Origin of the sequence: Mesorhizobium sp. M1322, assembly GCF_040318085.1 — a bacterium.
Classification (GTDB): Bacteria; Pseudomonadota; Alphaproteobacteria; order Rhizobiales; family Rhizobiaceae; genus Mesorhizobium.
This window is the reverse complement of the sequence record NZ_JAMYLP010000026.1, coordinates 1-57,671: the sequence shown is the minus strand read 5'-3', so window position 1 is coordinate 57,671 and position 57,671 is coordinate 1. Positions and strand designations below refer to the sequence as shown.

Genomic DNA, 57,671 nt, shown 5'->3' with positions numbered 1-57,671 from the left:
ACAATCGTCCGATGCACTCCAGACGGGATGCGTCGTGATTGCCAAGTCTGTCGCTGCAGGCACGGCTCCACAGGCCTGAGATGCGTCACGGCTGCGTCGGCTGCGTGGCGGCCGCCAGTGCGTCGAGGTCGTCGTAGAGCGCCTGGCTGTGAAGGTAGAGCCGGTCGAAAACGGGTTGGGTGCGCCTGTAGGTCTCGGCCCATCTGGGGTCCGGCAGGATTTCGGCGCCGTAGCTCACAAAGCGCTCGGCCGCCTGTTCGACGCGCGAGAAGCGGCCGGTCGCCGTCGCGGCCATCGCGGCACAGCCGACAATGCCGCATTCAGGCTCCCGCGGAACCAGGATCGGAATGTTGAAGGCACTCGCCTTGATCTTCAGCCAGAGTTCGGCGCGCGCCCCGCCACCCGCGGCGACAACGCGCTCCAGCGGCTTGTTTGACGCGTGTTCCATGATGCGGATGTGGCGCGTCATGGCAAAGGCGATGCCTTCCAGGATCGAGCGGTGCAGATGCTCCATGCCATGGGCGGCGCCCAATCCGAAGAGCTGTGCGCGGGCGTTGCGATGGCGCCCGAGACGCTCGCCGGTGAGAAAGGGCATGAAGAGCAACGCGTCGCAACCGGCAGGCGCCTCGGCGGCGCGGGCGACGATCTCGTCATAGGACAGCGCGTTGTCGTGAAAGGCGCGGCGTGCCCAGCGCATGCCGTCGCCGCCAGTCTCCAGCAGCACGAACTGCGCCCAGTTGCCTTCGATCGTCGCAACGTTCGAGATTTCCGGATCAAGCAGCGGCTTCTCCGCGATCGCCGTAATGATGGCGCCAGTGCCGGTGCTGTCGGAACCCATTCCCGGCCGACAAGCGCCTGAGCCGAGCAGTGCCACCGGATAGTCGGCGCCGCCGACCAGCACGGGGGTTTTAGACCGCAGGCCGGTGTCGCGCGCCGCCTGTTCGGTGACGTGGCCGAGGATATCCAGCGGGTTGCGGATCGGCGGCAGCTTGGCGGCGTCCAGACCCATGCGCTCGATCATCGCCGGCGACCAGTCGAGCCGCTCTGGGTTCATCAGGAAACTGCAGGACGCGTCGCCTGTATCCATGGCAATCTCGCCGGTCAGCCGGTAGTTGATGTAATCCTTCGGCATGATGGCGACTGCGCTGCGGGCGTATGCGGCGGGATCGTTGTCTCGGACCCATTGCAGTTTGAAGCCCGGCCATGCAGGGGTCGGCGTGTTGCCGCTTTCAGGCAGGTAGCTGTCCGGCTCGTTTGCTTCCTCGAAGCGACGTACGAGATCAACGGTGCGCTTGTCGTTCCAGAGCGGCGCCGTGTCGCGGGTCAGCGCTCCGTGCGCGTCGAGCAGGACCAGCCCGTGCATCTGCCCGCAGACACAGATGGCGGAGATGTTTTCGCGGGTGCCATCGAGGCGGTCCAGCACCGTCTTGACGCTCGCTCGCGCACCCTCCCACCAGTCGGCCGGCCGCTGTTCGGCCCAGCCGAACTCCGGCACGATCTGGTCGTGCTCTCGCGACGCAAGTTCGAGGATCTTGCCGGTGACATCGATCAGTGCGGCGCGGACGCTGCCGGTGCCGATATCGATGGCGAGGAAGAGCTCGCCGCTCATTTCGTCACAGTCCTGAGTTGGGAAAACATGTGATCCTCTGTCTATCGATCAGAGCGAGCGGGCGTGACGAGAATGCGTTCCACGGCATTAGCTCTTCGCCGCTTCGATGGCGATACGCGAAATTTTGTCGAAGTCCGGGCCCGACACCGGGATCGCGATGTCGAAGACCTCTGCGATCACTTGCGTCCAGCCATGCAGGAAATATGTCCAACCGTCCTCGATCTGCAACTGCCGTCGGGCCTGCTGCCGTCTTGCCTGGTCGAGGAAGATCAGGTCGCCGCGATAATTGAGATCCCAGGCAATGGCGCGCTTGGGGAACACGCCGCCATCGGTGATCGGCGAGCCTGGGGCGTCCTTGCCAAGTCCCGTCGCGTTGATCACCAGCGAGCCGGGTTTCAGCGCCGCCAACGTCTCATCGTTGAGCTCGGGTCGGTCTGCCAGGACATACTCGAACTTGACCGTCGACATCATGTCTTTGTGGATGCGCTCGATTTCGTCGAGACGCGGCTGCGAGCGGTCGGTGACAACGATGCGCGAAGGTACGTCGGCGCCACGTTCCTTGCGCATCAGGTGCCAGGTGATCGCAATCGTCGATCCGCCGCCGCCCATCGACAGGATTTCGGCGCCCGTGTCCGCAAAATATCCCGCCGGGATGAAACCATCTATCGCGAGGCCCGAAGAGATCGGATCCTTGGCATGGCAGATCAGTTTGCTGCCCCGCTTCGACAGGCAGCTGGTCTCGTGCATCAGGCGAGCGAGCGGATCGATCACATCGAACAGGTCGCGCGTTGCGTTGAAGAGATCGATCTTGTGGGTGGTGACGAGCGCGCCAAGCGACAGCGGATCGGATTTTATGAAGGAGACGCACTCCCGGTACGCCTCCGGATCGGCATGGAGCGGAAAGTCGATGCCCCTAAGAACCGCATCCTTCAGACCGAGGTGGCGCGCCCAGTCTGGGAAAACCCGCATGATCGAACTGCTCGTTGTTGTGACGCCGATAAAATAGAATGTCGGCTGGGCAGCCGGCCGATAGCGGCTCATTTGCCGGTCTCCCGGATTTCCCTCGCGTGCAGCACAGCCGCAGCGGTGCCGAGTGAAGCAGCGATCTCGAAGGGAGCCTTCATGCCGGCACCGTGCGGGATTGTTGCCCATAGATGGCGGAGATCAGCTTCGCGTCACGCGGTCGCCAATCCGGGTTGTCGACCTCCCTCCAGCCTCCATCGCCGGCGACGACGCGCGAGCGCATGCCTCCCGATTTTGCGATGATCTCGTAGTCCTGCCCTGAATCGGCGGGGTAGCAGAACAGCATCACCAGATCGTCTTCCCCGACATTGATCGAGCGGTGGATCCAGAACGGGGGGACGTAACAGACGGTCTGCGCATCAACCGGCACGATCCGGACCTCGCCCTCCGGCGATTCCATCAGCATGAGGCCGCGGCCTTTCTGTCCGTAATAAATTTCGGGCCGGTCAGCCTGGTTGTGGATATGACCGCGCGTCATGAAATACTCGTTGCCGACCCTGCCGGGCGCCATGCGCGTGACGCCGAAAATCAGATCGCCCGATTGGTCGGTCGGTCGGAACTCGGAGACCTCGTAGACGATGCGCTCGCCCCATGTCGCGCACATGGCTTCGAAGGCCGCGGCGTCAGCATAGAGTCCGTCCAGATCGCGGAAGCGCTTCTGGTAGCTGCCGGTTGCATTTGCCATCGCACCGGTCGACAGATCGACCTTGCATCCCATGGGCTCAAACAATCTCGTCAAAGGACTACCTCATTGCATTCTGTTGGCGTCGGCGCTGATCTGACCCGTACCTCCTGCTTTCGATAAGAACTACACTTGCTTTACAGGGTACGATTTGCTCTCCCTATGCAGACCCAGTTGGAGGTTGCTGGATTATGGCAGATTTCGACTACGAAGCACACGACAGCAGGTTGGCCGTTGTCGTCATGCCGCATCCGCTGTCTTAAGCAATCGAGAGAACCGCCTTGCTCCTCCAAGTCGCCTTCGACAAGCCTGAACACCTGGCTCTGCTCCCGCAGATGAAGGAATTTGCCGACATTATCGAGATCGGCACGCCGTTGCTGAAACGCCTCGGCCTCTCTGCCATCACCACGGCGCGCGAACTCTGCCCTGAAGTCATGGTGTTGGCAGATACCAAAACCGTCGACGGCGGCCAGCTCGAGGCGGATATGGTATTCGGCGCCGGTGCCGCGTTCATGACGGTCCTGTCCTGTGCTTCGTCCGCCACGCATGAGGCGGTCGGAAAACGTGCCTCCGCCTTCGGCGCGACGGTTGTCGTCGACACCATCACCGAGGCGGGCAAGGCAGAATTGCTTCCCTTGAATGCTGTCTTCCCCGAAAGCTTCCGTTACGTCGCGGTCCACTCGCCAACTGATGCGCGGCTGGCGGGCAACACCTCCACGTCACATATCGAAGCCGTGAGGAAGATGCACGATCGCGGCTTTCTGGTTTCGCTCGCCGGCGGGATCGGCCCCGACACGCTGGAAGCGGTGATCGCAGTCGAGCCCGAAATCCTAGTGGTTGGCAGCGCCATCACAGAATCCGCAAGTCCGAAAGAGGTAGCCCGATGGATTCGCGACAGATTGCCCAATCCAGGCCGTGGCTGGCCGTGGGACAGGAGATAGCCGATGTTCTTGGCCGGATCGACGCCGACGCCTTTGCAGGGCTGGTGCAGGCGTTCGATGATCCCCACCAGCGATGGTTCTTTTCCGGTCAGGGACGCTCCGGCCTTGTCGCGCAGATGGGCGCGATGCGCTTCATGCATCTTGGCCGAGCGGTGCATTTCGTCGGTGAGGTATCGGCGCCGTCGATCCGCAAGGGCGATGCGCTGCTGATCATCTCCGGCTCTGGAGAGACACCGGTCAGTACAGGCTTTGCCCACATCGCCAAGGCGGAAGGCGCCAAGATCGTTACGCTGACGCATAAGCCGGCGGGGACCCTGGCCGGCATTGCCGATGTCACGCTGCATATCCCTGTCGAGAAATCGAAACAGTTTGGCGGCAGCCTGTTCGAGCAATCCTGCCTGATCCTGCTCGACAGCGTTGTGCTCTTCATGGCGCAACAGATACCCGACGCGCACAGACTGATGTTGTTCCGCCACACCAACTTGCAGTGACGCCCATGCCGACGGTGGTGAGCACCGGTGACGGGATTGTCGACGCGGTGGGATTTTCTCAGAAGATCGAGCGGTCTCCTAGCGGCGCCGCGCTCAAACCGCTGCGCGCTTAGGGCGATATGCCTCAGCCGGGAAGCCCCGAGGTACCTCATCTTCCGTAGTGGCATGGCACTGGACTCGCTGTGTGATGCCGATATTGTGTATTTGAGGAGCGTTGGTGCCGTGCTCTGGCGACGGCAACCGACGGAGATACCGGCAGCTGGTTCGCACGAACAAGTCCCGGTCAATATGGGAGGAAGTCTGATGAGAATTGGGGCCTTTCTGGCCGGCTTTTCGGCCTTTTCTGCGCTTGTTGGCGCACCTGCCTTCGCGCAGGACAAGCCGTTTGCGGGAGTTACCGTGAACGTTATTACGCAGACCGGTGCGATTCAGGAGCCTCTACAGAGGCGCGCGCCCGAGTTCGAAGCGCTCACCGGCGCCAAGATCAATGTCATCGCGGTGCCCTTCTCGGATCTCTATCAAAAGATCCTCACCGACTGGGCGAGCGGCACCAACTCGGTGGACGCCGGCGTGTTCGCCCCGCAATGGATGGTCGACTACATCGCCGGCGGCTACCTCGAGGACCTGACGCCGCGGGTCGAGGCCGACAAGGACATCCAGCAGGAGGATGTGGGCGCGTTCTTCCGGGACTTCTCCGAGAAGTACAGCGGCAAGACCTACATGATCACGCTCGATGGCGACTTCCATATGATGTACTACCGCAAGGACGTGCTGGAAGCGGCCGGCCTGGCGGTGCCGAAAACCTGGGACGAGTATCTCGAAGTCGCCAAGGCCACGCATGGCAAGGACATGAGCGGCGATGGCACGCCGGATTTCGGCTCGTGCATCGCCAAGAAGCGCAACGCGCAGAGCTATTGGTTCGTCACCGATGTGGTCGGCTCGATGACCCAGTCCAAGGGAACCAGCCAGGGCACTTTCTTCAACACCAAGGACATGACGCCGCTCGTCAACAACGACGCCTTCCGCAAGGCGCTCGACTTCCTGTCTGAATCGACCAAATACGGCCCGCCGGACGAGCTGAACCTCGATGTCAGCGACACAAGGCCGCTCTTCGCTTCCGGCCGCTGTGCGCTGAACCTCGACTGGGGTGATGTCGGCACGATCTCGATCGATCCGGCGCAGTCCAAGGTGATGGGCAAATGGGGCGCGGCGATCATGCCCGGATCCAAGGAGGTCCTGAACTGGGACACCGGCAAGCTCGAGGCCTGCACGGCAGAAAACTGCCCGCACGCGATCGACGGCGTGAACCACGCACCATTCGCCGCCTTTGGCGGCTGGGGCGGCGGCATCAACGCGGCGGCCGATCCGAAGGTGAAGGACGCCGCCTACGCGTACTTCTCGTTCATGACGCAGCCGGCGCAGTCGAATGCCGACGTGACCGTCGGCGGCACCGGCTTCAACCCGTACCGCACCTCGCAGCTCAGCTACAGCGACCTTTGGAAGAAGGCCGGCATGAGCGAGGAGGAGGCCAAAGTCTACCTGGGCGCGATCAACGACAGCATGAGCAGCCCGAACATGATCCTCGACCTGCGTATCCCACAAAATCAGAAGTATCAGCAGGTGGTGCTGGACGAGGCGGTGTCGCGCTTCCTCGCCGGCGAAATCGACAAGGAAGCGACCGTCGCGGCGGTCGAGGAAGGCTGGAATGAGCTGAACGAAGAGATTGGCAAAGACGAGCAGCTCAAACTTTACAAGGCGACCATCGGCGCCAAATAGGCAGCCAAGCAATCGACCCGGCGTGGCATCGGTCCGCGCCGGGTCTCATACCTGCCCCACTTTCCCGGGTTATGATGACCGCAACCGACACTATGCCAGAAGCTGCCGACCGTCGTAGCTGGGCCGAATGGCTGGACGGTCACTCCGGCCGGATCATGGTGCTTCCAGCCGTCGTCGTGCTTCTCTGCTTCGCAATTTTTCCGCTCATCATCTCGGCCTATCTCGCGCTTTCGCGCTTTGCGCTCGCGTCGGGCGGATTCACGCTGAAATTCATCGGACTTTTGAACTTCCGCAAGCTGCTGGTCGGCTCGCAGCAGTATCACCTGCTCGGCAAGTTGGGCACGTTCGGCTTTGTCCAATGGGCTTTGCTGGCGTTGATCGCGGCAGGGCTGCTTTTTCTTCTCGCCCGCTATCTCTGGCGTGGCAGGCCGACGATCGCCGGCATGGTTGGTCGCCTTCTCGCGACGGCAATGGCAATGAGCCTGGCGATCCTTGCGCTGGCCACCATGGCGCCGGGCGGCGTGCCGGGGACTGTCGTCAACACGCTTCTCTACGTGTTCGTCGGCGTGTCCGTGCAGTTCGCACTGGGGCTCGGCCTCGCGCTCCTCTGCGGCCAGCCTATCCGCGGCAGGAATTTCTTTCGCGTGCTTTTCTTCATCCCGCTGATGGTAACCCCGGTCGGCATCGCCTACACGTTTCGCATGCTCGCCGACATGCAGAAGGGGCCTTTCGCCCCGCTCGTGCGCGCTTTCGGCATCAGCGAGTGGTCGTGGGCAACAGAGGCCTGGTCGGCGCGGCTGATGGTGTTGGTCGGCGACACCTGGCAGTGGACGCCGTTCATGTTCATCGTGCTGCTGGCGGCCATTGAGAATCAGCCTCGCGATCAGGTCGAGGCGGCGCGGCTCGACGGAGCCAACGGGTTCCAGATTTTTCGCGACATTACCTGGCCAGCGATCGCGCCGATTGCCGCTACCGTCGTGCTGATCCGCCTCATCGAGGCTTTCAAGATCATCGACCTGCCGAACGTGCTCACCGGCGGCGGCCCTGGCCTGGCGACGGAATCGATGACGCTCCATTCCTTCATTTCCTGGCGCACCCAGGATCTTGGCGGCTCGGCCGCTATCGGCTACATGCTGCTCTTCATCTCGACCATCGTATGCGTCTCGTTCTTCAATTTCGTGGTCCGGCCGGCGCGCCGGTTCGAAGCATGAGCGCCGAGCCGCGCTCCCTGGCGCGCCGGCTGTTCGAGCCGGCCTCGATCGACAGCCAGGCGCCGGTCGCCAGGATCGTGACCTATGCGCTGCTGTTCCTGTGGACGCTGGTTGTGGTGGTTCCTCTCTACTGGGTGTTCATCACGTCTTTCAAGGGGCCTGGGGAGGTCGACAACGGGCCGTTCTATCTCCCGTTCGTCGACTTTGCCCCTTCGCTGCAGGCATGGGACTTCATGCTCGTGCAGAATTACACGCTGCGCCCATATATGAATTCCGTCGTTGTCGCGGTGGCCAGCACGTTGCTCGCAGTCCTGATCGGTTCGCTGGCGGCCTACGCGCTCGTGCGTATCCGCTTCCAGGTGAAGTTCGCCGCCGTTGCGATCTTCTTGATCCTGCTCACCGCAATCATCGTGGCGGTGGCCACTTTCGGCGTGCGGTGGGAGATCGCCATTGTCGTGGCGGCGGCTCTCTTCATCATTGCGCTGTTCACGCTCGTTGGGCGCACGGAGCTTGCGGTCGGCAACAACGACATTGAGTTCTGGATCATCTCGAACCGTATCATGCCGCCGATCGTCGCCGTGTTGCCGATCTATGTGATGTTCCAGCAGATGCGCCTGCTTGACACGCAGGTGGCGTTGATCGCCACCTACACCGCCATCAACCTGCCGATCGTCGTGTGGCTGACGCGCGATTTCTTCGCCGGCATCCCGCTCGACCTTGAGGAGAGCGCACAGATAGACGGAGCCTCCAAGTTTCGCGTTTTCTTCACCATCGCGCTGCCGCTGGTGCGTTCCGGCTTGGTCGCGACCTTCCTGCTGGTGCTGATCCTTGCCTGGAACGAGTATCTGCTGGCCCTCTTCCTTTCCAATGCCGATGCGCAGACCATGCCGGTGCTGGTATCGGCCCAGAACACGACCCGCGGGCCGCAATGGTGGAACATGTCAGTGTTGATCACCGTGATGATCGCCCCGGTGATCGTCATCTCCACCGTCCTGCAGAAGCACATCGCGCGCGGGCTGCTGGTCGGCGCAGTGAAGGGCTAGTCGATATGCGGGTCACCCTGTCCGATATCTATAAATCCTTCGGCGCGGTCGAGGTGGTCAAAGGGCTCAACCTGGAGATAGCGGACGGCGAGTTCCTGGTGCTGCTCGGCCCTTCGGGCTGCGGCAAGACGACGGCACTGCGCATGGTCGCCGGGCTTGAATCGGTGAGTTCCGGCCGCGTCCTCATCGGCGACCGCGACGTCACCCACGTGCTGCCCAAATATCGCGACGTGGCGATGGTGTTCCAGTCCTACGCGCTCTATCCGCACATGACGGTCGCCGAGAACATCGCATATCCGCTGAAGCTGCGGGGCGTGCCGCGCACTGAGCGCGACGCCTCCGTCCGCAGCGCTGCCGTCAAAGTTCATCTCGAAGAGTTCCTCGATCGCTATCCACGGCAGCTTTCCGGCGGTCAGCGGCAGCGCATCGCGCTCGCCCGCGCCATGGTGCGGCGGCCGAGCGTCTTCCTGATGGACGAGCCGCTCTCCAATCTGGACGCCAAGCTGCGCGGCCACATGCGCTCGGAGCTGAAACGCCTGCAGGCCGATCTGGGCGTGACGACGATATACGTCACCCACGATCAGATCGAGGCGATGACCTTGGCTCACCGTGTTGCCATCATGAACCGCGGTGTCGTGCAGCAGATCGCGACGCCCCGACAGATCTACGACGATCCGGCGAACCTGTTCGTCGCCGGCTTCATCGGTTCGCCGCCGATGAATTTTCTCCAGGGCGAGTTGGTCGAGGGTAGCTTCGCCTGCCCGGAAGGACGATTTGCGACCAGCGTTGCCGAGAGCCGAAAAAAGGTCACTGCCGGCCTTCGGCCCGAGGATTGCCGGGTCACGGGCCCATCGGCGGGCAAGATTGCCGCGCGGGTCTACGCTGTGGAACTGATCGGCGATCATACCTTGATCACCTGCCAATTCGGCGGGGCCACCGTAACGGTCAAGGCCGATAAATCGGCGCACTACGATATGGATGAGCCGATCGGCATCACTTTCCAGGACACCGCGGTCTTTCTGTTCGATTCGGAAACCGGAGCCCGCGTCGGTGGCCGCGCCCGTGGCGAGGCGGCCGCGTGACTTTCGCTGGAGCGGGATGCGTTCAAAATTGAACGAGGCATTCCGCTCTAGCTATTTGTTTTAGCCGCATTTCTGCGACGCCAAGTGATCCCACTTGGCTGCAAAATGCTCTAATTCTCCTCCACAAATACTTCTTCGCGCTTCTTCTTGACCGCCGGTAGGAAGACGATGACTAGCACGGCGAGCGCGATGAAGAGCAGGCCGGCGCTGATCGGCCTCGTCACGAAGGTGCTCGGGTCGCCGCGCGCGAGAATCATGGCGCGGCGCAGGTTTTCCTCGAGCAGCGGCCCGAGCACGAAGCCGAGCAGCAGCGGCGCGGGTTCGCAGCGCAGCTTGGTCAGGAGGTAGCCGAGGAAGCCGAAGAAGGCGACGGCGTAGAGGTCATAGACGTTGGTGTTGACGCTGTAAACGCCGATCGAGCAGAACGCCATGATGATCGGGAAGAGCACGTAATAGGGGATCGTCAGGAGTTTTACCCAAAGCCCGATCAGCGGCAGGTTCAAGATGATCAGCATCAGATTGCCGATCCACATTGAGGCGATGATGCCCCAAAACAGCGCCGGCTGTTCGATCGCGACATTGGGGCCGGGCACGATGCCCTGGATGATCATCGCGCCGATCATCAGCGCCATCACCGGGTTGGCCGGAATGCCGAGCGTCAGCATCGGAATGAAGGAGGTCTGCGCACCGGCATTGTTGGCCGATTCCGGCCCGGCGACGCCTTCGATGGCGCCCTTGCCAAATTCCCCGGGGTTTTTGGAAATACGTTTTTCGACCGTGTAGGAAGCAAAGGCTGCAAGGATCGCGCCGCCTCCCGGCAGGATGCCGAGCGCCGAACCAATGATCGTTCCGCGCACGATGGGCGCCGCCATGCGGCGAAAGTCCTCGCGGGTCGGCATCAGGCCGGAGACACTTCGGATCATCACGGAGCGCTCGTGCTCGTTTTCGAGGTTGCGCAGGATTTCGGCAACGCCGAAGACGCCGACCGCCACCGCGACGAAATTCAGCCCGTCGGCATATTCGCGGATGCCAAGCGTGAAGCGCGGCGTGCCGGTGTAGATGTCGGTGCCGACAATGCCGAGCAGCAGGCCGAGCACGACCATCGCCAGCGCCTTGACAATCGAGCCGTGGGCGAGCGCGACGGACGAGACAAGGCCGACGATCATCAGCGAAAAATACTCGGCCGCGCCGAATTGCAGCGCGATCGCCGTCAGCGGCGGGGCAAAGACGGCGACGAGGAAGGTCGACACGGTGCCGGCGAAGAACGAGCCTATCGCCGCGATGGCGAGTGCCGCCCCGGCGCGGCCGTTCTTGGCCATCTGGTAGCCGTCGATTGCGGTGACGGCTGACGAGGATTCACCGGGCATGTTGATGAGAATGGCGGTGGTCGAGCCGCCGTATTGCGCGCCGTAATAGATGCCGGCGAGCATGATCAGGGAGGAAACCGGGTCGCCGATCTGGAAGGTGATCGGCAACAGCATGGCGATAGTTGCGGTGGCGCCGATGCCGGGCAGGACGCCGATCAACGTGCCGAGAAGGACACCGATCAGACAGAAACCAAGGTTTGCCAGCGACGTAGCCGTCGAAAAGCCGAGCGCGAGGTTGTCGAGGAGTTCCATGTTCAGCCCCTCACAATACCAGCCATGAGGGCAGCCACGGGCCGAAGCGCCGGAACGGCAGGCCGAGCGCGTAACTGAAGACGAGGAACGCAAACAGCGTCAGGCCGGCGGAGAGCACGAGCGCGGTCAGCGGCCTCATGCGGCCGCTGGCAAAGGATGCGATCAGCGCCGTCAGGAAGATCGAAGGGATGAAGCCGAGGCCGCGCACTGTCAGGCCGAAGAAGATCGGGGCAGGGAGGATGAACAGCATGCCGCGCCAGGCTATATGGCCGATCGGCTCGCTCTCGAAGCGCACCGCTTCGACGAGGATGACGGCGCCGAGCAGGATCAGCACGATCGCCAGGACCAGCGGGAAATAGCCCGGTCCCATGCGGAAGGCGGTGCCGATTTCGAGATCGAGCGACTGCAGCGCAAAAAATGCACCGAGAAAGATGAACAGCGCGGCGCATACGCCGTTGGTCGTGTCGATTGTGAAAGGTTTCATGTCGTCCTCCCAGGCCCGCGCCGCGGGCGCGCCGGTGCAGTGCGAAAACGGGGCCGAAGCGAAACGGGGCGCCGGGGGGCGCCCCGGTTGGACACCTCAGTCAGCGTACTGGCCGGCGGCTTCGATGACCGGCTTCCAGCGCGCGATCTCGCCCTCCAGCTTGGCCTTCAGCGCGGCCGGCGTCGCGTCGGCGTCGGACGACGGCTTGGTGCCGAGCTCGGCGAAGCGGGCGGCGACGTTCGGATCCTTCAGTGCGACCTGAAGCGATTTCGACAGGCGCTCGGTGACCTCGGCAGGCGTGCCCTTGGGCGCGTAGAGGCCGTGCCAGATGCCGACCTGCACCTCCGGGAGACCGGCTTCCGTCGTCGTCGGGACGTCCGCCAGAACATCGAGGCGTTCCGGCGAGGTGACGGCGTAGGCCTTGATGGTGCCGCCCTGGATCTGCTTGGTGGTATTGGTCGTCTGATCGCACATGATATCGACCTGACCGCCGAGAAGGTCGGTCATGGCCGGACCGGTGCCCTTGTAAGGCACCGTGACCAGCGGCGTGCCGATCGCGCTCATGAACAGCATGCCGCACAGATGCGAGGCCGCGCCTATGCCGGCGTTGGCGACGGTGACGGTGTCCTTGTTGGCCTTGGCGTAGTCGACCAGTCCCTTCAGATCTGTCGGCTCGAGGTCCTTGCGGCCGACGATGGTCATCGGCACCTCGGTGACGAGGCCGACATATTCGAAGCTGTTCAGCGTGTCATATGCGAGCTTTCGGTATAGCGTGGCGCTTGTCGCCATGCCGATGTGATGGAGGAGCAGCGTATAGCCGTCCGGCTCGGCGTTCGCGACGCGACCGGCGCCCAGTGTGCCGCCGGCGCCGCCGACATTCTCGACGATGATCTGCTGGCCGAGATCCTTCGACATGGCTTCCGCGACGAGGCGCGTGACCGTGTCGGTCGGGCCGCCGGCCGAAAACGGCACCACGACTGTGATGGTGCGTTCGGGATAGGCTTGCGCCCCCGCGGCGAACGAATACAGCGTGGCGGCTGCGGCGGCGGCCAGAGCGGCGGCGAAGTTTCTCATCTTTGTTTCCTCCCAGGATATGAATTCCCAACCGCCTCCTGGAGTTCTTTTCAACACCGGCTGCGGGTGGACCAATAACGAGCGTAACCCAGCGGATTGCAATCGGACTCAAGCCGCAAGCCGCTATTATACACAAGTCCGCGCAAATGGGTGAAAAGGTGCCATCTAGCCGGAGGCCCGCTGCGGAGCGCCCAATGGTCGAATTCGATGGAATGTTAGCGAGTACTGGTTGCGGACCGCCTGTGCCCTTCCTCTAGAGTATCAACCTGCATACGCACCATGCGTCAGGCCAGGGTCTGCGTTTATCTGCTCTGCACAAACCAGGATTTCCTGTCGTGTCGTTCCTTTTCGTGGGAGGAAGTTATGCAGCGTGTTTACATCGTAGTGCTTGCGTCGACTCTTTCCTTAAGCTCAGCCGCTACCCAAGCTGAGGAGATGCCAAAGAGCGCCAAGCAGTTGACGGGTGATCAGATACCGGAATTTCTAGATGGCAAGAAGTTCAACGTGAAAATCGTTGACGCCGACGCGCCGATCACTGCAACCACCAACTGGAACTGGAACACGAAGAAAGTAAAAGGTACATTCGAATATAAGGGCCAAAAGGGGAAATTCGAAAACGACTGGGTGGTAAGAGGTGACACTAGCTGCGCAGAAAAAACACCTAAGGGTAAATGGGTTTGCCAGAAAGTTTTTGTCGATGGCACTACGATGTACGAAGTGAACGCCAAGGGGAAGCTGCACGCTATTTCCGAACCCAGCAGCTAACGACAATCACGGAAGCCGTGGCGATGCCTGGCGAATAATTTAATTTCGGACGGCTTCCGCGGCCGAACTGCTTTGGAAACCATTGCGGCTCATTGAACTGCGCCGGGAGGCGAGGCCGGCCCGTGGCGAACTAAGCTGTTGTCGACCTTCGAATGGCATGTTCGACGCCGCGGAGTTCGGCCAATCCCTTGAGCCGACCGATGGCCGGATAGCCGGGCTGGGCCCCACGCGTCAGGTCATCAAGGATATCCTGGCCATGGTCGGGGCGCATCGGGATGACGGCGTCCGGGCGTCCTTCCTTCTTACGCCGCGCTTCCTCGTGGAGCAGCGCCGCCACCACCGCCACCATGTCGGTGTCGCCGGCAAGGTGCTCGTCCTCGTGGAACGAGCAGGGGGTGCCGGCTTCTTCCTTGCGCACATTGCGCAGATGCGCGAAGTGGATTTTTGGTCCCATCCGCTCGATCATGCCGGGCAGATCATTATCCGGTCTTGCGCCGAGCGATCCGGTGCACAGTGTCGCGCCGTTGGCCGGGCTGTCGACTGCGTCCAGAATGTACCTATAGTCGGCTTCGGTCGACATGACGCGCGGCAGGCCCAGCAGCGGAAACGGCGGATCATCGGGGTGGCAGCAGAGACGCAGGCCGAGGCGTTCGGCCGTGGGCACGACCTCCGCCAGGAAATCGACGAAATGCTGGCGCAGGGTTGTTGCGTCGATGCGGTCATAACTAGACAGTTGAGCCGCGAGACCGTCGAGAGACGTATCTTCGGTCGAGCCGGGCAGACCGGAATTGACGCTTCTTGCCAGAATCTTCCGCGCACCGTCATCCATCTGCGCGTATCGGCGCTCCGCCTCGGAGACGATCTCCGGTGTGTAATCGCCGAGCGCCGCTTGGCGTTTCAGGATATGGATGTCGAATAGGGCGAAGTCGATCAGATCGAAGCGCATGGTGGTGCCGCCATGCGGCAGGCGCCAGGCAAGATCGGTGCGGGTCCAATCGAGCACGGGCATGAAATTGTAGCAGATGACCGAAATGCCGGCCCGCGCCAGGTTTTCCAGCGATGTAATGTAGTTGGCAATATGGCTGCGCCACTCGCCGACCTGCGTCTTGATCGCTTCGGAAACCGGCAGGCTTTCGACAATCTCCCAGTTTAGATCGCTTGCGCTTCCATCCGACAAAGACGCGACTTCGCGCTGACGTTTTTCGATTTCGGCGGGCAGCCAGACGGCGCCGTGAGGAACATGGTGAAGAGCCGAGACGATGCCTTGCGCCCCGGCTTGACGCGCATCCGCGATCGTCACCTTGTCGACCGGGCCGAACCAACGCCACACATGTCTCATTCGAACACTCCGTTAAAAAGAACCGCCGTGCGGCTGCCCGCCCGCTACCCGCCGCGGTGACCGACCCGCTGCTTCTCTTCATCGCTGCTATCAGATTGCGGTGTCGCGCGAATGGCGATAGCGGCTGGCATCAATCGACGCCAGTGCGAAATTCCCTGGCTAAAGCACCGCTTCGTATAGATCCCCGATCTTTTCAACTTCGAAATCCGCTGCCCTGCTTTTCAGGATGGCGGCAGAAGTGGGGTGGTCCAGCATATCAGCCATCGCCTTTGCCAGGGCCGCGGCATCGCCGACCGGCACCAAGGCGCCGAAACGGCCGTCCCCGAGAATCTCGCGCGGGCCATGCGGCGCATCTGTGGAGACTACGGGCACGCCAGCAGCCATGGCCTCGACCAACACATTGCCAAAACCCTCGCTCGTCGAGGAAAGGACGAACAGATCGGCTGCGGCATAACAGGCCGCGGGATCGTTGACGTAGCCAGCAAAGAGCACATCGGCGACGATACCAGCTTCCTGGGCATAGGTGCGCAACTCCGCAGCCAGCGGACCTTCGCCGAAGATCACAAGCCGAGCGCGGCGGCCGGCGCGCAGGATAGCGAAAGCTCGGAGCAGGGTCCGATGATCCTTGACCGGCACCAGGCGTCCAGCGGTGGCGATGACCGGGCCATCGCCCAGCGTTGCCAGCTCTGCCTGCCAGGCATAAGAATCTTGCTGGAGCGCCGCATCCGGCGGCAGCGGGTTGTTGATGACGACAACCTTGGATTGTGGAAAGCCGCGGGCCGCAATGTCGCGGCCGACACCCACTGAGACGGCGATGGCTTTGGTTGCTCGTGCTGCAACCAGCGCGGAAAGCCAGACCGCTATTCTCGCGCCGAGGCTGCTGGAAGGCAGTGAGGCCGCTGCGTGGAAGCTTGGAAAAAACCGCGCTCGGCTTCGCGCCAAGAGAAGCGCCAGCGCCACGACCAGATTGGCAAATTCCGGGGCGCTATAGACCGCATGGGGACCAAGCCGGTTGAACAAACGTGCGCTTCGCACGATGCCTTTCAGCGTCTCCCACTTGCCGTAACCCTCGCCCCGGATGGGAAGGTCGAAATCGACAAGATGCACCGCGGGGGAGCGCAGCGCGGCGTTGGGTCCTTCAGCGTTCCAGGTAAAAAGTGTGACATCGTGGCCACGTGATGCCAATTCATTTGCCATGAGGACGAAGACACGCTCGGCGCCGCCGCCCCTGAGACTGGCAATGTGAAAAACAATGCGCTTCGCCATGCCTGGATTCAGGCTCGGCTGACGTCGATGCCTGATCGGTTCGGCGGTTGGCGCACGTCGCGCACGATGCCCATGGCAAGGGCGAGCAGCATGCCTAGAGCAAAGCCGGCGAAAGCTCCCAGGCCTGCCATCAGGGGTGTGCGGGGCGGCCACGAGCGCCCCGCTGGCGGCACCGCGGTGGAAATCACCTGTACATTGGTGGTGTCGATCTGCTCGCGCTCGGTGATTTGGCGCGCGCGAGCCAGGAAGCTTTCATAGATCGTCCTCCTTGAGGCGGCATCGCGTTCAAGCTCGCGTAGAGCGACTTGGGACTCGCTGTCGGTGAAAACACTGCTCTTCAGATCGTTCATTTTGGCGCTGAGAGAAGCCAATGAGGCCTTGGCCTTGTCCAGGTTGGCTTTTGCCGTGCCGACCGTGCGGGCGAACTCCGCCCTGAGTTGAGAACTGACGGTTTCGAATTCTGTCCTCAACCGGACAATCGTCGGGTGGCGCGGACCAAAGGTCATCGACTGTGAATCGATTTGCTGCCGCAGGCCGTTTGTCTTGTCACGCAGTGCCGCGAGTGCTGCCGAAACCGCTGGGTCAGGATTGGCTCCATTGACGCCGGAAGCAACCAAGGCGTCGTAACTTGCCTGCGCAGCGATGACGCGCGATTGCGCCTGTCCAATTTCGCTATTGAGCTGCGTCATCGTCTGCGAACTGACAAGCTGGCCATTGCTGGCGGACAGGTTGTGGCTGCGCCTGTAGCTCTCGACCTTCTCTTCGGCCGCTTGCACGTCTCGCTTGAGTTGGCCGAGCCGGCCCTCAAGAGCAGCTGCGGCACGGCTGGCACCAGCAGCTTCGGCCTTGGCCAGTTCTTCCTGGAAAGCCTTGACTATGGCTTGCGAGATCAGGATCGCCTTGCCGGTGGTTTCTGCCGATACCGAGAGGGTTGTGACGAACGACGTTTCATCTGCAGCGACGCTGACCCGCTCCGCCAGGCTTTTCTGGGCGATAAGCTTCGGATCGGACTTGGCGCTACTCGCTCCAGCACCAGGCGTGGAGGCGCTCTGGTCCGGGTCGAAAAACTCCGGATCGTTGGTCAGACCGAGTTCGTCCACTACACGTGCAAGCACGTTGCCCGAGGTCAAGATGCGCTGCTTGCTGCGCGCGTTGAGTATTTGGCTATCGACCTGACCCGGTTGCGAATAAAGATCGTTTTCCACAACCTGCAAATTGGCAGGATTGATGAGGATTTCTGTCGTAACGGTATAACGCTGTTTGCTCAGCAACCCATAGGCGGCGCCGATGACGCCGCCGGCCACTGCCAGCATCAATGCCAAGACGAGCCCGGCACGCAGCCAGACAAACAGGCGTCGAAAATCGAGTTCAAGGAAATCGCCGATCTTGTCGAGCGTCACCGTCGGGACAGGCTCGGGTGTCTGCGGAGTAACAGGGCCGGAGGTGCGTGCCATGACTGGGGCATCCTGTTGCAGCCTTGCCCTGCTGGCGCGCCGCGCATTGGCGATCCGCTCAAGTGCGCTGATGTCGGAATCCGCTGCAGAGGGAGGGGTTGTGCCGGAAGCGGCGGACATGGTGCTAACTCTTGCTATTCGCTACGCGGGCCAGCACTACAGAAAGATCGTTAACATCTCATTTTCCAAGTTGGCATATTTTGCCGAGTCACACGCCGCGTCCGTTCGGCGGTCCCTTGCACGGATCTCGTTGGCCAGAATGCCGCTTGAATACTCCCACTTGGATGGGCCATGAGCTTTCCCGCTGCCGCATCGGAACGATTGTTGTCCAGTCAGGCGCGCCGTCAGAACGCGCTGTCGATTCTGTTTTTCCTATGCGCTGCGTTGGCGTTCCTTCTCCGCTTCACGGTGTCTCCGCAGATTATGAACATGGTCGTCGACTATACGGCCGACGGTGGTTCATTCTATGAGAAACTGCATTTCGGCACCTATGCTATCTTTCTGCTGCTTCCTTTGGTGCTTTTCAGCCGGCCGTTTCTGCTGCAGGGCGACGAAATTGGAATCTTCAAGGCTTCGCTGCTCTATTCTGGGCTGATTTTCGCGCTGGTGCCGTATTTGTTCATCACCGGCCGCGCCGGCTCCTCCGGGTTCATCATCGATACCTATCTGGTGGCGGGCGCCGCAGGCCTGTTGATGCTGGCCTTGAACGCGGAAGTGCGGCGGGCGTTGGGCGACGTCGTGCTTGGGATGGTGATCCTCAGCGCAGTGATGGGCACGATCGAGGCGGTGACTCAACATCGATTTCTGCCGTACGGTCTCAACGAACTGCAGTTCAGGCCAATCGGCCTATCGGCGCACCCGCTGGCCCTAGGCGCGCTCTGCGCCACAGCCATCGGATTCGTACCGCTGACGCGCTGGCGCATATGGGTGCGGGTGCTGGCGATCTTCGTATTGCTCGTCGGCTGTGCTGCATCAGGCGCCCGCGCCGCCCTGTTGCTCGCTGCCGGAGAAACCCTCATTCTGCTGATGTTCGTGCCTTGGCCGCGCCTGACTCTCAAGCACCAGCGGCAGGCCAAGTCTGTTGTGCTGCTGTTCGCCGTGGCGGGCGGTGCAGTGCTGGTGGCCATACTGTTTTCGGGCGGGCTGCTGAATCGCTTCGGCAACACGATCTTTGACGAAAATTTCATGGCTCGGGTGACGATCTACCAGGTGTTCGGACTTGTTAGCTGGAAAGACATCCTGTTTGGCATGAATGTCGACGACCTGCTGGCGATCGTTAACGAGAAGCTGCATCTGCCCTACATCGAGAGCGCTCCGGTGGTCATCGTCATGCTGTTCGGCTTGCCCATAGCCGTGCTCTTTATCGCGCTGGTATTCTGGTTCATTTTCCGGCTGCTGCGCGGGGCGCCGCTGCCGGCATGGATCGGCACGATAACGTTCCTGCTTGCTGCGCTATCGAACAACGCGCTTTCGTCAAAATCGCCGGAGATCACCATTATCGTGGTGCTGCTGCTTGCCTATAGAAACCAACCGACGAGCATATTGTCGGCCACGGCTGCATCCGAGCCAAAACTGGATCGGCTTGGATAAGCACAGACTCCAAACGCGTCAGCCCGCGCTATCCACAACCTCGACATTGCCTGCACGGTTAAGCGTGTGAATGCCCGCGCGGGCCCATGCCGGTCCCGGGCCGATCGGGCGGGGCAGCGCAAAACGGACATCGAGTTCGTCAAGCCTATCCAGCCGCATTAACCCGAGACCGCTGCCATAGGCTCTCGACCCGTTTTGCACCGGCAGAACTACGGCGTCACCCTGGCGAATAAAGGCGCCGCCGGGCCGAGCGGCCGAGTGATCGACGGCGACGGGATTGAGCGCATGCGCAACCCACGGCCCGCGCAGCGAGGGTGCGGAATAGACGGCCATCGTATCCGACGCGCTGCCGTAACCGAACCGCTCCGTCCCCAACAGCCAGAAGCGCCCATCCGATTCGAGCAACGTGGCGTCATTGAAATCCTTGTCCGTCATCAGCACGGTGTCGCGTACCCAGCGATCTGGAAACTGCGCTGCGCGGTAGAGCACAAGCTCGCGCGCCGCCGCACTTTCAGGAATCATGAAAATCTCGCCGGCATGAGCGAACACCTGCGGATACGACAGGTGGTGCGCTTCCTCCAGCACCACCCTCGGCACGCCGAAGGTGCCGCCGTCAGCCAGTTCGGCGACAGAAATCATTCCGCGACCGGAAGCGTAGGGAAATTCCTCGACAAACAGATAGTGGCGGCCATCGCGCTCGAAGACGAATGGATCGGCATAGAATCGCTGGCCGTCGTCCGGGAGGACGGTGAACGGCATACCGTCGAGTTGCCCCATTTCGGCGACACCTGGCCCGTCGATCAGCCGATAGGCAACCTGCCAATAGAAGGGGCTCCGTCCAAGTCTGAGTTTTTGCACGGCGCGATCGACCAACCCCCTGCAGAAAAAGGGCAGATAGTGCCGGACAAAACCGCCGTTCCTCAGGATCGGCGCCGGGTTATCGGCAATCGGCACAAGTTCGCCCGCGGAAAAACGGGCGACACTTTGCGCAACCAGCGAGATGGCCCCAGCGAGCAGGTCGTTGCAGCTGCGAGACAGCCAGAGCCGGTCGCTGAGCATCGGTCGCCCCCGGGCGACTGTGACGCCATCGAGGCGAACGGCAAGTTCGGGCAATCGCCCGCTCGCCAGCATCTCGGCCGCACCGGCGGGGAAGGTGCTGTGGCCGCAAAATTCGAGCGTCAGAACCGGCGTGCCTCGTCGTGCGGCAGTGCCGGTGAGATCGATTACGAGGTCGGCTGGACCGGAACCGCCAGACGGCAACGGTTCGGAGCGGCTTGCCAATGAGGGACCGAAGCGTCGGCTCTCGATCGCCAGCACGGTATCTAGTCCGCGTGCGATCGGCGCAGGCGCAGGCGCGCGGCAACTCGAAACCACGTGACCAGCTGCGTTCAACCGCACCAGAAGCTCATTTTCCCAGCGCCGAGATCCGATGGTGTGGCAGATAATTAAAATATTAGTCAATCGAATATGTTCTTTTTCAAGACTACTGTGCCAGGATACCTATCGGGTTAGGCTTTCATAAGAGTTACCGGGGAGAACGCGGGCTTGGCTGTTAATCATATATTAAGATTTAAGGTCACCGGGGCGGCTTCTGCCGCTATTATAGCTCTTGTGGCCAATAATCAGCAGGTCGCGACGCCTTCTGGCGACCAGGATCAGCAATGAACGTCCTTTCACATCCGAAACTGCCGTCCAGGCAAAAGCTGCTGATCGTGTTCGGCACGAGGCCGGAGGCGCTAAAATGCTTTCCGGTGGTGCGTGCCGCGCTTGCCCATCCGGGTTTTGTTACCGAGACATGCATCACCGGCCAGCATCGCGAGATGGTCGACCAGGTCATCGAACTGACCGGCTTGCCGGTGCATCACGACCTCAACATCATGCAGCCCGGCCAGACATTGTTCGATGTCACCTCGCGCGTGCTTCTGGGTATGGCCGAAGTGCTGGAGAAGGCGAAGCCCGATATCGTCCTCGTGCAAGGCGACACGTCCACGGCGATGACTGCGGCTCTGGCTGCCTTCTACAGGCGCATCCCGGTCGCCCATATCGAGGCAGGATTGCGCAGCCACGATATCAACTCTCCCTTTCCTGAGGAACTGAACCGCAAGATTGCCGGCGATATAGCGACCTGGCATTTTGCGCCGACCATCCAGGCGCGCGACAATCTCATCGCCGAAGGAAAGGCTGCGAACACCATCTTCGTGACCGGCAACACGGTGATCGACACGCTGTTGCATTTTTCCGGCGCGATCGACGCCGACAAGCTGATGAGCGCCAAGCTCGCCGCCCATTTCCCGTTCCTCGATCCCGCCAAGAAAATGATCCTCGTCACCGGTCATCGCCGTGAGAATTTCGACGGTGGCATCCATCGTATCTGTACGGCGCTGAAGGGATTGGCGGTGCGCAAGGACGTGCAGATCGTCTATCCGGTCCATCCCAATCCCAATGTGCGCTCGGTGGTCAACGCAGAACTGGGTGGCGTGCCGAATATCCACCTGGTCGACCCGCAGGACTATCTGCCGTTCCTGTTCCTGCAGAAGCAGAGCTATCTGGTGCTGACCGATAGCGGCGGCGTGCAGGAAGAAGCGCCTTCGCTCGGCAAGCCGGTGCTGGTGATGCGTGAGAATACCGAGCGGCCCGAGGGGATCGCGGCGGGTACCGCCCGTCTCGTCGGCACCGATATCCAAAAAATCTTGTCGAATACCAACATCCTGCTCGACGATCAGGCCGCCTATCGCGGCATGGCGGAACGACACAACCCGTATGGCGATGGCCGGGCCAGTAACCGGATCGTTGAGGAATTGCTGCATCATGGCTGAGATCAAAATCGTTTCCGTTATCGGCATGGGCTATATCGGCCTGCCGACGTGTGCCATCTTCGCCAGTCGTGGGCTCGACGTCATTGGTGTCGACGTCAACGAAGCGGTGGTCGAGAAGGTCAATCGCGGCGAAATCCACATCGTCGAGCCGGACCTTGATGGTTTGATCCAGAAGGTTGTAGCCAACGGCAAGCTTAGGGCTTTCAGTACGCCGCAGCCGGCGGACGCCTTTGTCATCGCGGTGCCGACCCCGATGACCGAGGATCACAAACCTGATGTGAGCTATGTGCTCGCGGCGGCACGAAGCATCGCCTCCGTGCTGAAGCGGGGAGACCTTGTGGTGCTGGAATCGACATCGCCGGTCGGCACGACGCGCATCATGACGGGACTGCTTGCCGAGTTGCGGCCCGATCTCAAATTTCCTCTCGTGCATGGCGAAGAGGCCGATGTCCTGGTCGCCTATTCGCCCGAGCGCGTGTTGCCGGGAAAGGTCCTTACCGAGCTGATCAACAACGATCGTTCGATCGGCGGACTGTCGCGCAAGTCGTCGGAACGCACCGCGGCACTCTATTCAACCTTTGTTGCCGGCGACCTGTTCACGACCCAGGCCGAAAGCGCGGAACTGGTGAAGCTGACCGAGAACGCGTTCCGCGACGTCAATATCGCCTTTGCCAACGAGCTTGCGGCAGTGTGCCAGGATCTGTCGCTCAACGTCTGGGAGGTGATCGATCTCGCTAACCGGCACCCTCGCGTGAACATCCTGCAGCCGAGCCCGGGCGTTGGCGGCCACTGCATTGCCGTCGACCCGTATTTTATCATCGACGCCGCGCCCAACAGCACGCGGCTGATGGCTTCGGCACGCCGGATCAATTCCGAGCGTCCCCTGTCGGTGGTCAGGGATATAGAAGCCCTGCTCGACCCTTCCCGCAAGCAGACGATCGCTTGTCTTGGCCTCAGTTTCAAAGCCAACATCGACGATATGCGCGAGAGTCCGGCTGTCGAGGTGGTGAAACTTTTGTCAGATATTCCCAACCTGAAGATCATCGCGGCCGAACCCAACACACATAGGCTGCCGCATGAACTCGAGGGTAAGGGCATCGTCTTCACCGATGCGCTTTCCGCCATCGACCAGTGCGATATCGTCGTCCTGCTGGTCGACCATCGGCAGTTCAATCTGGTTGATCCCGAAGCGCTCAAGGACAAGAAGCTCATCGACACAAGGGGTTTGTGGACCTGGCGCAAAGCACGCAAGCCCGACGCCCGCATCGAAGGCAAGAAATCAGCGCTCGAACACCTGGCACTTCCTGCAAGTGCAGAGGAGGCCGCATGAACGCGCACGACCCAGCATGGTCGCAGCATCGCCTGTTGGCGTCACGGCGCCGGGAATTCCTTGGCGCGCCGATCCATGCGTTGACCATGGCCGAGACGCTGGCCATCGCCGATGAGGCGATGACCCTGCGGCGGCCGCTGCATCATGTGGTCGTGAATGTCGCCAAGCTTGTGAACATGCGCAACAATACCGAGCTGCGGGAAGATGTTGCGAGGGCGGATGTGATTAACGTCGACGGCATCGGCGTGCTTTGGGGGGCGCGTCTTTGCGGCGTCGCGCTTCCGGAGCGGGTAGCGGGTGTCGACATCATGATCAATCTGCTGAGCCTCTGCGCGAATCGTGGTTTCAAGCCCTTCCTCCTGGGCGCCGAACAATCCGTTCTCGATGCGGTTAGAATGCGACTTGCCAGGGATCATCCGGGTCTCGTCGTCGCTGGCATGCGCAATGGCTATTTCAAGCCGGAAGACGAGGCCGGCATCGTCAAGGCGATCAATGCTTCGGGGGCCGACTGCCTGTTGGTGGCGATGCCGACGCCGCGCAAGGAGCGCTTTCTCAAGCGCTATCGTGACGAACTCACCCCGAGTTTTGTCATGGGCGTGGGCGGCAGTTTCGATGTCTATGGCGGCAAGGTTGCCCGGGCGCCAAAACTGGTTCAAGCGGCCGGTCTGGAATGGTTGTTTCGCGTCGCACAGGAGCCGCGACGCTTGTGGCGCCGTTACTATGACACCAACACTGCCTACGCAGCGCTGCTGTGCCGGGAGTTATGGGCTCGTCGGGGACGCCGAAAGGTCGATCTATAAGTAGCGATTACCCCAACAAACGGGGCGGCCGCCTGGGGCTACAGCATCGGTCCGACGTCGGAACCGCTTTTCAGGACCACGGCAACCGGATTCAAGATACCATCGCGGGTCTATGCGAGCCGTAACCGCGCCCTCAGCTTGGCTACGAATTGCATCGCGGCGGCGGGATAAAACAGCCAGGTCAGCCCGAAGAAAACTACTGCGCCAGCGGTGCCGCCCGCGACGAGCGGGAAGATGGCTGGCATATCGCGAAGTAGAGCGCTGGCAAGGCTGGCGGCCAGCCCGGTGCTAAGCGAGATGACGACCGAAACGCCGATGTCGCGCCACGGCACCGGCACCGGCGTGAGCCGTTCGCTGATGATGATGCAGGCCAAAAGGCCTGCCAGCGATCCGCCCGCCAGCGCCAAAGCAGCGCCGACCTCCGCTATCGGCGGGATCAACAGCACGGACAGTGCGATTGTCGCCACCGAGCCGAAGGAATTGGCGATGATCAGCAGCCACGGCCGCTTGTGCGCGTGCACCACGGTGCCATAGACGAAGCTCGCGAGATTGGCACACAGCACGCTGAAGGCGATGATCGGAAAGAGCAGGCCGAAACGACCGTGATATTCGGAGGGCAGCAAAAGCTGCGTGATATCGCTGCTGAGTGCGACCAGCATTGCTGCGACCGGCAGGCAAAGGCGCATCATCAAGGCCATCAATTGCGACAGCAGCCGGCCCGATGCCGCAGGCCCGTCGTCGTCGAACCGGCTGACCACCTCGGGAAAGGCGCCCATGTTGATGGAGTTGGCGACCATGTCGATCGGCTGGCGGGCCAGTGCATAGGCTGCGGCGAAGATCGCCACCGCGCCGGCATCGTAATAGATCTTGAGGACCACACGCTCTGCGCTGTGCAGGCCGAAGCCTACCAGCGCCATGATGACCAGAGGCACGCCGAGGACGAAGAACTCTTTCTGGGTGAAGCGTGGCGGACCGGCAACGATGCGTCGGGATGCCATGATGCCCGCCACGATACCGGCAATCAGCACACCGAGGCTCGAGCCGAGCGATACCGTCAGAAAGGAATCTTGAAACATGAGGATGGCGCCGATCGGCAGCGCGAGTTGCAGCACGGCGCGCAAGAACTCGAGCATCGAATAGACCGAATGACGCTGCTGCATCTGCAGCACCGTCAACGCGAAGCGGCCGATGGCACCGGCGATCAGATAGCTGCAGACGGCGGTCGCGAACTCGATCCAGCGCTCCGGCACGATCACTGCGGAGGCGGCCACGGATATAATCAGTGCCAGGGCCGTGCTGGCAAGCAACACCCGCCCGGCCAGCATCAGGCTGCCGCGGCTGACGTCGCCTTTGCCGCCAAGCCTGAGCAAAGCGATGCGCAGCCAGTTGGTGACGGCAACGTCGGTCATTTCGCCGACGGTCACCACCAGGGTCAGCAGGCCATACTCGGTCTGATCGATCAACCGCGTCACGATGACCAGCAGGAGCAGCGCGGAAATCCGCGTCAGCAGGATCGCCGGGGCATAGATGAGCGTGGAGCGGAGCAGCAAAAGGTTTTCCCCGGAAATTCACCTTCGATTAACCGTCGACCGGCGGAAAATCCAGCGCGATGACGGCAAAGGGTGAACAGATTCAGTTTGAACTAACGGATTTGTCGTAAACCTAGTTTGAAACCTTTGCTTTGTAGTTCCGAAATGGAGTCATGTTGCAGCGTCTGATTCACAATCGAAAAGTGCATGTCCTTGTCGCGACGCCCTCGGGCGTTTCGGGGCAGGGAGGCATCGACCGCATCATGGGGGCGCTGAAGCAGGAGTTCGAGCGGCAGGAGATCGCCGACATCGATGTACGCTTCCTTGCCAGCCGCGGCTCGGGGCACGTCCGGTTTTCGATTTTCTATATGGTTGACTTTTGCTTGCGGATGCTCGCGGCGCGTTTGGCGAAGCGCGCCGATGTCATCCACATCAATATATCAGTCTCCGGCAGCACCTATCGCAAGATGGTGATAGCCGCCTGCGCACGGCTGCTGTCGATACCCTATGTCCTGCACTTGCATGGGGCGCAGTATGAGACATTCTGGAAAGATGATCGCAGTTTCATGAGCCGCCGCATCGAAGCTCTGTTCGAGCGTGCCGGTCGGGTGATCGTCTTGGGCGGGCTTTGGCGCGACTTCGTAGCCAGCCGGGCACCGGGGGCGGCCGGCAAAATTGTCATCGTTCCCAACGCCACGGCGGTTCCCTCCTTGGCGCGTGTCGGTGGCGGCGATCATGTCCATATCCTGTTCCTTGGCCGCATCGGCGACCGTAAGGGCGTCCCGCAATTGCTGGATGCACTGCACCGCATGGAGCCGAGCAAGAGTTGGCGCGCCACGATCGCCGGCGATGGCGACGTCGAGGCCGCACGGATGAGAACGGCCGAACTGGGCCTCGCCGAGCGCATTACCCTTCCTGGCTGGGTCGGGCCTGACGAGGTCGCTTCGCTGATCGCTTCGGCGGACATTCTGGTGCTGCCCTCCTTTGCCGAAAACCTGCCCGTCTCTGTCATCGAAGGCATGGCTGCAGGTCTCGCGGTAGTGACGACGCCTGTCGGCGCCGTGGAGGACATCATCACCAACGAGCAATCCGGGTTGCTGGTGCCGCCCGGCGATGTTGCGGCGTTGACCGAGGCGCTGACACGGCTGGTCGAGAATCCGGCATTGAGAGCCAGGCTTGGTGCTGCCGCGATGGCCGTGCATCGGGAACGGCTTGAGCTCGCACCGTTCGTCGGCGCGATCTGCGACATCTGGAGGTCGGTCGCGTTAAAAGCTCAATCGGTCAAGCGCTGACGCTATCCTGTAAACGTGGACGCTGAGCTTGCGCGCTGTCGCTTGAGTGCGCAGATGAGCCCAAGACGAGCAGCTGCGGGTCGAGCGCGATATTGATCCCATTGGCGTCACTGCGGCGCTCCAAGCGCGAATTCGCGATGAAATATCTCCAAATTCAACAGCGCCCATATTAGCTTTTCGTGGTCTGCGGCACCCTTGGTGTGCTCCGAGACGATTTGATCAAGGTGTTTCGCGCTCAAATAGCTGCGAACGACTGAATGAGAGGAGCAAAGATGGTCGTGCACGTAGTTCCTCATCGACCCGCGAAACCATTCGGCGACGGGCACCTTAAACCCGATCTTGCGGCGGTTGAGAATTTCCTCAGGAAGCATGTTGGCCATGCTGTTGCGCAAGATCAGCTTACCCTTCCGCCAACCCACCTTGTAGTGATCGGGCAGTTTGCTGACGAACGCAACCAGATCGCGATCGAGGAACGGCATTCTTCCTTCGATTGAACCGGCCATCATCATCCGGTCGCCTCGTTCCAAGAGATTGTCAGGCAACCACGATGTCTGATCGAAAAACAGTGCGCGGCGAAGATGGGATGCCTTCGCGCTTGAGGAGAACGGGAAGTCGTTGCGTTCATTGCGGCAATTGGCCGGCGCACCGATGAGGCGACCGTGTTCCCGCGCAGTCATGGCCCCAAACCAGGAGATCATCCGAGTGGCAAAGTCCCTTTCGCCCGCGCTTCGGGCAAATGTATCGAACTTGGCCGATGCGCCAGGCATGGCGCGTATCAGAGGGGCGAGGACGTTGTTGTGGAGCAAGGCTGGAACGAGCGACCGGTAGATTCCAGCTAATGACTCTGCGCGATGTTTGGGATACCCGCCGAGAATCTCGTCTGCCCCTTCCCCTGTGAGCACCATCTTGACGTCCTGCGAGGCTCGCTCAGACATCAGGTAAATTGGAATGTCCGAACTTTGTGAAACAGGCGCCCCCAGATGGCGAATCAACTTGGGCAGGTGGTCAATCAGGTCGTCCGCCTCAATGACCAATTCGCAATGATCAGCCTTGAAATGATCGGCGACGCGTCGGGCGAATGGAAGTTCACTGTAAGCCGGTTCGCTGAAACCGACCGAAAATGTACGAATGGGCTTGTCGCTGTGCTTGGTCATCAGGGCTACGATCGCTGACGAGTCGAGGCCTCCGGAGAGAAAGGCGCCAAAGGGTGCATCGCTGCGCATTCTGATCTCGACGGAATGGTCGAGCAGTTCCAGAAATCGCCGCTTGGCGGTTTCGTCGTCGATATCCTCGGTCAGATCTGTTTGATCCGGAGGCGTATAGTAGCGCGTTTCCGTCACGGTCCCTTGCGACCAAACGGCATAGCTTCCGGGGTTTAGTTTGCGGATTTGTTTGAAAAGCGTGCGCGGTCCAGGCACGTAACGCCAGCGCAGGTACTCGTGGACAGCGTCCAAATCGAGCTGCTGCGCATTTGGCTGCGATGACAACAACGCGTTGATCTCTGAGGCAAAGGACAGCAATTTTTCGCTTTGCATGAGGTAAAGGGGCTTTTTGCCGAAGGGATCCCGGCCGAGGACCAATTCGTGCCTCTGAGCATCCCAGAGCGCAAAAGCGAACATGCCGCTCAACCGGTCGAACATGGACAAGTGCCACTGATCATAGGCTCTGAGCAGCACCTCGGTGTCGGAGCGCGTTCGAAAATGATGACCGAGGCCGATCAGTTCTTGGCGCAACTCGATATAGTTGTATATTTCGCCGTTGAAGATAATTCTGAGGCGACCGTCGTCGATATGCATCGGCTGATTTGATTCGGCGTTTAAATCAATAATCGCCAGCCGGCGGTGCACCAATGCCAATTGGTTCTGGCCGGTGTTCAAGTCCAAGAACTCGATGCCTTCGGCATCGGGACCACGATGCCGCAATGTGCTGGACATTCTAGCGGCCCGATCTTGTGGATTCTCGACCCTCGGCCCGATCCAGCCGGCAATTCCGCACATCATCTCTTCCCTGGGCGCGCGTATTCGCGTCGCTGTCTACGACGAATGTATTAAACACTTGGTTGCCGACGAACCGGATCGCGAGGAGAAAGCCGCCAAGGTGGTTTAAAGCTGGGCTTGACCGGTTCGATCAGGCTCTGCCGGTCCTGAATGAAGTGCCACCGGCGGTTGCCGCCGGAGGCGGCAGCTCTTGCCGTTGCGTGATTGATCACTAGCTTGTGGCGGGACAGGATTGGCGTTGCCGCCCGGCTGCTCCTCCGCGAAGAGCGGTAATGGCAGCTACGGCAAGCCCAGTGCCCGTAACATCTCCGAGTCCGGGACAGCAGGCCCTTCCTGCCGCATAACGGTCATCCCATAGGGATTGGAGAATTCCCAGACGGACCATGGTATCGCAAAGCGTTCCGCCTGCTGGCGCACCGCCTTGAGATAGCGCAGCCGATCAGCGTCGAACGCGCCCATGCGGCCGTCCGCAGACATGAGGATGACGCCGAATTCGCCCATGAAGAGCCGTCTGCTGGGAATGCCATGGGCCTCGGCCCAGTCGACCGCCTGACGGAAGCTCGCCTCGAGTTGGCTCGGGCCCCAATTCTGCTCGAAATACCGGGCGACTGCTTCACGCGCCGCGACCACGTTCATCACCTGCTCGACCGGGCTCAGGCCGGCGGCGTCCATCTGCGCCTTAAGGGTTTCGGTCACCTTTTCGGGCGTACTGCTGTCGGCCGGCCAGGGCAGGCCCGAGGCGAAGGCGCCTGTCCCGTCGGACCGCTGGTGCGTGAAACTGTGCGGCTCGTACATATGGAAGCTGTAGTAGAGGTTCGGATCGTCAAAGCCCGGGGTGAGATTGACCAGCCCGGCAATGCTGCCGCCACAGGCGCCTGTTACGACGATGGTGAGTTCGGTGCTGACTGCGCGAATATCGCGGACCGTGTCTGCCATGATCCGCTGCCAGTCATCGCTCCCGCTCGAATCGCAGGGGTAGTATGCCGGCTCGTTGTAAGGCTCGAGGGCTACCTTGTCGGTGCCAACCTTGACCAGCATGGTGGCGACCGCCACGACCATTTCGCGATAGCTGGCAACGCCCTCGCTGTCGGCACCGTCATAGATCGTCTCCATGCTGTAGGCCGGAACCTGGGTGACGCCGTGCAGGTCGAAAACCACCTTAAGGCCGGCCGACGTGACCCGCTCGACCGCTGCGGCAAGTATGTCCAGCGCCTGCTGCCGTTTGGCGCCTTCGCTGGCAAGCAGAGGGCCCGGGTCGACGCTCAGCCGGACGAAGTCGAAGCCCATCGATCGAATGCGCGCAAACACTTCGCCATCCGGCCAATCGGTGAGCGGCCTATGTCCAGCGCGCCACTCCTTCTCGCTGCGATAGGGCGGCCAACGGTAGGATCCATCGTCGTCTACCGACGACCAGTTCAGCCATTCATGCACGCCAACGCCGCGCTGGAGCGGGATCGGCGCAGCATTGGCAGCTATCGCCATGCCGAGCACCCACGCTGCAACCCACGCCATCCTTCCCATAGCCACTCTCCGTATCATGGTCGGAGATATTAACCGCAGGATCGGAAAAGGAGGATTGCGGTCGCGCGGCTTTTCGACAGCATGGTATATAAGAATCGAACCCTTGGCGGAGCGCGTATGAGAATCGGCTGGTACATCAACCGGTTGCGCAGCATGGAGCCGGCTGAGGTGTTGCACCGGCTGGGCGAGCAGCGTCGAAGGATCGCGTCGCGCCGCCGCGACGACGGCTGGGAGCGCTATGCTTCGCCCCAGTTGCACCCGGTGCTGCGTGGATCGCGCGATGCTGCGCTGGCTGCGACACCGGAACAACGGCAAGCCATAGCGGCGGCGGCGCAAAACACGCTTGGGGGCCAGTTTTCCGCACTTGGGCGGACATGGCCACGGCGCGACTCCGATCGGCTGTTTCCTCCCGAGCTTTGGCGCCTTGATCCGGTGACCGGCAGGCTTTGGCCGGGTCCCGAAGCCCATACTTTCGATATCGATTTTCGCCATGGCGACGATCGCGGCGACGTAAAATATGTGTGGGAGATCAACCGGCTGCAGCAGTTGCCGCCACTGGCCGTCCACCTGCTTCTCGCCGGCGACGACCAGTCCCGGATGGCCATAGAGGTGGCGATCGACAGTTGGCATTCAGCCAATCCGCCGTTTCGAGGGGTTGGCTGGGCCTCCGGCATCGAAGTAGCGCTGCGTGCCATCAGCCTGATTGTCACCATGGACCTCGTCGGCGACCGACTGGGCCCGGCGACATGGCAGCAAGTGGGTGAAATACTGGCGGCAAGCGCCTATTGGCTGCCGCGGTTCCCTTCTCGATTTTCCTCCGCCAACAACCATCTCGTCGCAGAACTGGCTGGCGAGTATCTGATCGGCCTGGCGTTGGGAACCGAATCGGACGCTGTCCGCGGCGCCCTCCTGGCTGAGGCGCGCAAGCAGATTCTCGCCGATGGCGCCGGTGCCGAGCAGACCCCGACATATGCGGCCTTCACCGCCGAACTCATTTTGCTGTGCGCCGCTGCGGCACGCCAGGCCGGAACGCCGTTTCCCTCGCCCGTCGAAGCGCGTCTGGCCGCATTTGCCGATTTCGTCGGCTGGCTCCCACCAGCCGCCGGCTTTGGCGACAACGATGAAGGTCGCGTGCTGACGCTCGGGGACGAACCGGACTATGTCCGATCCGTCGCCGCCGCCATCCATGGCTTTCTACGGATGCCGGGCAACGCGGCGGCGCCAGACGATTTTCGGACGCTTTTCTTTGGCACGCCGTCGGGACCGGCACCGGTGTCGTATGGGCTGCAGACGTTCACGCAAGGCGGGCTCTCCGTCTGGCGCGGTGAGATGAACGGCCGCAGCATCGATCTGACATTCGACCACGGCCCGCTTGGCTATCTCTCGATAGCGGCTCACGGCCATGCCGACGCGCTGTCGCTCACCTTGTGCATCGATGGCGAGCCGGTGTTGGTCGACCCCGGCACCTGGCTCTACGGGTCCGGGGGCGTCTGGCGCGACTGGTTCCGCTCGACACCGGCGCATAACACGCTGAATATCGAGGGCAAAAGCCAAAGCATTATCGCCGGGACGTTCAACTGGTCGCACAAGGCGGTAGCGGCATTGGTGGAGAGCGAGCCGGGAACGCACTGGAAGCTCTGCGCCCGGCATGACGGGTATAGAAGCCGCTTCGGTGTCGTGCATCAGCGCACCGTGACGCACCTGGCCGACGGGATCGTCGTGACCGACCAGCTGCTCGGCGGCAGGCGCGTGGCCGAGGTCGTCTTTCAACTCGCAGCCGGCCTCGGCACCAACCGGGACGGAAGCGCGATCATAGTGCTGCGCGGCGACGAGCCGCTGATGGCCATTCGCTTTCCGGACGCTGCGGTCGACATCCGCGCCGGCGGCGACGCACCGGGGCAGGGCGGCTGGGTTTCACCGCGTTTTGGCGCGAGGCAGCCAGCCGAACGCATCGCCTGGCACGGCGAAGTGGGCGAAGACGGAATTAAGATCCACCTCGCGGCAATCCCACCGTTGCAACGATAGCGACCGGCGCAGCAGCAGAGCGGGCCATCCGCTGTTCCAGCCGTATTCGAGATTAATTACGTTCCGACATTTAGCGTTTTGTTACGGTTGAACTGCTAGTCTGGCGCAAATCCGGCATGCTTTGCTCGTTGCAGCCGCAATAGCCACCTGGTTGCGGGCAACATGCAGTGGGTTTGGCAAGTTTTTTGCTTCGCTATTCGCCGGTAGCCATTTTACGGCCCAGGAGCCACTGCACCGATGTTTTCTGAATTCGCCAGAGTGATTGTGGAAAAGCTTTCGAACCTCAATCTGCTGACGCTCGGCCTGCTTTTTTTCACGGCACTGGGCAGCGCGATGATCGCTTACTGGCGAACTGTCGCGCATAAGTCCCTCAGGGACTTTTTCGATTTCGCTTTCCCGGCGGAAGTCATCCTGCACCCGTCGGCGCGAGCGGATGTCCTATTTTGGGTCACCAAACGGGCGATAATGCCTTTCCTGCTCATCCCTGCCGGCGTCACTTTCGTTGCCGCCGTGGGCTATGGGACGCACCAGGCAATCGGCTGGCTCTTTGACATCCAGGCGCCGCTCATCGGCGGCCCGGCCGAACCGGTGACGATCGTCATCTTCACCGCAACTATGCTGATCGCCTACGACATTTCGTATTATCTCTACCATGTCGCCCAGCACCACTTCCCGTTCCTATGGGAATTGCACAAAGTGCATCATTCGGCCGAGGTGATGGTGGGAATCACAAAGGATCGGGTTCATCCGCTGGACGATCTGATGAACCGCATCTGGGACGGCGTCATCCCGGGCATCTGCTTCGGCATCTGGAGCCTGATCGCGCTCGATCCTGTAGAGATCGCTATTTTCGGCATCAACGTCTATGTCATCCGCAACATCCTGATGATGGACTTTGTTCGCCATACCCATTTCAAGATATCCTTCGGGCCGTTGAACAACATCATCTTGTGTCCGCACTGGCACCAGGTGCACCACAGCATCGACCCTCGCCACTACGACAAGAATTTTGGCCTGCTGTTTTCGTTCTGGGACCGCCTGTTCGGGACACAGTTCGTCCCGGATCCGGATGAAGACCTCAAATTTGGCCTGATCGATCGCGATGTGCGCGACTATCAATCGCTCTTTGGGCTTTACATCCTGCCGCTCAAGAAGATGGGGGGGCATGTCGCCAGACTGTTCCAGAGGCGTCCCGATGTCATCGCACAGCCACAGGATCGTTCAACTTCATGAACACCATTGTTTCGATTGACGCTTCGAGCGCAGAGCGCCTGGAAGTTGTCCGTTCGGCGGATCGCCTGGCTGCGATCGAAGCCGATTGGATGCATCTTTGGCGTCGCACCGATGGTCTGATCTTTCAGAGTCATGCCTGGATTTCGGCGTGGTGGAATACCGTAGCGGACCGTGACCAGCGCGCGCTGCGGATCGCCCTGGTCTGGAACGGTGACAGGCTCGTTGCCGTCTTTCCGCTGGCGATCGGCAAGCGCAAAGGCCTGCGGTTTCTCGAATGGGCGGCCAGCAGCTATACCGACTACGGCGATATTCTCGTTGCCCCGGAATGCTCGTTGTCGGCCCTGCAGGACGTATGGGCCCGGATCTGTGACGCCGGTGGCTTCGATATTGCCTTTCTCAATCATCTCCTGCCGGGTGCGGCGGTCCGCAGAATTTTCACTCCGGATACCTCCGGCGGGGTCAGGCTTCGCCCCAATCACAGAGAGGAAGTCAGTTATCGCGTCGCCGGACAGTGGGCGAGCGGAGCCGCGTGGTTCGCGGAGCAGTCGAAAAAGACACGGCAGAACTATCGGCGCGGCGTCAAGGCGCTGGAAGAAGCCGGGGAAGTGAAATTTCGCCTGCTTGCGCCAGACGAGCCACTGCAGCCGGTACTGGACCGGCTCTCTGCCCTGAAGCGCAGATGGCTGGTGGAGCGCAAGCGTGAATCCGAACTTTTCGAAGAGGGAGCGCCGGTGCTCGCCGCACTCGTCGACGCGTTGGCGCACGCCGGCGTGCTGCACATTTTCGTACTTGAATGCGATGGCGCAATGGTTGCGGTCTCCATCAACTTCGTCCAGCACCACACCATGATGGCGTTCGTGACCACTTTCGATCCGGATTTCAGCCAAGCGTCGCCCGGCATGATCCTGATGATGGACTACATACAGTGGTCGATCGATCACGGCTTGGGCACGGTCGATTTCCTGTGCGGCGCGGAGTCGTTCAAGCACAAATTCGCAACGCAGGGCGTTGTCCTCCAATCCGTCCTCGGGACGCGCACGGCGCAAGGCTCACTCGCTTCTCTTGCCGATCGTATGCGTCAGAGGGTCCGGCATGCACGCGGGCGCGGACTGGTGCCGACAGCTTGATTTCGTCTTGATCGGCGCCGGAACGCCGTGTCCGACATGCAATGGCAAGCGGTGTTTTATCGCTCCTCGTCGGGTCGCCGGCAGCACGAACCGCTCAAAGTGCCGATTGCGTCTGAGATGGAACGACCCGCCAGATCTTGTTGCCGACATCATCCGCCACCAGCAGGGCGCCGCGCCGGTCTATCGCCACTCCCACAGGACGGCCAAAGGCCTTGTCGTCCTCGCTCAGGAAGCCGGTGAGGATGTCCTGAGGCGGGCCTGATGGCTTGCCGCCGGTAAAGGGCACGAAAATCACCTTGTAGCCGCTGCGCGGCTTGCGATTCCACGAGCCATGCTGGCCCACGAACGCGCCATTCCTGTATTGAGGACCGAACAGGTCGCCCGTGTTGAAGGTCAGTCCTAATGAAGCCGTGTGCGCCCCGAGCGCATAGTCCGGCTTGATCGCCTGGGCGACGAGGTCGGGCCGCTGCGGCTTGACGCGATCGTCGACATGCTGGCCGTAATAGCTGTAAGGCCAGCCATAGAAGCCGCCATCCTTCACCGAAGTCATGTAGTCCGGCACGAGGTCGCTGCCGATCTCGTCGCGCTCGTTGACGGCGACCCAGAGTTCGCCGCTTTGCGGATTCCAGGACAGGCCGTTCGGATTGCGCAGCCCGGAGGCGAAGAGACGCGTCTCTTTCGAGGCGAGATCGATCTCAAGCACTGCGGCGCGGTTCTCCTCTTCCTCCAAGCCGTTCTCGCCGACGTTGGAATTGGATCCGACCGTCGCATAGAGCTTCGTGCCGTCCTGCGAGGCGGTCATGTCCTTGGTCCAGTGGTGATTCCTCCCCGCCGGCAGGTCGACGATCTTCTCCGCCGGTGCGGTGATTTCGGTGGCGCCCTCCTGGTAGGGAAAGGCCACAATTGCATTGGCGTTGGCGACGTAGAGCTTGCCGTTAAGCAGCGTCATGCCGAATGGCGAGAACAGCCCGGTGAGGAAGGCCGTTTTGGTTTCCGCCACTCCGTCGCCATCCTGATCGCGCAGCAACGAGATGCGATTGGCGCTAGATGTTTGCGCGCCAGCCTGGCTCTGGAAGAGGTCTATGAAGAAGCGGCGTATGCTGCGTATGCTTTCTATGAAGAAGCTGCGTATGCTGCGTATTCCGAAGCCCTCGTCCGGCTTGGGCGGCGCATTGCTCTCGGCCACCAGCACGTCGCCGTTTGGCAGCACGTATAACCAGCGCGGATGGTCGAGCCCGCCGGCAAACTCGTTGACTGCAAATCCCTGGGCCGCCGTCGGCTTCGTGCCCTGCGGCCATGGCGCGGCCTTGGCGACATGGACAGTCGGCAGCCAAGTCGGATTGGGCTCCGGCAGGGTGGGGTTGGGGCCAAAGGTGTCCGCAATCGGAACGGTCGCCTCTTCGCGCGACAGGAAGAAGACCGCTCCGCCGGCGACGACGAAAAGAATGATCAGCACGAGAAGGGCGGCAAGCAACTTTTTCACCAGAACCTCGAAAACGTCGAAAGAAGGCAAACGCACTTATCGCGTTCCGGTTGCGGACGGAGCGGCCGATAGGGAGAAATAGGCCGCAAGGGCGCGGACGTCGTCGTCCGTCAGACCCTTCGCGGCATTGGCCATAAGATGGCCGAAGCGCGTTCCACCCCGCTTTCCCGCCCTGAACAGCCCAAGCTGCGCCTCGATATAGCGCGCCGGCTGGCCGGCGATGGAGGGATAGAGCGGGCTGCGGTCATGTCTTCGGTGACAGCCGAGACAGGCGGGCACGCCGGCGTCCTTGATGCCCCTCTCGGCGATTTCCCTGCCGCGTCGGACAAGCGGGGAATCGTCCCCGCCGCCGGCGTGCATCGTCGGCAGAGCGGCGAAATGCTTGGCCAGGTCCGGCCACGACTGAGGCCCCGCCTCGATGGCGGGCAGGCTCATCAACCCGCTCGCCCGGCCTCCCTCGGCATAGACACGCAGGCTTTCAAGGAGATAGGCCTCGCTCTGCCCGGCGAGAACGGGTATCGCGGGGCCGCGCCCGAGGCCGTCCCCACCGTGGCAGCGGGCGCAATCCGCGAGGGCTTGCGGTAAGGTTCCGGCAGCGGCTGCAGGAGGCGCAAGCCTTGCTCCATAGGCGAGGTCACGATAGGTGGCTTCGTCCATCGACGGCAGTTCGCGCAGAAAGGCGACCATCGCCCAGACCTCGTCGTCGCGTTCCTGCGTCGGCCAGGCCGGCATGCCGGTGAAACGCACGCCGTGCTTGACGAGCCGGAAAAGCTCCGCGTCGGACCATTCGCCGACGGTCCCGGCAAGGTCAGGCGGCTGCGGCAGCATCCTCATGACGACAGGAGATCGCGGTTCGCCCGGCGCCCCGTGACAGATGGCGCAGCCGCGCGCGAAATGTCCGGCGGCCGGCTGGATCGCATGGCGCGGCAGAGCCTCTGGAACGTCGACCGCCAGGGCATAGGTGCGCACGGCCGATCGCATGGCGAAATGGAGGAACCATTCCGTAATCTTCCAGTGACCGCTCGAGGCACCGACATTGAAAAAGCCGATCCAGGCCGCCAGCACGACGACGAAGGGCAAAATGGCAAGCGCGATGGCGAGCTTCTTCCAGCTGATATGCATCAGACCGACTTCCGTGGCGGGGCGGCGAGCATGCGCGCGAAAAGCGTCACGCCGCCGGCCAGGTAGATCGCTGCGCCGACCAGAAGCATGATTACGCCGCCAAGCTCCTGATCCTGCTGCGCGGAAAGCGCGACGCCGAAGCAGCTTACCTCGCCCGTCCCATAAAGCGGCCTCGGGGTCAGCGCCAGCAGCGCGCCAAGCAAGGTCATATGGATGGACGTCAGAAGCAGGGCGAAGGCGCCGGCGGCATTGCCTGTGATGTCGGAGCCGCGGCGCGGCAGGCAGGCCAGCCACAAGACCAGCCCGGCGGCGAGGAACGTGGCCTGTTCGATGGCGGTCGCAAACAGCGAGCTTTGCGCCAGCGTCCGCAAGGCCGGCGCGTGCCAGGACCAGACGACGATGAGTTCGACGAGGGAGGCGGGCAGGGCGAGGGTGAACGCCCGGCTTGCATCTGGTGTCGGGCCGAGCGGGATCCCAATCGCCATCAGCGGCGCAGCGATCGCCACCACTCCCATATGCGCGAGCATGTGCGCGGAAAACGAATCCCGCCAGGCATCGAGCAGCGGTCCAAGCCAGACCAGGGCGAGGACGAGCAGGCCGAGGATGAGGCAGGCGCGTCTCACCGGATACACTCCGTCAGGAACAATGCGGGCATCGCGGTGAAGATCACGGCGATGAAGCTGAGGCCCGAGAGCAGCAGCGTCGCAAAGCCCTGGAACAGGGTCCGGTCGCGCCTCGTCGGATCGTCATGCGGCGGATCGTCTGTGCCGAAGCCCCATTGCCGCCAGGCGAGCCATGCGGATAGCGCGATGAGCGAGAGGGCGATCAGAGTGGCGGCGGCGATGCCCGCGCGCACCGCGCTGAAACTCAGCCCGACAAGCTCGGGCTTGGCGCAATAGACCGCCGCGCCGATGTAGCAAACGAGGAAATGCGCAGCCCACACCACGGGCGCGGTAAACAGCGTCCAGAGCGTTTCGATCTCTTTCGGGATGAGCCGCATCGCCGCCTCACATCGCTGCCGGAAAGAGGCCAATGATGGCGAAGGTGATGACGGCCGTGACCAGAAGAAAATGCCAGTAGAGCACCACGTTGCTTAGATCCATGTCATGCTTCGGCGTCAGTCGGCCCGCCAGCGAGCGGGCCAGGCAATAGGCCTGCATGACCGTGCCGAGCGCGGCATGGGCGAGCGCCCAGATCACGAGGATCCACACGATCGCGGGATAGACGTGGCGCGTCGGGTCCATGCCGGGAGACCACGGCGCGGCCAAGCCTGCGGCGGACGCGGCAACGGTCGTCAGCAGCGACAGCACCAGCAAGCCGCGCATAGTGGCCGTGGCGCCGCGCCTGTTGACCGTGCGGGCCGCCACCATCAGGCCCCACGCTGCAGCGAACAGGATAGCAGCCAGCAGCGACCAGATCGCATCAGGCCCGGCAATCCCCGCGGTGAAGTCGGCATGGATTGTCCAGTAGAAGAAATAGCCGAAGACGAGGCTGGCGAAGGCCGTGCCGTCGCCCACCATGGTGATGAACATCGCCCACCAGCCGACCGAATCGGGGCCGGAGGCATAAAGCGGCAGGCTGAGGCCCAGGCCGATATCCTTTTCCGGCTTTTCGGGGATTTCGCCGGTGCCCGTCCAGAGCCAGTAGATGACGGCGCAAAAGCAGGTGATTGCGGCCATCGCCGTCGCGATCCACCAGTGGAAGGTAAGTGCGATGAAGGCGGCTCCGAGCGAAAGGGCCGAGACGATGGTGACATGGGAAGTGCCGCCGACGCGCAGCACCTGGATGGGGTCGGCGTCGAGCACGGAGGTGACCAGTCCCTCGCGCCGTCCCTCTTCCGCGTCGGGCAGGTAATAGCCGCCTCCATTGACCTTGCGCGCAAGGTCCTTCTGGTCCCAGAGTGGATAGCGGCTGCGCACGATGGGTATCGAGCGGACGCCCCAGTCCTCCTCCGGCTCGGAAATCCATTCCAGCGTGCCGGCATTCCACGGGTTGAGTTCGCCGCGCGGCTCCCGGTGCTTCGGCCTGAGCACGTCGAAGACGACGACCAGCACGCCCGCGGCGAAAATGAAGGCTCCGGCCGTCGAGATCAGGTTCAGCCAGTCCCAGCCGATTTCGGCTGGATAGGTGAAGACGCGCCGGGGCATGCCGCGCAAGCCGCTCAGATGCATGGGGAAGAAGGCGATGTTGAAGCCGCAGAACATCAGCCAGAACGCGAGCCGTCCCAGACGGTCGGAGAGCTTCTTCGCATTGATCAGCGGGTAGTAGTAATAGAGCCCGGCCACGACCGGGAAAAGCATGCCGCCGATCAGCACATAATGCAGGTGCGCAACGACAAAATACGTGTCGTGCGCCTGCCAGTCGAAGGGTGCGAGCGCCACCATGACGCCTGTCAGTCCGCCGATGACGAAGATGGCAAGCCCCCCGGTGCCGAACAGCATCGGGGTCGAGAAGATCACCCGGCCGGCCAGCATGGTGGCGATGAAGACGAAGATCTGCACGCCGGTCGGGATCGCCACCGCCTCGGAGGCCGCCGAGAAGAAGGCCAGCGAGATCTGCGGCAGGCCAGTCGCAAACATATGGTGTACCCACAGGCCGAAGGAGAGGAACCCCGTCCCCACTGCCGCGAGCACGATCCAGGAATAACCGACGATCGGACGCTGGGAAAAAGTCGGCACGATCATCGCCATCAGCGCGATCGCCGGCAGGAAGATGATGTAGACTTCCGGATGGCCGAATATCCAGAACAGATGCTGCCACAGCAGCGGGTCGCCGCCGCGCGCCGCGTCGAAGAACGGCCAATCGAACATCCGTTCCATCTCGAACAGGAGGTCGCCGGCGATCAGCGGCGGGAAGGCGAACAGGATCATTCCGGCAACGATCAGCAGGTACCAGGCGAAGAGCGGCATCAGGTTGATGCGCATGCCCGGCGCGCGGCATTTCATGATGCCGACGATGAGTTCGACGGCGGCCGCGATCGAGGCGACTTCGATGAAGGAGAGGCCGAGCAGCCAGATGTCGGCGCCGATGCCGGAGAACTCCTTGTCGGTGGCGAGCGGCGGATACATGAACCAGCCTGCCGACGGCGCTGCATTGAAGAAGATCGAGCCGCAGACAAAGATACCGCCGAGGAAAAAGCTCCAAAAACTGAACGCTCCGAGGCGCGGAAACGGCATCTCGCGCGCGCCCAGCATTGCCGGCAGGAGGAAGATCGCGACCGCCTCGAAGATCGGCACGGCGAACAGGAACATCATCACCGTGCCGTGCAGGGTGAAAGCCTGGTTGAAGGAGTCGGCCGACAGGAAGTCGTTGTCGGGCACGGCGAGCTGCAGGCGCATCAGGAGCGCGAGCACGCCGGCGAACAGCATGAAGGCGAAGGCCGCCGAGCCGTACCAGAGGCCGATCTGGAAATTGTTCACCGAGGTCCAGTAGCGCCAGCCGGCCGGATTGGCCCAAACGGCGCGCAGCCGCTCCTCCTGCGCCTTGTATTCTCCCCGCGAACGCTCCTCGATCGCAGCGCTCATTGCAGGCCCCTCAGCCAGGCGGCTATGGCGCGAATGTCATCCGGCGGCAACATGTCGAAGGCCGGCATCCTGGAGCCGGGCTTGATTAGTTCGGGCCGGGCGATGAAGCGGGCGATGGCGTCTTCGGTGTTGGGCAGGATGCCGGCTCCTACGGTGACGCGGGAACCGAGATGCGAAAGATCCGGGCCGATCAGGCCGCGCGCATCGGTGCCCGCGACGAAATGGCAGGACCCGCAGCCATGGCGCTGGAACAGCGCGCCGCCGCTCGCGACGGCCCCTTCCGCGGGAATTGCCTGGGCGGCGAGCCAGGACCGGAATGCTTCGGGCTCCATCGCCACGGCCGAGAACGCCATCAGCGCGTGAGACGTGCCGCAATATTCCGCACAGGGCCCGCGGAAGATGCCGGCTTTCGTGGCCATGAGCGAAAGCCTGTTGGTGCGGCCGGGGATCATGTCCATCTTGCCGCCGAGCGGTGGGATCCAGAAGGAATGGATCACATCGGCGCTTTTCAGGGTCAATTCGACCCGCTCGCCGACCGGCATCCGGATCTCGTTGGCGGAAGCGACTGGTGGTCCCTGAGATGGGCGGTAGACAACATCCCACCAGAATTGCCTGCCGGTGACTTCGATCCGCAGGCCGGCGGAGCTCGCCTGAGCGAAGGGCCGAAGGCCAGGCATCAGCCACAGTGCATAGGCGAGCAGGGCACAAAGCGTGACCGACGGGAACACCACGCCGCCCCAAAGGATGATCCTGCTGGCAGACTTTTCGGCCAGCCTGCGGCGATTGAACAGGGCTGAATGAAGAAGCAGGCCTACCACGCCCAGCCAGATGAGGGCGCCGCCGCTTAGCATTACCCAAAACAGTATGGCTATCTGCTCCGCTTCCGCTCCCGCGGGCTCAAGTGCCGACCGGGCGCCGGCATAGCCGCTCGCGAGCAATAATGACGCCGCGGACAGGCTGAAATATTGACCCATTTCCAACCCCTCCGCCGTAAACCGGCGAGAGGGGCGGAAGGTTCCGGGCAACTGAGCTTTCGAACCAACTGCATTTCGCCGGTGACAGCTCAGACTCTTTTCTTGCTGCTGCTAAACTCCACACACTTTTCGTGCCAAAGCGGTTCTCAGTTGCCACCGTCCGGCCGGTCCTTTTCCTCGCGATACAGTCGCTCAGTGGCCCGATCGCTTTCTCTGCGCTCTGCAGGTCCACGACGGCGCCACGTGAGGAGTGCGTAGGCGATCAGGATTGCCAGCAGTAGCGGGCCGCCGGCAACGACGATCAACCACATACTGTTCTCGAACATGGAACATCTCCTTTCCCTCGTTGCCGAGAAGGAGCGAAACCATTGCTACCTTCCGGTCCAGGGGTGGACAGCGCAGTGTCTTCACCGAATCACCTGTGCGCCGCCAACTCAACTGCTGAGCGCAGGCGGCCTGGTTTCATTCCTCCAGAAAAACAGCTTGTTCGCGACGGGTTGTTGCACTCGGCACGCGCTGATGGAAGAATGGAGATCCCTCGGAAACGTTCCATTGTGCGAGCCATTCGCTGGCTGGCTTTCAGGCGTTCACTATATCTGTCTCGACCCCTAACATCCGGTCGCAGACGCACTACGTGATGATAGGGAACCACAAAGGCTTTCCGATAGTTGAATGAAGGGCGACAGCAACCAGACCGGCCGGGGCGAGGATACCATGCGCGAGAACCAGTCCGACGTCTTCGATCTGTTTTCGGAGATTTACACGAATGCGGCGCAGGAGGAGATAAGCATCCAGCAATATCTCCTTGCCTGCCGCGAGGATAAATCGATGTATGCCTCGGCGCCCGAGCGGATGGTCGAGGCGATTGGCGAGCCTACCTTGATCGACACCAGCATGGATGAGCGGCTCGGCCGCATTTTCGCGAACAGGACAATCAAGATCTATCCCACCTTCTCCGAGTTTTATGGCATGGAGGACACGATCGAGCGCATAGCCGGCTATTTCCGCTATGCCTCTCAAGGGCTCGAGGAACGCAAACAGATCCTCTACCTGCTCGGCCCTGTCGGCGGCGGTAAGTCCTCGCTCGCTGAACGGCTGAAGAAGCTGATGGAGCAGCGTCCGATCTATACGTTGAAGGTGGGCGGCCAGATCAGCCCGGTTTTCGAATCGCCGCTCGGGCTTTTCAATCCTGACCGGATGGGCGACCTTTTGGAGGACAAATACGGTATCGCGCGGCGCCGGCTGAACGGCCTGATCTCGCCGTGGGCGGCCAAGCGCCTCGATGAACTGTCCGGCGACATCTCCAAGTTCAGCGTCGTGAAGCTGATGCCTTCGCGGCTGCGCCAGATCGGCATCGCCAAGACCGAGCCGGGCGATGAGAACAACCAGGACGTTTCGGCCCTGGTCGGCAAGGTCGACATACGACAACTCGAGAATTTCAGCCAATCCGATCCGGACGCCTATTCCTACAGCGGCGGCCTGAACCGGACCACGCAAGGGTTGCTGGAGTTCGTCGAGATGTTCAAGGCGCCCATCAAGGTCCTCCATCCGTTGCTGACCGCGACCCAGGAAGGCAGCTACAACGGTACGGAGAACTTCGGATCTTTCCCTTATCAGGGCATCGTCGTAGCCCATTCCAACGAGTCGGAATGGCTCCAGTTCAAGAACAACAAGAACAACGAGGCGTTCCTCGACCGTATTCTGGTGGTCAAGGTGCCGTACTGCCTGCAGGTCACCGAAGAAAGGCAGATCTACGAAAAGCTGTTGCGCGAAAGCGAGTTGGCTTCCAGTCCCTGTGCACCGGAGGTGCTGGACATTCTCAGCCGGTTCACCGTCTCGACCCGTCTCGCCGAGCACGACAATTCGCCGCTTTACACGAAGATGCGCGTTTATGACGGCGAGAACCTCAAGGACATAGACCCCAAGGCGAAGTCGGTTCAGGAATACCGCGATGCCGCTGGAGTCGACGAGGGCATGACCGGCGTCAGCACGCGCTTCGCTTTCAAGATCCTGTCGCAGACATTCAACTACGACACCAAGGAAGTGGCCGCCGATCCTGTGCATCTGATGTACATCCTGGAGGAGGCTATCAAGCGCGAGCAGTTCCCGAAGGAAACGGAGGCCGCCTATCTCGACTTCATAAAGTCGGAACTGGCGACGCGTTATGCCGAGTTCATCGGCCATGAGATTCAGAAGGCCTATCTGGAATCCTACAGCGAATACGGCCAGAACCTGTTCGACCGCTACATCGCCTACGCCGATGCCTGGATCGAGGATCAGGACTACAAAGACCCCGATACCGGCCAGATCCTCAATCGCGAGGTACTGGACAACGAACTGTCGCAAGTCGAAAAGCCGGCCGGCATTGCCAATCCCAAGGACTTCCGCAATGAGGTCGTGAAGTTCACGTTGCGCGCTCGGGCGAGGAACAATGGCCGCAACCCCTCATGGACAAGCTATGAAAAGCTGCGCGAAGTCATCGAGAAGCGGATGTTCGGCCAAGTCGAGGATTTGCTCCCGGTGATCAGCTTCGGCTCCAAGCAGGACAGCGTGACGGAGAAACGGCATACTGAGTTCGTGCATCGGATGGTCGGACGCGGTTACACCGAACGTCAGGTCCGCCGGCTGGTGGACTGGTACATGCGGGTGAACAAGGCGGGCTGAGTCCGGCCGGGATGGTTCCATGCCGATCTTTGTCGATCGCCGACTGAACCCGAAGGACAAGAGCCTCGGCAACCGCCAGCGCTTCCTGAAGCGTGCGCGCGAAGAGCTGAAGCGAAGCATCCGGGATCGGATCCGTACCGGCAAGATCGCCGATGTCGACAGCGAGCACGCCGTCTCGATGCCGGCGAGGGGCACAGCCGAGCCAAGCTTCAGCGATGCGAAGGACAGCGGCAGGCGGCAGCACATCCTGCCGGGCAATAAGCATTTCGCCCCGGGCGACCGGGTTCCTAAGCCCGGCCAGGGCGGCGGCGGCTCGTCTCCGGGGAAAACGGTGTCGGAAGACGATTTTCGTTTCGTGCTCTCGCGCGAGGAGGTGCTCGACCTCTTCTTCGAGGATCTCGAACTTCCCGACCTGGTCAAGCTCAACCTCAAGGAGATACTCGCCTTCAAACCGCGCCGCGCCGGGTTCGCCGCGACCGGTGCCCCGACCAACATCAATGTCGGGCGCACGATGCGAAACAGCCATGGTCGCCGGATTGCGCTCAGGCGCCCCAAGCAGGAGGAGCTTGATGCGATTGCGGAGCAACTCGCAATCCTGGAGGCAGAGCCCCAGAGCGCGGCGCCGGTACGCCAGCGCATCGCAGCGTTGCGGGAAGAGCTTGAGCGACTTGAGCGCCGCCGCAAGCGGATTGCCTATGTCGATCCCGTCGACATCCGCTTCAACCGTTTCGACGCCCAGCCCGTGCCGAACGCCAATGCGGTCATGTTCTGTCTCATGGACGTATCCGGCTCGATGGGCGAACGCGAGAAGGATCTGGCCAAGCGCTTCTTTGTGCTGCTGCACCTCTTCCTGAAACGGCGCTACGACCGCACCGAAATCGTCTTCATCCGCCATACGCACGAGGCGCAGGAGGTGGACGAGGAAACCTTCTTCTACAATACGCAAAGCGGCGGTACGGTCGTTTCCACGGCACTCGAGGAGATGCGCCGCATCATCGAGCAACGCTATCCCAGCAACGAGTGGAACATCTATGCCGCCCAGGCATCGGACGGCGACAATTTCGTCACCGATTCCGAGCGCTGCATCGGCCTTATGGACGGCCAGATCATGCGCCTGTGCCAGTATTTCGCCTATGTCGAGATCATCGACGAACGTGAGAGCCATATTTTCGGCAGCACCGACAATGGAACCTCGCTCTGGCGCGCCTACAGCGCTGTCAACCAGAGATGGCCGAATTTCCAGATGAGTCGTATCGCCAACGCAGCCGACATCTATCCGGTCTTTCGCCAGCTCTTTGCCAGGCAGCCGGCGTTCCAGAAGAGCGCTTGAGGGGAAACCGATGGCGAGCCAGACCAGCAAATCCGGCCAAACCGGCAAATCAGGTCAAACCAGCAAATCAGGATTGCTCTTTTCAGGGTCTGACTGGGATTTCAAGACACTGTCGCGCGCCTACCAAGCAATCGAGGCGCTCGCGATCGAAGAGCTTCACCTCGACGTCTATCCGGTGCAGATGGAGATCATCTCGTCGCAGCAGATGCTCGACGCCTATTCTTCGGTCGGCATGCCGCTGATGTATCGCCACTGGTCCTTTGGCAAGCATTTTCTCTACCAGGAATTGCTCTATCGCAAAGGCGGACGGGGGCTCGCCTATGAACTGGTGATCAATTCCAATCCTTGCATCGTCTACCTGATGGAGGAAAACACCATGGCCCTGCAGGCCCTAGTGACAGCTCATGCAGCGCTTGGCCACAATCATTTTTTCAAGAACAATCATCTGTTCCGGCAATGGACAGATGCCAGCGCTATCCTGAGCTATCTGGACTTCGCCAAGGGTTACATTGCCCGTTGCGAGGAGCGGCACGGCGTCGCCGCGGTGGAGGCGATCCTCGATGCGGCCCACGCGCTGATGGAACAGGGCGTGTTCAGATACCGCCGACCGCCGAAGCTCTCGTCGGAGCGGCAGCGTGAAGGCGTTCGTGAGCGCCTGGAGTACGAAGAGCGTTCTTACAACGATCTGTGGCGCACGCTCCCGCCGTCGAAGGACGGGACCAAGCCCAACGAAACGGACACCGGCATCGCGGAGCGGAAGAAAACGCTCAACCTGCCCGAGGAGAACCTGCTTTACTTCCTGGAAAAAAACAGCCTGGTCCTGGAGCCTTGGCAACGTGAGATCATCAGGATCGTCCGCGTCGTCGCGCAATACTTTTATCCGCAGCGGCAAACGCAGGTGATGAACGAAGGCTGCGCCACCTTCGTGCACTACACGCTCATGAACATGCTGTTCGATCGCGGCCTGATCAGCGAAGGCGCGATGCTGGAAATCCTGCGCAACCATTCGAACGTGATCTTTCAGCCGGGCTTCGACGACCCGCGTTTTTCCGGCATCAATCCTTATGCCTTGGGCCTCGATATGATGCAGGACATCCAGCGCATATCGACTGAGCCGACCGCCGAGGATCGTGACTGGTTCCCCGATATCGCCGGCAACGGCAATTGGCGCGAAACCCTGCTCGACGCATGGGCGAACCATCGCGACGAATCTTTCATCCGCCAGTATCTGAGCCCCGCTCTGATGCGGAAATGGCGGTTCTTTATCCTCGCCGATGCCGCTAGCGAACCGCATTACGAAGTTGCTTCGATACACAATGAGCGTGGCTACGAAAAAATACGCGCCGGGCTCGCCCAGACCTACGACATCGGCGCGAGCCGGCCGGATATCCAGGTGGTGGATGTGGATCTGCTCGGCGACCGACAGTTGCGACTGGAACACAAGGTGAAGAACGGCATCATGCTGGAGGAGGCCAATCGCGACGCCACCCTGCGCCATATCCGGACCCTGTGGGGCTATGAGGTCAGCCTGGCGGCGATCGATGCGCAAACGGGCGCGACGCTCAACGAACGTTCGACCAGCCAAATCGGTGAATGACCAAAACCGGAATGGCCGGCGCCGGCGTCGTTCTACAGCCAGCTTCCACTCTTGGGGTCCGATGCCCTTGCCGTCGGACCCGGGAAGGTCGGTTCCGTGGGAATTTCGGATGGTGTCTCGGGAGGAATTTCGGGCTGCCTTTCCGGGCTGGGAACGGGATCAGGCGAAGGCGGAGGAACGCCCGGAGGCTCATCCGGCGGAGTTTCCGGCGGATCAGGCGGCCGTGCAGGCTCGGGATTGGGATTATCAGGTATCGGCACTGGATTGTTCGGATCAAGATCAGGATCGTTCATGTCTGTTTCCTTGAGGAGGATCACCTGGGATGACAACCATCGTGCCGAATGATGGTTCCCTGCCAATGCCAGCGGCGCTAGAAATGGAGCGGCCCCCCACCATCGTCACCTTTGCCGGGCCGGCGAGCACTCTATGTACGCTGCGTATTGCCAGGCACGGCTAAGGGAGTAACTGCATGCGCGCGTTCATGATTGTCACCCTTCTTCTGGTCGCAATCACAATGGCGCTCTCGCTCGCGCACGCGTTGGAGTTGCCCGGCAAGTTGCGCCTCAAGGAGGCCACCTACAAATCTGTGCAGGCGATCTACTATCCCGGCTTCACTGTCGGTGGGTTTGCCGAGATCGCCGGCATCATTGCACTCGCGATCCTGCTTTACTTCACGCCTTATCCAGGCGCTCGATTCTGGTGGACCTTGGCGGCCCTTGTCTTCTTGGTGGCGGAACATGCGACCTATTGGTTGGTGACGCACCCCGTCAACAATTTCTGGGTGCAAGATATCGCCGTGTCGACACCAGCCGCGACGTTTTTTTCACTGCTCCGTCGGAAGCAAAGCGGCGACTGGAAAGACTTGCGCGACGTTTGGCAAGCCTCGCACATCGCTAGGGCGGGCCTGGCGATGCTGAGCCTCATCTCAATCGCTGTCGCCGCGACATTTTTTGCTGGGAGTGAGTAGCGCGAGAGATGTGCAGCGATGCTACTTGTTCGTCCGCATCTTTTGCCTTTTATTGATCCCGCCAAGAGCATTTGTGTCGTTCTCGACATCGCCTTCAATCGTGTTTTCGCCGTCGAGTAAAAGCTCGTCGCCTTCCTTGATCGTCCCCTTGGAGGTCCCTATACCGGGATTGTTCCTGAGATCGGCATCGCTTGGCTTTTTCCACTTTGGATGTTTGGTTCCGCTCATGGCACAGCTCCTTCGAAACGGGTCCTGTTCTAAAACAGCAGGGCGCGATCAATGTTCCGCCGAAATTCACCTTGATGCGGGGCTTGTCCGAGAGGCGGCTAAAGCGCGCCGCATTTGACCGGCCTCACGCGGCGCGCTTTAGTTTATTGTTTTATGCATGTCGTTATCGCAAAACCGCTGCACACTTTTGCGCGACATGCATTAGACTAGAGCCCGAACGGATAGGTGTCGGGAACGCCCGTTCCCACATGCTCCGGCCCAAGCGGCGTCACCGCGACGGTTTCGTCAAACCAGACGAACGCGTCAAACTGCTGGGAAAGAGAGGCATCCGCGTAGTGGCTGCGCAGTTCGGTTTCCGGCCGATAGATCACGCCGATGAAGCGCTCCAGCCGACGCTCGAGAAGCCGGCCGCGAAGATCGTCGTCGCGTTTGATGTCGAGCAGGAAACGCGAGACGCCGCAGTCATGACAAAGCCGCTCATAGCTATCGTTATGGGAAGGCCGCACCCGCTTGATTTCCATCTCGCTGTCCCAGTCGGAGGCCGCGGCCACTGTTCCGGAATGCGTACTGAGCCCGATCAAGGCTGCCTTGTCGCCGAAGCGTTGGCGGCAGAGCTGACCGATGTTCACTTCGTCCCTGACAATCCCCATTTCGGTGTAGCGGGCGTCGCCAATATGGGAATTATGCGCCCACACGACCGCCTTGGCGTTCAGCCCGCGAGCTTCCAGCAGATGCTCGAGCGTCTCGAACATATGGGTGTCGCGCAGGTTCCATGACTGCGCGCCGCCATAGTACATGATCCGATAGTAGCGTTCTGCGGAAGCGATCAGCCGGGCATTCTGGGTGGCGTCCAGAAAATCGACGCCGTCCTGCTGCGCATAGTCGAGCTGCTTGGCAAGCAGTTCGCGGCATTGTTCGAGCACGGCCTGCTCGCATTTCTCGTAGCCAGAGGAGAGCGCGACGCGGCCGTAGGTGGATGGTTCATGTTGCCAAGGCGTCAGGCAGCCATAGCGTTCACGTGCGATCTTTGCTGCCTGCGGATCGACCCTGTCGAGATATTGCAGAACCGCGCCGATCGATCCGCTCATATTGTAGATATCGAGGCCGTAGAATCCCGCCAGTCGGGACGATATCCTGATCCGCTCATTGTGTTGCCGCATCCAGTCGACAAACGCGGCGACGTCGGTGTTGCGCCACATCCAGGTGGGAAACCGTTGGAACGGCGGATCGGCATTGGCGCGTGGCGGCCGGTGACCGACGTAGCGGTCGATCGCCGCCGCATCGGGCCAGTCGGCCTCGACTGCGACGATGGTGAAGCCGTGCTTCTCGATGAGCCTGCGGGTGATCGCCGCCCGGGCCCGGTAGAACTCCGACGTGCCGTGGCTCGCTTCACCGAGCAGGACGACGCGCCGGTCGCCAAACCGATCGAACAATTCGCCGAATGCCGGATCGTCGAAATCCGGCAGCGGTTCGGCCGCCGCCGCGATCATCTCCGGCAGGCTGCGCGTGCGCGCGCGTCCGGACGGACGATTCGCGATACGGTTGCCGCTCTCGGGCCAGCCCTGCTCGCCGATGAGCGGGACAAACCGCACGCCGCCGAAATCCTCCTCGCTGTAAGTTGCAGCGCCGGTTCGGGTGACCTTGAGAAGGCGCTGATCATGCGGTTCGTCGCCGACCGGGATGACGAGCCTGCCGCCGACATCCAGCTGTTCCTGAAGGGCAAGCGGCGCACCGGGTCCGCCGGCGGCGACCAGAATGGCGTCGAAGGGCGCTGCGTCGGGCCAGCCTTTGGTGCCATCGCCGGTGCGGACTTCGATATTGTCATAGCCAAGCTCCTCGAACCGCTGTCTCGCCGTTTCGGCCAACCCAGCGTGGCGTTCGATCGTGTAGACGCGTTCGACGATGCGGCTCATCACGGCAGCCGCGTAGCCTGAGCCGGTGCCAACCTCCAGGACATGGTCGCCCGGTCCGATCTCTGCCATCTCGATCATCAAGGCGACGATGTAGGGCTGCGATATCGTTTGACCCTCCGCGATCGGCAGCGGCCCATCCTCGTAGGCGAATTCTTCAAAGCCGGGTGCGACGAAAGCCTCGCGCGGAACCTCACGCATCGCTGCCAGCACCTCGCGATCATGGATGCCACGGCGGCTGAGCTGGACTTCGACCATTCGGTCGCGTGCATCGGGAAGATCGAGCATCTTTTGCTCCTCTTTCGGGCTGGCGGGCCTCCGCACTGATTGTCCCCAATCGCGCCCAACGGCTTCCCGGCGACAATCCCTCGATCGGCGGCGCTCGGCTCGGCAGCGCTTGATCTCGTTTCGGCGGCTTGTCTCCTTAACCGTTGGCGAGCTTCCAGGTTCCTGCAAAAGAGCGATTGGCGGGCGCAAATGGCGGCTCCAGCCGAACTTATTTCCGTGAAAATCCTTTCTCCGGGGCGATCTCACTCCAGATATCGACGGGCGAACGCATCCTGGAGACGTTTCGATGAACGACGAGGCTCGGACCACCGCGCAGCCAGCAGGCCTTGATCAGGTCAATCTCATGGATCGCTATTGGCGCGCCGCGAACTACATTTCGGTTGGCCAGATCTACCTGCTCGACAATCCGCTGCTGCGCGAGCCGCTGAAGGCCGAACACGTCAAGCCGCGGCTGCTCGGCCATTGGGGCACGACACCTGGCCTCAACTTCATCTATGTCCACCTGAACCGCATCATCCGTGAACGCGGTCTCGACGTTCTATTTATCTGCGGCCCAGGTCATGGCGGCCCGGCGATGGTCGCGAATACGTGGCTCGAGGGCACCTACAGCGAGATCTATCCCGAAATCGGCCAGGGCGAAGACGGTCTGAGGAAACTTTTCCGGCAATTCTCCTTCCCTGGCGGGGTGCCAAGCCACGCTGCTCCGGAAACGCCCGGCTCGATCCATGAAGGCGGAGAACTGGGATATGCGCTGGTCCATGCTTTCGGCGCGGCCTTCGACAATCCTGATCTGGTGGTCGCCTGCGTCGTTGGCGACGGTGAAGCGGAAACCGGTCCGCTCGCGGCCTCATGGCACTCCAACAAGTTCCTCAACCCGGCATCCGACGGCGCCGTGCTGCCGATCCTGCATCTCAACGGCTACAAGATCGCCAACCCGACGATCCTTGCCCGCATGGATGACGTGGAATTGCGAAGCCTGTTCGCCGGCTATGGCTACGAACCATTTTTCGTCGAAGGTCACGAGCCGATTCCGATGCATCGGATGATGGCGACGAAGCTGGACATCGTGCTCGACAGAATTCGCTCCATCCAGAAGCGCGCCCGTAACCCGGGCTGGCAGGGAGAGCGTCCGCTATGGCCGATGATCGTGCTGCGCAGCCCGAAGGGGTGGACCGGACCAAAGGAGGTCGATGGCAAGAAGGTCGAGGATTTCTGGCGCTCGCATCAAGTTCCGGTATCGAACGCGCGCGGCAGCGAGGCGCACCGCAAGATCCTCGAAGACTGGATGCGGAGCTACGAACCGGAAAAGCTGTTCGACAACAGCGGGCATCTGCTTCCAGAGCTGGCGGCGCTTGCGCCAACCGGGTCAAAGCGCATGGGCGCAACCCCATACGCCAATGGCGGATTTCTGAAGCGCGACCTGGTGCTTCCTGATTGGAAAAGCCTGGGGCTCGATGTACCGCGTCCGGGAAGGGCCACAGCCGAGGCGACGCGGATTCTCGGAAGCTATCTCCGCGACGTCATACGCCTGAATGCGGAGGCCAGGAATTTCCGGCTGATGGGACCGGATGAGACGTCCTCCAACCGCCTTGACGACGTCTTCGAGGTTACGGATCGGGTCTGGATGCAGCGGATCGAGCCCTATGACGACGAGCTTTCCCGTGACGGCCGTGTCATGGAGGTGCTCAGCGAGCATCTCTGCCAGGGTTGGCTGGAGGGCTATCTGCTGACCGGCCGCCATGGCCTGTTCTCCTGTTACGAGGCGTTCATCCACATCGTCGATTCCATGGTCAACCAGCATGCGAAATGGCTGAAGACATCCCGCGAGCTTGCCTGGCGCAAGCCGATCGCTTCACTCAATTACCTGCTGACCTCCCATGTCTGGCGGCAGGATCACAACGGCTTCAGCCATCAGGATCCGGGCTTTGCCGATTTTGTCGCCAACAAGAAGGCCGATACGGTCAGGCTCTATTTCCCGCCGGATGCCAACACGCTGCTCTGGATCACCGACCATTGCCTGAGAACCTATAACCGCATCAACGTCATCACCGCCGGCAAGCAGCCGGCGCCGCAATGGCTGTCCGTTGCAGACGCAGAAGCGCATTGCAGGGCGGGGGCGGGAATATGGGAATGGGCCGGGACAGTTGCGAACGGCGAGGATCCGGATGTTGTCATGGCCTGCGCCGGCGACGTGCCGACACTGGAAACGCTCGCTGCCACCGACATTCTGCGCTCGGCGCTTCCAGACCTGAAGGTGCGCGTCGTCAACGTGGTCGATCTGATGACGCTGCAGTCGAATTCAAAGCATCCGCATGGCCTCGCCGATGAGGATTTCGACGCGCTGTTCACGAAAACCAGGCCGGTCATCTTCGCCTATCACGGCTATCCCTACCTCATCCACCGGCTGACCTACCGACGCGCCAACCATGACAACATGCATGTGCACGGTTTTCGCGAGGAAGGTACAACCACCACGCCGTTCGACATGGTCGTACTCAATGAACTTGACCGTTTTCACCTGGCGCTCGCCGCGATCGAACGCGTGCCAGGTCTCGCCGAACAGGCGAAAGGCCTTGCCGCCGAACTTCAAGCGAAGCTTATGGAGCACAAGGCCTATGTCCGCGAATACGGGGAAGACATGCCCGAGATTCAGACATGGGACTGGCCTGAGAACAGTGCGACGAAGGTTGCCGATTGATGCGACACGCAATTCTTGCACTGAACGCCGGCTCCTCCAGCATCAAATTCGGACTATATGACCTTGAACCGTCCGCAGAACTGCAACTCGTCTCGCGTGGTACGCTGGATCTGGGCGATGCGCCGAGGCTCAGCGCGAAAGCGGCCGACGGATCAGTGCAGTGTGATCGGCCGCTTGCCGGAGACGCACGCGAGACGGGCATCGGCGATTTGCTCGACTGGATCGACAGCGAACTTGGCGGCAGGAAACTGGTGTCCGCCGGTCATCGCATCGTGCATGGCGGGCGCGACTTCGTCGAACCCGTCCGTCTGACGCCTGCCGTGATCGAGGCCTTGGACAGGCTGACGCCGCTTGCTCCGCTGCACCAGCCTCGCAGTCTCGAGCCGATCCGCACACTTGCGGCGCTGCGGCCGGATCTGCCGCAGGTCGGATGCTTCGACACAGCCTTCCATCAGACGATCGATCCAATCGTGAGCCGCTTCGCGCTGCCGCGCAGATACGATGCGGAGGGAATCCGCCGCTACGGGTTTCACGGTCTTTCCTATGAATACATCGCCGGGCGGCTCAAGGAGATTTCGCCCGCGCTTGCAGCGAGGCGGACGATCGTCGCCCATCTCGGCAACGGAGCGAGCCTGTGCGCCATGCGCGACGGGAGAAGCGTCGATACGACGATGGGCTTTTCCGCGCTCGACGGTCTGGTCATGGGCACGCGTTGCGGCGCCATCGATCCGGGCGTGCTTTTATACTTCATCCTGGAAAGAAGCATCGCGGCGGAGGCTCTGCAGCACATGCTCTATGAGGAATCCGGACTGCTGGGAATATCCGGCATCTCGGGCGACATGCGCACGCTGGAAGCGAGCGACGACCCCCACGCCCGCGAAGCGGTAGACCTTTTTGCTTTCCGGGCCGCAAGGGAGGCTGCCGCGCTCGCCAATACGTTGGGCGGCCTCGAATGCCTCGTGTTCACCGCCGGCATTGGAGAGCGCTCGGCGCCGGTCCGCAAGGCAATATGCGAAAGGCTTCGTTGGCTTGGCGTGGCGATCGACGAGCCAGCCAATGCCGCCCATGCCGAGATCATAAGCCGACCGGACAGCAAGATCGAAATACGCGTCGTCGCGACCGACGAGGAAGGCATCATCGCTCGCCACACGCGCGTGCAGGGGAATGCTTGATAACACGATCAACGGTGCGGTTTTCCAAGACAAGGAACCCTGCGCGCCCGCGACCGTTCCCCTGTCTGATATCAAAAGGAGAGATCCAATGGCCGAAACCGATAACACCGCAGGCGCCTCAAAGGCGGCAAACGAAGCCCAGGAAGCGATGAAGAAACAGATCGCTGAGCTTCGCCGCGAGATCACCAAAATAAATCGGACCCTTTCCGACCGCGCCGAGGAGGCACAGGGCTGGTACGACAGCGCCGCCGACCGGGCCTCACGCGCCGCCCGGCAACTGCGTGGCCAGGCACACACCGTATCTGAAACCGTCCAACAGAACCCAGGCACAATCTCTTCGGCGATGGTGCTTGGCGGCGTGCTCGGTGTTCTCTTGGGAATCGTGATTGCAAAGAGTTCCGAGCCTGAACGGCGGTGGTTCTAGAGCATTTTGCAGCCAAACGGCTTCGTTTGGCGTCAGACAAAATGCGTAAAGCAAGGAGTTAGAGCGCGGTTTGGCGCTCTAGGGACAGATCACCACCTTGCGATACCCAGCCTAGCGGCACTCAAGCATGGCTTTTTCGCTGTCGGCATCCGCCACGACGACCGTTGCCAACCCGGCCCGCGCCGCCTCGCTCGTCGAAACCTCCAAGCTTAATGGTTCCGATCCACTGGCCTACCTGACCGCAACGCTCACGTCGCAGCAGCTTATTGCATCCTCGTAAGCGCGGCGAAGGAGCTTTAGTCCTCTGTGGATTTGAATCTCGGTAAGACTTGCGTATCCCATCACCAGGCCGAGGCACCTCCGATCCAATGTCTGATCGAAATAATGAGGTGATATGGAGTAGATGCCGACTCCAAGCGAGGCGGCTCTCTCGATGAATGATGTCGCCATAGAGGGCGGCATGTCGCGGAACCAGACGACGACGTGCAGACCGGCCTCCGCACCTTCGACCCAAACGAGATCTCGGAATTCAGCGTGCAAAGCGTCGAGGAGCGCTGCACGTCGGCGGGCATTTTGACGACGGGCCTTGCGCACGTGGCTTTCGTAGACGCCGGATTCCACCAGGGTCGCAAGCGCCTCCTGTTCGAGGATGGGGGCATGCCTGTCCGTCAGGCGCTTGGCCTGGGCAAAAACCTCCTGCAACTCTCGCGGAATGACGAGGTAGCCGATCCGGAGCGTCGGCGACAGTGTCTTCGAAACCGTACCGATATAGATGACGTTCGACGCGACTCCAAGCGCGCGAAGCGGCGGTATAGGGTTCATGTCGAATTGATATTCGCTGTCGTAGTCGTCCTCCACGATGTAGGCCCTCTTCTCTTGCGCCCATCTCAGCAGTTGCTGGCGTCGCCCCATGGACATTACGCTTCCCAAGGGAAACTGATGTGAAGGCGTGACGTAAGCCAGCCGCGCGCCAACATCCGCCAATAAGTCCGCTCTGATGCCTTCGGCGTCAACCTCCACCGGAGCGGCGATGGCTCCTGTCATCTCGAAGACGCTCCGTGCCATCGGGTAGCAGGGCTCTTCGATGGCGAACCCGTCGCCCTCATCGAGAAGGAGCCGGGCGCAGAGATCCAGTCCCCTGCTGAGAGCCGTTGACGATGACGATCTCGCCCACCTCGCACCTGATGCTCCGCGCTCGCCATAGATAACCCTGCAGGCCGATACGCAGGCGGATCAAGCCACAGGGCTCGCCATAGGATAACTTGGGCGGCCGTCGCAGCGCAGCATCGTTCATCGCCTTCCGCCAGGCAAGGGTCGGGAAGTCAAAGGCCGACATGTCGCCGTAGCGGAAGTCGGCGACGAGCTTCTCCGACGAAACCCGCATCGGAATAGCTCGAGATCGAAGCCTTTCCCCGAAAGCGGAGAGGCTGTGTGGCTCTGCGGCTGTATGAAGGACTTCTCCCGGCTCGCTGCGAATTCTGCTTGCGGGGTGGCAACCGGACCATCGTGATTACCCAAATGAAGACGTTTCGTTGATCCAGACATTACCGGGAGCACTCAGTCAGGCAAAGGCCTGAGGGCAACTGGACCAGCGCTTTTTGTCCAAAACTGGTTCTAGGCCCCAGGGCCAGTTGTGCAGGTATTGATGACGCCAGTTTGCACCTCCCGAAGAAGTAAAATGCTGGCCGACCTCCACCAATTCATCATCGTCTTTACCGCCTACGTCATCGCTGCCGGTAGTCCCGGCCCGAGCAATATGCGCATCATGGCCGTCGCCATGAACGACGGCCGCAGGGCGGCGCTGGCAATCGCGTCTGGCGTAGTCAGCGGCTCGATCTTTTGGGGCCTGATGGCGGCGACAGGTGTCTCGGCGATCCTCAGCCGTTACGCGCAGGCACTCGTGATCCTGCAGGTGCTCGGAGGCCTTTATCTTCTCTATCTCGCCTTCAAAGCAGGCAAGGCTGCGCTTTCTTCAGACAAGGATCAGCTTCGCCCGACCAACGAACGGAAGGCGACGGCGGCCACTCTCTACAAGCGCGGACTGCTGATGCATCTCACCAATCCGAAATCGATCCTGGCATGATGGGGTGGACGGCGCCCGACGGCATCGAATGTGCCAGAGTGAGGTCGTATGAGATCTCAAACAAGGGAGCCGTCCGTGGAACAGGTTA

47 protein-coding genes and 1 pseudogene are annotated in these 57,671 nt (G+C 61.5%); 24 read left to right on the top strand and 24 right to left on the bottom strand.

From position 1 onward, the window contains the following. Window positions 1-85: 85 nt before the first annotated feature. From NKH12_RS12750 to NKH12_RS12740, 3 genes are all read right to left on the bottom strand, one after another. Complete coding sequence (locus tag NKH12_RS12750) at window positions 86-1,609, bottom strand: xylulokinase (protein ID WP_352953434.1); 1,524 nt, start codon at window positions 1,607-1,609, stop codon at window positions 86-88. Between the two features lie 87 nt (window positions 1,610-1,696). After that, complete coding sequence (locus NKH12_RS12745) at window positions 1,697-2,650, bottom strand: shikimate dehydrogenase (protein ID WP_352953433.1); 954 nt, start codon at window positions 2,648-2,650, stop codon at window positions 1,697-1,699. Window positions 2,651-2,729: 79 nt separating this feature from the next. Then, entirely contained in the window at window positions 2,730-3,371 is a 642-nt protein-coding gene (locus NKH12_RS12740) for a glucose-6-phosphate isomerase (protein WP_352953432.1), read from the bottom strand. 224 nt (window positions 3,372-3,595) lie between these two features. On the opposite strand from NKH12_RS12740, the gene NKH12_RS12735 reads away from it, so the two are divergent. The 6 genes from NKH12_RS12735 to NKH12_RS12710 all read left to right on the top strand — a co-directional run bounded on the left by NKH12_RS12735 (window position 3,596) and on the right by NKH12_RS12710 (window position 9,858). Then, window positions 3,596-4,255, top strand: coding sequence for an orotidine 5'-phosphate decarboxylase / HUMPS family protein (locus tag NKH12_RS12735; RefSeq protein ID WP_352953431.1), 660 nt, complete (start codon window positions 3,596-3,598; stop codon window positions 4,253-4,255). Then, window positions 4,240-4,746, top strand: a complete 507-nt coding sequence (locus NKH12_RS12730) for an SIS domain-containing protein (RefSeq protein ID WP_352953430.1) — start codon at window positions 4,240-4,242, stop codon at window positions 4,744-4,746. Before NKH12_RS12735 ends, NKH12_RS12730 begins: the two co-directional genes overlap by 16 nt. Window positions 4,747-5,049: 303 nt before the next feature. Next, window positions 5,050-6,522 (top strand): ABC transporter substrate-binding protein, encoded by a 1,473-nt coding sequence (locus NKH12_RS12725; protein WP_352953429.1) that lies wholly within the window; start codon window positions 5,050-5,052, stop codon window positions 6,520-6,522. 92 nt (window positions 6,523-6,614) lie between these two features. Next, window positions 6,615-7,733 carry a carbohydrate ABC transporter permease gene (locus tag NKH12_RS12720; protein ID WP_352953428.1) on the top strand — a complete coding sequence of 373 codons (1,119 nt, stop codon included), beginning with the start codon at window positions 6,615-6,617 and terminating at the stop codon, window positions 7,731-7,733. Further along, window positions 7,730-8,776, top strand: a complete 1,047-nt coding sequence (locus tag NKH12_RS12715) for a carbohydrate ABC transporter permease (protein WP_352953427.1) — start codon at window positions 7,730-7,732, stop codon at window positions 8,774-8,776. The genes NKH12_RS12720 and NKH12_RS12715 overlap by 4 nt, the downstream gene beginning before the upstream one ends. Before the next feature lie 5 nt (window positions 8,777-8,781). Continuing rightward, window positions 8,782-9,858, top strand: a complete 1,077-nt coding sequence (locus NKH12_RS12710; protein ID WP_352953426.1) for an ABC transporter ATP-binding protein — start codon at window positions 8,782-8,784, stop codon at window positions 9,856-9,858. Between the two features lie 110 nt (window positions 9,859-9,968). Here the strand turns inward: NKH12_RS12710 and NKH12_RS12705 are convergent, their stop codons facing one another. The 3 genes from NKH12_RS12705 to NKH12_RS12695 form a co-directional block, all read right to left on the bottom strand. Then, window positions 9,969-11,477: a tripartite tricarboxylate transporter permease gene (locus NKH12_RS12705; protein ID WP_352953425.1), complete on the bottom strand. Its 1,509-nt coding sequence runs from the start codon at window positions 11,475-11,477 to the stop codon at window positions 9,969-9,971. 10 nt (window positions 11,478-11,487) lie between these two features. Further along, window positions 11,488-11,961 carry a tripartite tricarboxylate transporter TctB family protein gene (locus tag NKH12_RS12700; protein WP_352953424.1) on the bottom strand — a complete coding sequence of 158 codons (474 nt, stop codon included), beginning with the start codon at window positions 11,959-11,961 and terminating at the stop codon, window positions 11,488-11,490. 96 nt (window positions 11,962-12,057) lie between these two features. Next, window positions 12,058-13,035, bottom strand: coding sequence for a tripartite tricarboxylate transporter substrate-binding protein (locus tag NKH12_RS12695; protein ID WP_352953423.1), 978 nt, complete (start codon window positions 13,033-13,035; stop codon window positions 12,058-12,060). 363 nt (window positions 13,036-13,398) lie between these two features. On the opposite strand from NKH12_RS12695, the gene NKH12_RS12690 reads away from it, so the two are divergent. Next, the gene (locus NKH12_RS12690) at window positions 13,399-13,800 is read left to right on the top strand and encodes a hypothetical protein (protein ID WP_352953422.1); all 402 of its coding nucleotides are present in this window, start codon (window positions 13,399-13,401) and stop codon (window positions 13,798-13,800) included. Between the two features lie 130 nt (window positions 13,801-13,930). On the opposite strand, the gene uxuA is transcribed toward NKH12_RS12690, so the two are convergent. From uxuA to NKH12_RS12675, 3 genes are all read right to left on the bottom strand, one after another. Beyond that, entirely contained in the window at window positions 13,931-15,139 is a 1,209-nt protein-coding gene (uxuA, locus tag NKH12_RS12685; RefSeq protein WP_352953421.1) for a mannonate dehydratase, read from the bottom strand. A 159-nt stretch (window positions 15,140-15,298) separates the two neighbouring features. Beyond that, a complete protein-coding gene (locus tag NKH12_RS12680) occupies window positions 15,299-16,405 on the bottom strand; it encodes a glycosyltransferase (RefSeq protein ID WP_352953420.1) in 1,107 nt (368 codons plus the stop codon). A gap of 8 nt (window positions 16,406-16,413) precedes the next feature. Continuing rightward, window positions 16,414-17,979, bottom strand: a complete 1,566-nt coding sequence (locus tag NKH12_RS12675; RefSeq protein ID WP_352953419.1) for a GumC family protein — start codon at window positions 17,977-17,979, stop codon at window positions 16,414-16,416. A 171-nt stretch (window positions 17,980-18,150) separates the two neighbouring features. Here NKH12_RS12675 and NKH12_RS12670 point away from each other — a divergent pair, with 171 nt between their 5' ends. Next, a complete protein-coding gene (locus NKH12_RS12670) occupies window positions 18,151-19,449 on the top strand; it encodes a VpsF family polysaccharide biosynthesis protein (RefSeq protein ID WP_352953418.1) in 1,299 nt (432 codons plus the stop codon). Window positions 19,450-19,467: 18 nt separating this feature from the next. Here NKH12_RS12670 and NKH12_RS12665 read toward each other — a convergent pair whose 3' ends face one another. Next, entirely contained in the window at window positions 19,468-20,766 is a 1,299-nt protein-coding gene (locus tag NKH12_RS12665; RefSeq protein WP_352953417.1) for a glucosamine inositolphosphorylceramide transferase family protein, read from the bottom strand. Between the two features lie 344 nt (window positions 20,767-21,110). Here NKH12_RS12665 and wecB point away from each other — a divergent pair, with 344 nt between their 5' ends. The 3 genes from wecB to NKH12_RS12650 are packed head-to-tail and all read left to right on the top strand — an operon-like array spanning window position 21,111 to window position 24,395. Continuing rightward, entirely contained in the window at window positions 21,111-22,265 is a 1,155-nt protein-coding gene (gene wecB / locus NKH12_RS12660) for a non-hydrolyzing UDP-N-acetylglucosamine 2-epimerase (protein WP_352953416.1), read from the top strand. Continuing rightward, window positions 22,258-23,595: a UDP-N-acetyl-D-mannosamine dehydrogenase gene (gene wecC, locus NKH12_RS12655; protein WP_352953415.1), complete on the top strand. Its 1,338-nt coding sequence runs from the start codon at window positions 22,258-22,260 to the stop codon at window positions 23,593-23,595. Before wecB ends, wecC begins: the two co-directional genes overlap by 8 nt. Continuing rightward, on the top strand, window positions 23,592-24,395 hold the full coding sequence (locus tag NKH12_RS12650) for a WecB/TagA/CpsF family glycosyltransferase (RefSeq protein ID WP_352953414.1): 804 nt from the start codon (window positions 23,592-23,594) through the stop codon (window positions 24,393-24,395). The genes wecC and NKH12_RS12650 overlap by 4 nt, the downstream gene beginning before the upstream one ends. Before the next feature lie 110 nt (window positions 24,396-24,505). Here the strand turns inward: NKH12_RS12650 and NKH12_RS12645 are convergent, their stop codons facing one another. Then, entirely contained in the window at window positions 24,506-25,945 is a 1,440-nt protein-coding gene (locus NKH12_RS12645; RefSeq protein WP_352953413.1) for a lipopolysaccharide biosynthesis protein, read from the bottom strand. 152 nt (window positions 25,946-26,097) lie between these two features. Between NKH12_RS12645 and NKH12_RS12640 the strand changes: the two genes are divergently transcribed. Further along, a complete protein-coding gene (locus NKH12_RS12640) occupies window positions 26,098-27,216 on the top strand; it encodes a glycosyltransferase family 4 protein (protein WP_352953412.1) in 1,119 nt (372 codons plus the stop codon). 107 nt (window positions 27,217-27,323) lie between these two features. Here NKH12_RS12640 and asnB read toward each other — a convergent pair whose 3' ends face one another. Together asnB and NKH12_RS12630 are read right to left on the bottom strand one after the other, a co-directional pair. Then, window positions 27,324-29,213 (bottom strand): asparagine synthase (glutamine-hydrolyzing), encoded by a 1,890-nt coding sequence (gene asnB, locus NKH12_RS12635; RefSeq protein WP_352953442.1) that lies wholly within the window; start codon window positions 29,211-29,213, stop codon window positions 27,324-27,326. A 279-nt stretch (window positions 29,214-29,492) separates the two neighbouring features. Next, window positions 29,493-30,734 carry a glycoside hydrolase family 5 protein gene (locus NKH12_RS12630; protein ID WP_352953411.1) on the bottom strand — a complete coding sequence of 414 codons (1,242 nt, stop codon included), beginning with the start codon at window positions 30,732-30,734 and terminating at the stop codon, window positions 29,493-29,495. A 117-nt stretch (window positions 30,735-30,851) separates the two neighbouring features. Between NKH12_RS12630 and NKH12_RS12625 the strand changes: the two genes are divergently transcribed. From NKH12_RS12625 to NKH12_RS12615, 3 genes are all read left to right on the top strand, one after another. Then, window positions 30,852-32,759, top strand: coding sequence for a heparinase II/III family protein (locus NKH12_RS12625; RefSeq protein WP_352953410.1), 1,908 nt, complete (start codon window positions 30,852-30,854; stop codon window positions 32,757-32,759). A 237-nt stretch (window positions 32,760-32,996) separates the two neighbouring features. Further along, window positions 32,997-33,992: a sterol desaturase family protein gene (locus NKH12_RS12620; protein WP_352953409.1), complete on the top strand. Its 996-nt coding sequence runs from the start codon at window positions 32,997-32,999 to the stop codon at window positions 33,990-33,992. After that, complete coding sequence (locus NKH12_RS12615) at window positions 33,989-35,119, top strand: GNAT family N-acetyltransferase (protein ID WP_352953408.1); 1,131 nt, start codon at window positions 33,989-33,991, stop codon at window positions 35,117-35,119. Before NKH12_RS12620 ends, NKH12_RS12615 begins: the two co-directional genes overlap by 4 nt. A 94-nt stretch (window positions 35,120-35,213) precedes the next feature. Here NKH12_RS12615 and NKH12_RS12610 read toward each other — a convergent pair whose 3' ends face one another. The 7 genes from NKH12_RS12610 to NKH12_RS12580 form a co-directional block, all read right to left on the bottom strand. Beyond that, a complete protein-coding gene (locus NKH12_RS12610; RefSeq protein ID WP_352953441.1) occupies window positions 35,214-36,530 on the bottom strand; it encodes a PQQ-dependent sugar dehydrogenase in 1,317 nt (438 codons plus the stop codon). A 108-nt stretch (window positions 36,531-36,638) separates the two neighbouring features. Continuing rightward, window positions 36,639-37,724, bottom strand: a complete 1,086-nt coding sequence (locus tag NKH12_RS12605) for a c-type cytochrome (protein ID WP_352953407.1) — start codon at window positions 37,722-37,724, stop codon at window positions 36,639-36,641. Beyond that, window positions 37,724-38,347, bottom strand: coding sequence for a cytochrome c oxidase assembly protein (locus tag NKH12_RS12600; RefSeq protein WP_352953405.1), 624 nt, complete (start codon window positions 38,345-38,347; stop codon window positions 37,724-37,726). The genes NKH12_RS12605 and NKH12_RS12600 overlap by 1 nt, the downstream gene beginning before the upstream one ends. Then, window positions 38,344-38,724, bottom strand: a complete 381-nt coding sequence (locus tag NKH12_RS12595; RefSeq protein ID WP_127313825.1) for a hypothetical protein — start codon at window positions 38,722-38,724, stop codon at window positions 38,344-38,346. Before NKH12_RS12595 ends, NKH12_RS12600 begins: the two co-directional genes overlap by 4 nt. Window positions 38,725-38,731: 7 nt before the next feature. After that, the gene (gene ctaD, locus NKH12_RS12590; protein ID WP_352953404.1) at window positions 38,732-41,248 is read right to left on the bottom strand and encodes a cytochrome c oxidase subunit I; all 2,517 of its coding nucleotides are present in this window, start codon (window positions 41,246-41,248) and stop codon (window positions 38,732-38,734) included. Next, window positions 41,245-42,222, bottom strand: a complete 978-nt coding sequence (gene coxB, locus NKH12_RS12585; RefSeq protein ID WP_352953403.1) for a cytochrome c oxidase subunit II — start codon at window positions 42,220-42,222, stop codon at window positions 41,245-41,247. The genes ctaD and coxB overlap by 4 nt, the downstream gene beginning before the upstream one ends. Window positions 42,223-42,368: 146 nt before the next feature. Continuing rightward, complete coding sequence (locus tag NKH12_RS12580; RefSeq protein ID WP_352953402.1) at window positions 42,369-42,548, bottom strand: hypothetical protein; 180 nt, start codon at window positions 42,546-42,548, stop codon at window positions 42,369-42,371. Between the two features lie 388 nt (window positions 42,549-42,936). Here NKH12_RS12580 and NKH12_RS12575 point away from each other — a divergent pair, with 388 nt between their 5' ends. The 4 genes from NKH12_RS12575 to NKH12_RS12560 all read left to right on the top strand — a co-directional run bounded on the left by NKH12_RS12575 (window position 42,937) and on the right by NKH12_RS12560 (window position 48,780). Then, window positions 42,937-44,886: a PrkA family serine protein kinase gene (locus tag NKH12_RS12575; RefSeq protein ID WP_352953440.1), complete on the top strand. Its 1,950-nt coding sequence runs from the start codon at window positions 42,937-42,939 to the stop codon at window positions 44,884-44,886. Window positions 44,887-44,905: 19 nt separating this feature from the next. Next, window positions 44,906-46,216: a YeaH/YhbH family protein gene (locus NKH12_RS12570; RefSeq protein WP_352953401.1), complete on the top strand. Its 1,311-nt coding sequence runs from the start codon at window positions 44,906-44,908 to the stop codon at window positions 46,214-46,216. A 10-nt stretch (window positions 46,217-46,226) separates the two neighbouring features. Next, window positions 46,227-47,813, top strand: a complete 1,587-nt coding sequence (locus NKH12_RS12565) for a SpoVR family protein (protein WP_352953400.1) — start codon at window positions 46,227-46,229, stop codon at window positions 47,811-47,813. Window positions 47,814-48,282: 469 nt separating this feature from the next. Beyond that, window positions 48,283-48,780 (top strand): DUF1772 domain-containing protein, encoded by a 498-nt coding sequence (locus NKH12_RS12560; RefSeq protein ID WP_352953399.1) that lies wholly within the window; start codon window positions 48,283-48,285, stop codon window positions 48,778-48,780. Between the two features lie 21 nt (window positions 48,781-48,801). On the opposite strand, the gene NKH12_RS12555 is transcribed toward NKH12_RS12560, so the two are convergent. Both NKH12_RS12555 and NKH12_RS12550 read right to left on the bottom strand, forming a co-directional pair. Then, window positions 48,802-49,008, bottom strand: a complete 207-nt coding sequence (locus NKH12_RS12555; protein WP_352953398.1) for a hypothetical protein — start codon at window positions 49,006-49,008, stop codon at window positions 48,802-48,804. Between the two features lie 206 nt (window positions 49,009-49,214). Continuing rightward, complete coding sequence (locus tag NKH12_RS12550) at window positions 49,215-51,206, bottom strand: protein-L-isoaspartate(D-aspartate) O-methyltransferase (RefSeq protein ID WP_352953397.1); 1,992 nt, start codon at window positions 51,204-51,206, stop codon at window positions 49,215-49,217. A gap of 286 nt (window positions 51,207-51,492) precedes the next feature. Between NKH12_RS12550 and NKH12_RS12545 the strand changes: the two genes are divergently transcribed. The 4 genes from NKH12_RS12545 (at window position 51,493) to NKH12_RS30590 (ending at window position 55,780) form a co-directional block, all read left to right on the top strand. After that, window positions 51,493-53,904 carry a phosphoketolase family protein gene (locus NKH12_RS12545; protein ID WP_352953396.1) on the top strand — a complete coding sequence of 804 codons (2,412 nt, stop codon included), beginning with the start codon at window positions 51,493-51,495 and terminating at the stop codon, window positions 53,902-53,904. Beyond that, window positions 53,904-55,076, top strand: coding sequence for an acetate/propionate family kinase (locus NKH12_RS12540; RefSeq protein WP_352953395.1), 1,173 nt, complete (start codon window positions 53,904-53,906; stop codon window positions 55,074-55,076). The genes NKH12_RS12545 and NKH12_RS12540 overlap by 1 nt, the downstream gene beginning before the upstream one ends. An 88-nt stretch (window positions 55,077-55,164) precedes the next feature. Then, complete coding sequence (locus tag NKH12_RS12535; protein WP_352953394.1) at window positions 55,165-55,500, top strand: hypothetical protein; 336 nt, start codon at window positions 55,165-55,167, stop codon at window positions 55,498-55,500. Between the two features lie 127 nt (window positions 55,501-55,627). Continuing rightward, complete coding sequence (locus NKH12_RS30590; RefSeq protein ID WP_502910786.1) at window positions 55,628-55,780, top strand: transposase domain-containing protein; 153 nt, start codon at window positions 55,628-55,630, stop codon at window positions 55,778-55,780. On the opposite strand, the gene NKH12_RS12530 is transcribed toward NKH12_RS30590, so the two are convergent. Both NKH12_RS12530 and NKH12_RS12525 read right to left on the bottom strand, forming a co-directional pair. Further along, window positions 55,732-56,586, bottom strand: coding sequence for an aminotransferase-like domain-containing protein (locus NKH12_RS12530; RefSeq protein WP_352953439.1), 855 nt, complete (start codon window positions 56,584-56,586; stop codon window positions 55,732-55,734). The two genes, NKH12_RS30590 and NKH12_RS12530, sit on opposite strands and share 49 nt — an antisense overlap. A 16-nt stretch (window positions 56,587-56,602) precedes the next feature. After that, complete coding sequence (locus tag NKH12_RS12525) at window positions 56,603-56,884, bottom strand: hypothetical protein (RefSeq protein ID WP_352953393.1); 282 nt, start codon at window positions 56,882-56,884, stop codon at window positions 56,603-56,605. Between the two features lie 294 nt (window positions 56,885-57,178). Between NKH12_RS12525 and NKH12_RS12520 the strand changes: the two are divergent. After that, window positions 57,179-57,580, top strand: a pseudogene (locus NKH12_RS12520) (LysE family translocator); the annotation flags it as partial. Between the last annotated feature and the right edge of the window lie 91 nt (window positions 57,581-57,671).

What these genes read in the sequence shown, in the direction of transcription:
- NKH12_RS12750 (WP_352953434.1), bottom strand. Translation starts at nt 1,609, where the DNA reads ATGAGCGGCGAGCTCTTCCTCGCCATCGATATCGGCACCGGCAGCGTC.
- NKH12_RS12745 (WP_352953433.1), bottom strand. Translation starts at nt 2,650, where the DNA reads ATGAGCCGCTATCGGCCGGCTGCCCAGCCGACATTCTATTTTATCGGC.
- NKH12_RS12725 (WP_352953429.1), top strand. Translation starts at nt 5,050, where the DNA reads ATGAGAATTGGGGCCTTTCTGGCCGGCTTTTCGGCCTTTTCTGCGCTT.
- NKH12_RS12720 (WP_352953428.1), top strand. Translation starts at nt 6,615, where the DNA reads ATGCCAGAAGCTGCCGACCGTCGTAGCTGGGCCGAATGGCTGGACGGT.
- NKH12_RS12715 (WP_352953427.1), top strand. Translation starts at nt 7,730, where the DNA reads ATGAGCGCCGAGCCGCGCTCCCTGGCGCGCCGGCTGTTCGAGCCGGCC.
- NKH12_RS12710 (WP_352953426.1), top strand. Translation starts at nt 8,782, where the DNA reads ATGCGGGTCACCCTGTCCGATATCTATAAATCCTTCGGCGCGGTCGAG.
- NKH12_RS12705 (WP_352953425.1), bottom strand. Translation starts at nt 11,477, where the DNA reads ATGGAACTCCTCGACAACCTCGCGCTCGGCTTTTCGACGGCTACGTCG.
- NKH12_RS12700 (WP_352953424.1), bottom strand. Translation starts at nt 11,961, where the DNA reads ATGAAACCTTTCACAATCGACACGACCAACGGCGTATGCGCCGCGCTG.
- NKH12_RS12695 (WP_352953423.1), bottom strand. Translation starts at nt 13,035, where the DNA reads ATGAGAAACTTCGCCGCCGCTCTGGCCGCCGCCGCAGCCGCCACGCTG.
- NKH12_RS12690 (WP_352953422.1), top strand. Translation starts at nt 13,399, where the DNA reads ATGCAGCGTGTTTACATCGTAGTGCTTGCGTCGACTCTTTCCTTAAGC.
- uxuA (WP_352953421.1), bottom strand. Translation starts at nt 15,139, where the DNA reads ATGAGACATGTGTGGCGTTGGTTCGGCCCGGTCGACAAGGTGACGATC.
- NKH12_RS12680 (WP_352953420.1), bottom strand. Translation starts at nt 16,405, where the DNA reads ATGGCGAAGCGCATTGTTTTTCACATTGCCAGTCTCAGGGGCGGCGGC.
- NKH12_RS12675 (WP_352953419.1), bottom strand. Translation starts at nt 17,979, where the DNA reads ATGTCCGCCGCTTCCGGCACAACCCCTCCCTCTGCAGCGGATTCCGAC.
- NKH12_RS12670 (WP_352953418.1), top strand. Translation starts at nt 18,151, where the DNA reads ATGAGCTTTCCCGCTGCCGCATCGGAACGATTGTTGTCCAGTCAGGCG.
- wecB (WP_352953416.1), top strand. Translation starts at nt 21,111, where the DNA reads ATGAACGTCCTTTCACATCCGAAACTGCCGTCCAGGCAAAAGCTGCTG.
- wecC (WP_352953415.1), top strand. Translation starts at nt 22,258, where the DNA reads ATGGCTGAGATCAAAATCGTTTCCGTTATCGGCATGGGCTATATCGGC.
- NKH12_RS12650 (WP_352953414.1), top strand. Translation starts at nt 23,592, where the DNA reads ATGAACGCGCACGACCCAGCATGGTCGCAGCATCGCCTGTTGGCGTCA.
- NKH12_RS12640 (WP_352953412.1), top strand. Translation starts at nt 26,098, where the DNA reads ATGTTGCAGCGTCTGATTCACAATCGAAAAGTGCATGTCCTTGTCGCG.
- asnB (WP_352953442.1), bottom strand. Translation starts at nt 29,213, where the DNA reads ATGTGCGGAATTGCCGGCTGGATCGGGCCGAGGGTCGAGAATCCACAA.
- NKH12_RS12630 (WP_352953411.1), bottom strand. Translation starts at nt 30,734, where the DNA reads ATGGGAAGGATGGCGTGGGTTGCAGCGTGGGTGCTCGGCATGGCGATA.
- NKH12_RS12625 (WP_352953410.1), top strand. Translation starts at nt 30,852, where the DNA reads ATGAGAATCGGCTGGTACATCAACCGGTTGCGCAGCATGGAGCCGGCT.
- NKH12_RS12620 (WP_352953409.1), top strand. Translation starts at nt 32,997, where the DNA reads ATGTTTTCTGAATTCGCCAGAGTGATTGTGGAAAAGCTTTCGAACCTC.
- NKH12_RS12615 (WP_352953408.1), top strand. Translation starts at nt 33,989, where the DNA reads ATGAACACCATTGTTTCGATTGACGCTTCGAGCGCAGAGCGCCTGGAA.
- NKH12_RS12605 (WP_352953407.1), bottom strand. Translation starts at nt 37,724, where the DNA reads ATGCATATCAGCTGGAAGAAGCTCGCCATCGCGCTTGCCATTTTGCCC.
- NKH12_RS12595 (WP_127313825.1), bottom strand. Translation starts at nt 38,724, where the DNA reads ATGCGGCTCATCCCGAAAGAGATCGAAACGCTCTGGACGCTGTTTACC.
- ctaD (WP_352953404.1), bottom strand. Translation starts at nt 41,248, where the DNA reads ATGAGCGCTGCGATCGAGGAGCGTTCGCGGGGAGAATACAAGGCGCAG.
- coxB (WP_352953403.1), bottom strand. Translation starts at nt 42,222, where the DNA reads ATGGGTCAATATTTCAGCCTGTCCGCGGCGTCATTATTGCTCGCGAGC.
- NKH12_RS12580 (WP_352953402.1), bottom strand. Translation starts at nt 42,548, where the DNA reads ATGTTCGAGAACAGTATGTGGTTGATCGTCGTTGCCGGCGGCCCGCTA.
- NKH12_RS12575 (WP_352953440.1), top strand. Translation starts at nt 42,937, where the DNA reads ATGCGCGAGAACCAGTCCGACGTCTTCGATCTGTTTTCGGAGATTTAC.
- NKH12_RS12570 (WP_352953401.1), top strand. Translation starts at nt 44,906, where the DNA reads ATGCCGATCTTTGTCGATCGCCGACTGAACCCGAAGGACAAGAGCCTC.
- NKH12_RS12565 (WP_352953400.1), top strand. Translation starts at nt 46,227, where the DNA reads ATGGCGAGCCAGACCAGCAAATCCGGCCAAACCGGCAAATCAGGTCAA.
- NKH12_RS12560 (WP_352953399.1), top strand. Translation starts at nt 48,283, where the DNA reads ATGCGCGCGTTCATGATTGTCACCCTTCTTCTGGTCGCAATCACAATG.
- NKH12_RS12555 (WP_352953398.1), bottom strand. Translation starts at nt 49,008, where the DNA reads ATGAGCGGAACCAAACATCCAAAGTGGAAAAAGCCAAGCGATGCCGAT.
- NKH12_RS12550 (WP_352953397.1), bottom strand. Translation starts at nt 51,206, where the DNA reads ATGCTCGATCTTCCCGATGCACGCGACCGAATGGTCGAAGTCCAGCTC.
- NKH12_RS12545 (WP_352953396.1), top strand. Translation starts at nt 51,493, where the DNA reads ATGAACGACGAGGCTCGGACCACCGCGCAGCCAGCAGGCCTTGATCAG.
- NKH12_RS12540 (WP_352953395.1), top strand. Translation starts at nt 53,904, where the DNA reads ATGCGACACGCAATTCTTGCACTGAACGCCGGCTCCTCCAGCATCAAA.
- NKH12_RS12535 (WP_352953394.1), top strand. Translation starts at nt 55,165, where the DNA reads ATGGCCGAAACCGATAACACCGCAGGCGCCTCAAAGGCGGCAAACGAA.
- NKH12_RS30590 (WP_502910786.1), top strand. Translation starts at nt 55,628, where the DNA reads ATGGCTTTTTCGCTGTCGGCATCCGCCACGACGACCGTTGCCAACCCG.
- NKH12_RS12525 (WP_352953393.1), bottom strand. Translation starts at nt 56,884, where the DNA reads ATGCGGGTTTCGTCGGAGAAGCTCGTCGCCGACTTCCGCTACGGCGAC.